Source organism: Marinobacter sp. AN1 (assembly GCF_026013985.1).
GTDB classification, from domain to species: domain Bacteria; phylum Pseudomonadota; class Gammaproteobacteria; order Pseudomonadales; family Oleiphilaceae; genus Marinobacter; species Marinobacter segnicrescens.
The window spans coordinates 2181794-2239464 of record NZ_CP110342.1 but is presented as its reverse complement, the minus strand read 5'-3'; the positions used below and the strand labels follow the sequence as shown (position 1 = coordinate 2239464).

49 protein-coding genes and 2 pseudogenes (2 of these 51 running past the window's edge) are annotated in these 57671 nt (G+C 56.5%); 27 read left to right on the top strand and 24 right to left on the bottom strand.

All coding sequences use genetic code 11. The annotated features are described in order from the left end of the window. Positions 1-897 (bottom strand): IS3 family transposase gene (locus LJ360_RS10345; protein ID WP_264996024.1). Its coding sequence is split into 2 segments (ribosomal slippage): positions 1-415 and positions 418-897, totalling 1566 coding nucleotides (it extends 671 nt beyond the left edge of the window); the frame shifts between segments, so codons are not numbered across the junction. 77 nt (positions 898-974) lie between these two features. On the opposite strand from LJ360_RS10345, the pseudogene LJ360_RS10340 reads away from it, so the two are divergent. Continuing rightward, positions 975-1972, top strand: a pseudogene (locus tag LJ360_RS10340) (IS3 family transposase); the annotation flags it as partial. Here LJ360_RS10340 and LJ360_RS10335 read toward each other — a convergent pair. The 6 genes and pseudogenes from LJ360_RS10335 to LJ360_RS10310 all read right to left on the bottom strand — a co-directional run. After that, positions 1958-2688, bottom strand: a pseudogene (locus LJ360_RS10335) (IS3 family transposase); the annotation flags it as partial. The pseudogenes LJ360_RS10340 and LJ360_RS10335 overlap by 15 nt on opposite strands. A gap of 227 nt (positions 2689-2915) precedes the next feature. Then, a complete protein-coding gene (locus LJ360_RS10330; RefSeq protein ID WP_264993917.1) occupies positions 2916-3101 on the bottom strand; it encodes a hypothetical protein in 186 nt (61 codons plus the stop codon). After that, positions 3101-4306 carry a His-Xaa-Ser system radical SAM maturase HxsC gene (gene hxsC / locus LJ360_RS10325; protein WP_264993916.1) on the bottom strand — a complete coding sequence of 402 codons (1206 nt, stop codon included), beginning with the start codon at positions 4304-4306 and terminating at the stop codon, positions 3101-3103. The genes LJ360_RS10330 and hxsC overlap by 1 nt, the downstream gene beginning before the upstream one ends. Before the next feature lie 2 nt (positions 4307-4308). After that, the gene (gene hxsB, locus LJ360_RS10320; protein ID WP_264993915.1) at positions 4309-5790 is read right to left on the bottom strand and encodes a His-Xaa-Ser system radical SAM maturase HxsB; all 1482 of its coding nucleotides are present in this window, start codon (positions 5788-5790) and stop codon (positions 4309-4311) included. Then, on the bottom strand, positions 5790-6131 hold the full coding sequence (hxsD, locus tag LJ360_RS10315; protein WP_264993914.1) for a His-Xaa-Ser system protein HxsD: 342 nt from the start codon (positions 6129-6131) through the stop codon (positions 5790-5792). The genes hxsB and hxsD overlap by 1 nt, the downstream gene beginning before the upstream one ends. A gap of 29 nt (positions 6132-6160) precedes the next feature. After that, positions 6161-6460: a hypothetical protein gene (locus LJ360_RS10310; protein ID WP_264993913.1), complete on the bottom strand. Its 300-nt coding sequence runs from the start codon at positions 6458-6460 to the stop codon at positions 6161-6163. Positions 6461-6858: 398 nt separating this feature from the next. Here LJ360_RS10310 and LJ360_RS10305 point away from each other — a divergent pair, with 398 nt between their 5' ends. The 4 genes from LJ360_RS10305 to tnpB all read left to right on the top strand — a co-directional run bounded on the left by LJ360_RS10305 (position 6859) and on the right by tnpB (position 10707). Continuing rightward, on the top strand, positions 6859-8088 hold the full coding sequence (locus tag LJ360_RS10305; protein ID WP_264993912.1) for a hypothetical protein: 1230 nt from the start codon (positions 6859-6861) through the stop codon (positions 8086-8088). 319 nt (positions 8089-8407) lie between these two features. After that, positions 8408-9895 (top strand): Fic family protein, encoded by a 1488-nt coding sequence (locus tag LJ360_RS10300; protein ID WP_264993911.1) that lies wholly within the window; start codon positions 8408-8410, stop codon positions 9893-9895. A 114-nt stretch (positions 9896-10009) separates the two neighbouring features. Next, positions 10010-10375 carry an IS66-like element accessory protein TnpA gene (gene tnpA / locus LJ360_RS10295; protein WP_264993910.1) on the top strand — a complete coding sequence of 122 codons (366 nt, stop codon included), beginning with the start codon at positions 10010-10012 and terminating at the stop codon, positions 10373-10375. Then, the gene (gene tnpB / locus LJ360_RS10290; protein WP_264993909.1) at positions 10372-10707 is read left to right on the top strand and encodes an IS66 family insertion sequence element accessory protein TnpB; all 336 of its coding nucleotides are present in this window, start codon (positions 10372-10374) and stop codon (positions 10705-10707) included. Before tnpA ends, tnpB begins: the two co-directional genes overlap by 4 nt. Positions 10708-10939: 232 nt before the next feature. Here the strand turns inward: tnpB and LJ360_RS10285 are convergent, their stop codons facing one another. After that, positions 10940-12241 carry an IS1380-like element ISMaq3 family transposase gene (locus LJ360_RS10285; protein WP_011784498.1) on the bottom strand — a complete coding sequence of 434 codons (1302 nt, stop codon included), beginning with the start codon at positions 12239-12241 and terminating at the stop codon, positions 10940-10942. Positions 12242-12346: 105 nt separating this feature from the next. Between LJ360_RS10285 and tnpC the strand changes: the two genes are divergently transcribed. Together tnpC and LJ360_RS10275 are read left to right on the top strand one after the other, a co-directional pair. Further along, entirely contained in the window at positions 12347-13912 is a 1566-nt protein-coding gene (tnpC, locus tag LJ360_RS10280; protein ID WP_264993908.1) for an IS66 family transposase, read from the top strand. Positions 13913-13962: 50 nt separating this feature from the next. Then, entirely contained in the window at positions 13963-14205 is a 243-nt protein-coding gene (locus LJ360_RS10275) for a hypothetical protein (RefSeq protein ID WP_264993907.1), read from the top strand. A 172-nt stretch (positions 14206-14377) separates the two neighbouring features. Here LJ360_RS10275 and LJ360_RS10270 read toward each other — a convergent pair whose 3' ends face one another. The 4 genes from LJ360_RS10270 to LJ360_RS10255 all read right to left on the bottom strand — a co-directional run bounded on the left by LJ360_RS10270 (position 14378) and on the right by LJ360_RS10255 (position 19531). Continuing rightward, positions 14378-15460 carry a hypothetical protein gene (locus LJ360_RS10270; RefSeq protein ID WP_264993906.1) on the bottom strand — a complete coding sequence of 361 codons (1083 nt, stop codon included), beginning with the start codon at positions 15458-15460 and terminating at the stop codon, positions 14378-14380. Positions 15461-16020: 560 nt separating this feature from the next. Further along, entirely contained in the window at positions 16021-16998 is a 978-nt protein-coding gene (locus tag LJ360_RS10265) for an ATP-binding protein (protein ID WP_264993905.1), read from the bottom strand. Further along, a complete protein-coding gene (locus LJ360_RS10260) occupies positions 16989-18872 on the bottom strand; it encodes a hypothetical protein (RefSeq protein WP_264993904.1) in 1884 nt (627 codons plus the stop codon). The genes LJ360_RS10265 and LJ360_RS10260 overlap by 10 nt, the downstream gene beginning before the upstream one ends. Further along, positions 18863-19531, bottom strand: coding sequence for a hypothetical protein (locus LJ360_RS10255; protein WP_264993903.1), 669 nt, complete (start codon positions 19529-19531; stop codon positions 18863-18865). Before LJ360_RS10255 ends, LJ360_RS10260 begins: the two co-directional genes overlap by 10 nt. A 276-nt stretch (positions 19532-19807) precedes the next feature. Here LJ360_RS10255 and LJ360_RS10250 point away from each other — a divergent pair, with 276 nt between their 5' ends. From LJ360_RS10250 to LJ360_RS10240, 3 genes are all read left to right on the top strand, one after another. Beyond that, positions 19808-20548, top strand: a complete 741-nt coding sequence (locus LJ360_RS10250; RefSeq protein ID WP_264993902.1) for a tyrosine-type recombinase/integrase — start codon at positions 19808-19810, stop codon at positions 20546-20548. A gap of 34 nt (positions 20549-20582) precedes the next feature. Next, positions 20583-24641 (top strand): hypothetical protein, encoded by a 4059-nt coding sequence (locus tag LJ360_RS10245; RefSeq protein WP_264993901.1) that lies wholly within the window; start codon positions 20583-20585, stop codon positions 24639-24641. 135 nt (positions 24642-24776) lie between these two features. Continuing rightward, the gene (locus tag LJ360_RS10240; RefSeq protein ID WP_264993900.1) at positions 24777-26012 is read left to right on the top strand and encodes a tyrosine-type recombinase/integrase; all 1236 of its coding nucleotides are present in this window, start codon (positions 24777-24779) and stop codon (positions 26010-26012) included. Positions 26013-26146: 134 nt separating this feature from the next. Here the strand turns inward: LJ360_RS10240 and LJ360_RS10235 are convergent. The 9 genes from LJ360_RS10235 to LJ360_RS10195 form a co-directional block, all read right to left on the bottom strand. Further along, positions 26147-27309, bottom strand: a protein-coding gene (locus LJ360_RS10235) for an IS3 family transposase (RefSeq protein WP_264993899.1) whose coding sequence is annotated in 2 segments (ribosomal slippage) — positions 26147-27054 and positions 27054-27309 — 1164 coding nt in all. Because the reading frame shifts where the segments join, the coding sequence is not laid out codon by codon here. 383 nt (positions 27310-27692) lie between these two features. Further along, a complete protein-coding gene (locus tag LJ360_RS10230; RefSeq protein WP_264993898.1) occupies positions 27693-28625 on the bottom strand; it encodes a 2-hydroxyacid dehydrogenase in 933 nt (310 codons plus the stop codon). 55 nt (positions 28626-28680) lie between these two features. Further along, positions 28681-29661, bottom strand: a complete 981-nt coding sequence (locus LJ360_RS10225) for an aldo/keto reductase (protein WP_264993897.1) — start codon at positions 29659-29661, stop codon at positions 28681-28683. A 77-nt stretch (positions 29662-29738) separates the two neighbouring features. Next, entirely contained in the window at positions 29739-29969 is a 231-nt protein-coding gene (locus tag LJ360_RS10220) for a ChaB family protein (RefSeq protein ID WP_264993896.1), read from the bottom strand. A gap of 88 nt (positions 29970-30057) precedes the next feature. Further along, entirely contained in the window at positions 30058-30663 is a 606-nt protein-coding gene (locus tag LJ360_RS10215; protein ID WP_091850528.1) for an ATP-dependent zinc protease, read from the bottom strand. Between the two features lie 90 nt (positions 30664-30753). Further along, entirely contained in the window at positions 30754-31890 is a 1137-nt protein-coding gene (locus LJ360_RS10210) for an acyltransferase family protein (RefSeq protein WP_264993895.1), read from the bottom strand. 122 nt (positions 31891-32012) lie between these two features. Next, a complete protein-coding gene (locus LJ360_RS10205; RefSeq protein ID WP_264993894.1) occupies positions 32013-32597 on the bottom strand; it encodes an ACP phosphodiesterase in 585 nt (194 codons plus the stop codon). Continuing rightward, the gene (locus tag LJ360_RS10200; protein WP_264993893.1) at positions 32594-33256 is read right to left on the bottom strand and encodes an alpha/beta hydrolase; all 663 of its coding nucleotides are present in this window, start codon (positions 33254-33256) and stop codon (positions 32594-32596) included. The genes LJ360_RS10205 and LJ360_RS10200 overlap by 4 nt, the downstream gene beginning before the upstream one ends. Before the next feature lies 1 nt (position 33257). Continuing rightward, complete coding sequence (locus tag LJ360_RS10195) at positions 33258-34466, bottom strand: lysophospholipid acyltransferase family protein (RefSeq protein ID WP_264993892.1); 1209 nt, start codon at positions 34464-34466, stop codon at positions 33258-33260. 173 nt (positions 34467-34639) lie between these two features. Between LJ360_RS10195 and recQ the strand changes: the two genes are divergently transcribed. The 6 genes from recQ to selD all read left to right on the top strand — a co-directional run bounded on the left by recQ (position 34640) and on the right by selD (position 42942). Beyond that, the gene (gene recQ, locus LJ360_RS10190; protein ID WP_264993891.1) at positions 34640-36502 is read left to right on the top strand and encodes a DNA helicase RecQ; all 1863 of its coding nucleotides are present in this window, start codon (positions 34640-34642) and stop codon (positions 36500-36502) included. A gap of 104 nt (positions 36503-36606) precedes the next feature. Further along, entirely contained in the window at positions 36607-37554 is a 948-nt protein-coding gene (locus LJ360_RS10185) for a transporter substrate-binding domain-containing protein (RefSeq protein WP_264993890.1), read from the top strand. Between the two features lie 144 nt (positions 37555-37698). Continuing rightward, complete coding sequence (locus LJ360_RS10180; RefSeq protein WP_264993889.1) at positions 37699-39252, top strand: bifunctional GNAT family N-acetyltransferase/carbon-nitrogen hydrolase family protein; 1554 nt, start codon at positions 37699-37701, stop codon at positions 39250-39252. A 196-nt stretch (positions 39253-39448) separates the two neighbouring features. Next, positions 39449-39859, top strand: a complete 411-nt coding sequence (locus LJ360_RS10175) for a hypothetical protein (protein WP_245742537.1) — start codon at positions 39449-39451, stop codon at positions 39857-39859. A 123-nt stretch (positions 39860-39982) separates the two neighbouring features. Continuing rightward, a complete protein-coding gene (locus tag LJ360_RS10170; RefSeq protein ID WP_091850511.1) occupies positions 39983-40675 on the top strand; it encodes a helix-hairpin-helix domain-containing protein in 693 nt (230 codons plus the stop codon). Continuing rightward, a complete protein-coding gene (gene selD / locus LJ360_RS10165; protein ID WP_264993888.1) occupies positions 40672-42942 on the top strand; it encodes a selenide, water dikinase SelD in 2271 nt (756 codons plus the stop codon). Before LJ360_RS10170 ends, selD begins: the two co-directional genes overlap by 4 nt. Here the strand turns inward: selD and senB are convergent. Further along, a complete protein-coding gene (senB, locus tag LJ360_RS10160; protein WP_264993887.1) occupies positions 42926-43915 on the bottom strand; it encodes a selenoneine biosynthesis selenosugar synthase SenB in 990 nt (329 codons plus the stop codon). The genes selD and senB overlap by 17 nt on opposite strands. Before the next feature lie 126 nt (positions 43916-44041). Here senB and LJ360_RS10155 point away from each other — a divergent pair, with 126 nt between their 5' ends. From LJ360_RS10155 to LJ360_RS10140, 4 genes are read left to right on the top strand one after another with little or no spacing between them, the layout of a single operon-like run. Next, positions 44042-44908, top strand: a complete 867-nt coding sequence (locus LJ360_RS10155; RefSeq protein ID WP_264993886.1) for a putative selenate ABC transporter substrate-binding protein — start codon at positions 44042-44044, stop codon at positions 44906-44908. Continuing rightward, a complete protein-coding gene (locus LJ360_RS10150) occupies positions 44908-45189 on the top strand; it encodes an ATP-binding cassette domain-containing protein (protein WP_264993885.1) in 282 nt (93 codons plus the stop codon). Before LJ360_RS10155 ends, LJ360_RS10150 begins: the two co-directional genes overlap by 1 nt. Then, positions 45141-45563 carry an ATP-binding cassette domain-containing protein gene (locus tag LJ360_RS19910; protein WP_320108760.1) on the top strand — a complete coding sequence of 141 codons (423 nt, stop codon included), beginning with the start codon at positions 45141-45143 and terminating at the stop codon, positions 45561-45563. The genes LJ360_RS10150 and LJ360_RS19910 overlap by 49 nt, the downstream gene beginning before the upstream one ends. A 10-nt stretch (positions 45564-45573) precedes the next feature. Continuing rightward, on the top strand, positions 45574-47064 hold the full coding sequence (locus LJ360_RS10140) for a PhnE/PtxC family ABC transporter permease (RefSeq protein WP_413774358.1): 1491 nt from the start codon (positions 45574-45576) through the stop codon (positions 47062-47064). A 12-nt stretch (positions 47065-47076) separates the two neighbouring features. On the opposite strand, the gene LJ360_RS10135 is transcribed toward LJ360_RS10140, so the two are convergent. Further along, on the bottom strand, positions 47077-47529 hold the full coding sequence (locus LJ360_RS10135) for a hypothetical protein (RefSeq protein ID WP_143066584.1): 453 nt from the start codon (positions 47527-47529) through the stop codon (positions 47077-47079). A gap of 178 nt (positions 47530-47707) precedes the next feature. Here LJ360_RS10135 and LJ360_RS10130 point away from each other — a divergent pair, with 178 nt between their 5' ends. From LJ360_RS10130 to LJ360_RS10100, 7 genes are all read left to right on the top strand, one after another. Further along, positions 47708-48631 (top strand): ABC transporter ATP-binding protein, encoded by a 924-nt coding sequence (locus LJ360_RS10130; protein WP_264993884.1) that lies wholly within the window; start codon positions 47708-47710, stop codon positions 48629-48631. 25 nt (positions 48632-48656) lie between these two features. Beyond that, positions 48657-49418, top strand: a complete 762-nt coding sequence (locus LJ360_RS10125) for an ABC transporter permease (protein WP_264993883.1) — start codon at positions 48657-48659, stop codon at positions 49416-49418. Further along, a complete protein-coding gene (locus LJ360_RS10120; RefSeq protein ID WP_264993882.1) occupies positions 49415-49936 on the top strand; it encodes a DUF192 domain-containing protein in 522 nt (173 codons plus the stop codon). The genes LJ360_RS10125 and LJ360_RS10120 overlap by 4 nt, the downstream gene beginning before the upstream one ends. Positions 49937-50153: 217 nt before the next feature. Then, entirely contained in the window at positions 50154-50783 is a 630-nt protein-coding gene (locus LJ360_RS10115) for a hypothetical protein (RefSeq protein WP_264993881.1), read from the top strand. A 179-nt stretch (positions 50784-50962) separates the two neighbouring features. Next, positions 50963-51967, top strand: coding sequence for a cellulose-binding domain-containing protein (locus LJ360_RS10110; protein ID WP_264993880.1), 1005 nt, complete (start codon positions 50963-50965; stop codon positions 51965-51967). A gap of 12 nt (positions 51968-51979) precedes the next feature. After that, the gene (locus LJ360_RS10105) at positions 51980-55216 is read left to right on the top strand and encodes a DUF1592 domain-containing protein (protein ID WP_264993879.1); all 3237 of its coding nucleotides are present in this window, start codon (positions 51980-51982) and stop codon (positions 55214-55216) included. A 16-nt stretch (positions 55217-55232) separates the two neighbouring features. After that, positions 55233-56528: a DUF1552 domain-containing protein gene (locus LJ360_RS10100; RefSeq protein ID WP_264993878.1), complete on the top strand. Its 1296-nt coding sequence runs from the start codon at positions 55233-55235 to the stop codon at positions 56526-56528. A gap of 69 nt (positions 56529-56597) precedes the next feature. On the opposite strand, the gene LJ360_RS10095 is transcribed toward LJ360_RS10100, so the two are convergent. Then, positions 56598-57671: the 3' portion of a C4-dicarboxylate TRAP transporter substrate-binding protein gene (locus LJ360_RS10095; RefSeq protein WP_264993877.1), read on the bottom strand. The gene runs 90 nt beyond the window's last position; the window shows 1074 of its 1164 coding nt (coding positions 91-1164); its start codon lies beyond the right edge, outside the window; the stop codon is at positions 56598-56600.

Sequence of the window (57671 nt, the reverse complement as noted above, 5' to 3'; positions counted from 1 at the left end):
GCTCCGGCACCTTGCGCCTTGGCTTCATATGCCCTCTGTGGTTCTGCTGCTGATGCTTTTTCAACACCCGGTAAAACGATGATTCAGACGCCAGGTAGACACCCTTATCGGCCAGCTGAGGAACAATCTGCGAAGGCGGCAGGCTGCGGTATTCAGTCTGATTACAGGTGGCCAGAATGGCAACCTCCTCGGCAATCGTCAGCTGATGTGGCTGTTCAGCCTGCTTGACCAGTGGCCGGCGATCCGGGGTAACCATCCCGTCGGCTTGTCGCCAGCGCTTTACCGTGCGCTCGCTCAGACCCATGAGCTCGGCTGCCTTGTGCCTAGGGGCGCCGCCAGCCACAGCCTCATCAAAGTACTGCAACAGCCTTGTACGCTCAGCCAGCGAGGTCAGTTGTCCTCGTTGTCCGGGGTTTCGCCGTACAAGGCTTCGAGCTTTTTTGATAACACCAGCAAGGAGGTCGTTTCCGCCAGTACACGGTCTTTGCGACGCACTTCTGCCTGGAGCTTCTTGATAGTTTTGCGTGCCTCACGCTGCTGCTTATGAGCGGTCTTATCGCTTTCCACCTGCATGCCTGCGCCCTGGAGGCAACCCGCCTTCCAGCGCTGGATTTGCTCGGGGTACAAGCCCTTCTCGCGACAATACGCGCCGAGCTCGGCTTCAGACATGGGCGCTGTTTCAATCACAGCAGCCAGCTTGGCTTCAGGAGACCACTCGTCTCCATTGTTACGATTACCCGGCACAGGCATTCCTTGTTGTCGACACTGTTTCAACCAACTATACAGGGTCACATCGGAGATGCCTTCCTCTGCGGAGACAGAGACAACGGTCCGGTTATGGGGTGGCAAGAGCTTGTTGAGAACTGCCGCTTTACGTTCATCGGAATAGCGTGGCATGTGTGCATCCATACCGCCCCCTGTGATGTGGTTTCAGGCAAAACTGCCTACTGGACAACTAGGCTGACACAGGGGGTGAGCACAACGTCAGCACGGCCCTGATTTATCAGTGGCGTTCGAAGTTTGGCGGTATGGATGCATCCATGATGAAGCGCCTGAAGGAATTGGAAGCTGAGAACGCTCGCCTGAAGAAGATGTATGCCGAAGAGCGGCTCAAAGCTGAACTGCGCCAGGAAGCTCTTGAGGGAAAGTTGTAAGGCCATCTCAACGCCGGGAGATGGCCATCAAGGGCGTGGCCAAACATGGCATCAGTATTCGGTTGGCCTGTGTGGTGTATGGCATCAGCGAAACCTGCTATCGCTACCAGGCGAAGCTTGGTGGCGAGAACGCACTGGTGGCGGACTGGCTGTTACGGCTCACACAAACGCACAAGCGCTGGGGCTTTGGCCTGTGCTTCCTGTATCTGCGTAACGTGAAGGGCTACCCTTGGAACCATAAACGCGTGTATCGCATTTACCGGGAGCTGGAACTGAACCTGCGCATCAAGCCCCGACGAAGGATCCAGCGGGATTATCCAGGTGAGCTGGATGTGCCGACCGCGCCCAATCAGGTCTGGTCGATGGACTTCATGAGCGATCAACTGGTTAGCGGCAAGACGTTCCGAACCTTCAATGTGATTGATGACTACAACCGGGAAGGCCTGGGCATTGAAGTCGACTTGTCATTACCCGCACAACGGGTGATTCGTGCCCTGGACCAGATCATTGAATGGCGCGGCAAACCCGCAGCGATTCGATGTGACAATGGGCCAGAATACATCTCGCAGTCACTGATAAACTGGGCCAACAGAAACCGAATTACGCTGATCTACATTCAGCCTGGCAAGCCCACCCAGAATGCTTACATCGAGCGGTTCAATCGGACCGCACGACATGAATGGCTAGACTTGCATCAGTTCGAAAGCATTGCCCATGCTCAGCTATTAGCGACTCAGTGGCTCTGGCAGTACAACAACGAACGACCGAACACGGCCATTGGAGGAATACCCCCGTCCAGACTACTGGAGGCCGCTTAATTCTCTATTCAAAAGAACGGTTAGAAATGGGGGGATTACAGTCAGGCATTTGATCCTGCGCCCGTTGGCCAAGGAATCCATCACGAAGTCCATGGACCACGTATGATTCGGTGCATCTGGCAACATCAGGGGCTGCCGTTCCACCATCACGCCTTTACGGCGCTTGCGTTTGCGGACGGCCAGGCCTGCCTCTCGGTAAAGCCGATAAACCTTCTTGTGATTCACCTCAGCACCCTCACGGCGCAGCAACTGGTGAACACGCCGGTACCCGAACCGGCGACGTTCGAACGCAATGGCTTTGATGCGCTCCGTCAGCTCACGCTCTTCTGGGGAACGCTGAGACTGATACCGCATCGTTGCGCGGGATAACCCGACGAGTGAACAGGCTTTGCGCTCGGATATCGCTGTCTCCGACAGCATGGTGCGCACAGCCTCGCGCTTGTTCCCGACGGTCAGTACTTTCGGTTGAGCGCGGCCTTCAGAGCTTCTGTGTCCAGCATGGACTCGGCCAGCAACTTCTTGAGCCGGGCGTTCTCTTCCTCAAGAGCTTTCAGGCGACGGGCTTCAGAGACTTCCAAGCCGCCATACTTCTTGCGCCAGGTGTAGAAGGTTGCGTCCGAGATGTTGTACTTCCGGCAGAGTTCTTTGACCGGAAGGCCAGCCTCGGCTTCCTTCAGAATGGGAATGATCTGTTCTTCGGTGAATCGCTTCTTCATGTTCATCGTCCTCTCTGGTGATGAACATTACTAAGATCAGGGTGGATTAGAAAGTTGGGAGCAGGTCACTTTTTGCCGCGACGAGATGGGTTGACCCTAACTAAGCAGACAGCGGTTTAGTACAAGGGAAGCAGGTCAGGGTTTGTGGACCGTTTACGTCAAAAAATGTCTTTAGATAGAGCCACTGGCCGTTTTACGCATTCCTTTAAAAAGCCATGAATAAGGCTTCAGCGTTTCTCTTTCTTCTTTTGTAGAAATGACTCAATGGAGTTTCCCTTAATAGTAACGTCGCCACCTGTAACTTCCGGGAGACCGAGCTTACTCCGGAATTCGTTAATGGTGATGATCTCTTGGGCTAGAGCCGAATCTAGTACACGGTAAATACCGGCATTGTCTCTATCAGCTGTGCTCATTACACGACTTCCTCAGAGGTGATAATTCTATTGTAAGAGACAAATGGAGAAATATGATCGCTTGTTTTTTCTAAGCTAAAACCTGTACTAAAGAAACCACCACAATCGTTTTTCCGCTCGCAAGGGGTGCATTTCTCCAAGTAATCATTTTTCCAGTCAGAGATGCTATTAACGGAAAGCTCACGAACAAATGGTGACAAAATACACAACTGATGGTTATAGACCATTGTTTTAACGCGTGCGGATTGCAGAATTCGGCAAGCCTCGTCTAGCTCGCTCCTATACTCATAAGGATCTATCCATAGAGCACCAAAATTAGCCTTTGTAAATCCTGTGAGCTCTAACCCCATGAACGCGACATGTTCCACAAAGGCTAAATTTCGAACAATGAAGCGTGCCAGTTCGGGCAGGCGTGCATAGGTTTGCTTATGGATTACCACACGTAGTTCAACATTCTGTCCATCACGCCGTAAGTTCACAATTCCGCGAATGGTTTCTTCAAACGCTCCTGCTGCCTGAACCACGAAATCGTGTCGTTCGGGGAGGTCTGAATACAAAGGAATGCCCAATACTAACTTGGGGTGCCCAACATTCTTCAGAGCGGCTGAATTAGCCCGCTCTGAGAATGAACGGCCATTGGTAAGAACGTGGAGATGGGTCTCTGGCAAGTAACGTGCTGCACTGCGAACTATGCGTAGAAAACCGTCGCCTAAAAGCGTTGGCTCTCCGCCCGTGATTCCCAAAGATGCAGTGCCTCTTGGCACGTTCTTGATAACCTCGCATGCATCTTCGATAAGATAGCTGTCATCAATTTTCCTGGGAGGTTGCGAACACATGAGGCAAAAACTGTTGCATCGTTCTGTTACTAGAATGCTGTTGTGATCCGAGTCCGATCTAAAGAGCACTCGAACCTCCCCGCCCACTGGATTCAGGCGGACGACGTCAGAGCTTTTTACGTAAGACAACTCAGCAGAAAGCTGAATAACTCTATACAAACTCCCACTTTTTACCGGACATCGACTCAGGATGGCCCCATAACTAGCCAAGGAGTCACTGGGCTTGTCTGGAATTCGATCGCAAACGAGGGCGTATTTTTTCGCAACCACCTTTGGCAGACTTGGATTCTCCGTAACGGGCAAGATGAGCGGCTCAGACCCTTCTTCCCAGTTAATAAACTCACAGGTTTTGGAGTAGAGGCTAATCATTTTTATATCCAGCTCTGCAAAATTTGCCGTCTAGCGGGATCATTTTCCATGATGTCCAATAGGTAATTTGTGATCGTTTTGGTCTTCGTGCAGAAACCACTGAGAGCTTTGTTGCCGACGGGGTCTCTCTGGGTCGCATAGTGATACACCGGTTCGCTTCCACAAAAGGGCTTGTAGGCGCACTGGTAACACTCAGGAACGCTGTCGGTTAAGGTTTCCTCAAGAATTTCAAGCAATCCAGATTCGAGGAAAATCTCTTCATATGTATTAGAAAGAATATTGCCTAGTCTAAATTTATGGTCGCCCATCTCAGCAAGCATGCGTGACTCATCTGACGCATAAACGTCACCATCATAGTTGAAAACGATGGCCGACACTCCCGCTCCAGCCGGAGATTGGAGGTCTACATAACCGGTCGGGTAGGGCAAGGAAATCTTTCGCAGTAAAAGCGCCGAGAATTCCTCTACAAACGGAATACCAGCTTCATTGATTTCAAAGATGTACTCCATTGAATCCTGGTAGAACTCGAAGAATCTCTCGAAGTCGTACTTTTCAATCTGATGAGTTTTTACCGCAAACCCATATGGCGAGAGGGGGCGGAGAAAAATGCCTTTAAAATCGGCATCTAGGTATTCATCAATGATTTCGCGTGGATGAGACAGGCTCAACTCAGAGGTCGTCATTAGGGCACTGATGCGATCCGGACCCAACTTTTCACGAACCCGTTCAATCTGGTCTCGTACAATTTGGTGTCCGTCTTTCCCCGGCCTCGGGCGATTGCGATTATGAACATGGGCTGGCCCATCGAGCGAGGTCGAAATGAAAACATCGTGCTGATAACAAAATTCTAATATTTCATCAGATATCAAAGTTAAATTGGTGGCAATGACAAAAGCTAAATCTCTTTTCTCTGTTTTATTTATTTTCTCAGCTTCAAGAACGGTAAATTCAATGACTTCCCAATTGAGCAGAGGTTCGCCCCCCTGAAACTCAATCTTAATATGCTCTGACGGTGTTCGAAAAACAAAGTCAAGGGAGCGCAGCGCTGTCTCTTCATCCATGTCATATCTATCGGCATCTTCAGTCTGTCGAGAGACTTGACAATAAGGGCATGAATAGTCGCACCTCAGTGAGACAACGAAGATGTGAAGCGAGGTGAATTGGCGAAAAACTGCGTGTTTCGTTCGCAATTTTAGTGATAAAAGCTCAATTGCACTCTCAGAACCAACTTCGTATAAGAAATGGCGGGATTTTAGTGAGCTGTAGACATCAGACTTCGGGTCGAGCGTCTCGTGGACGAGAGAGTGTAAGTCCTCTCCGCTGATAAAGAGATATTCCCCGACCTCGTTTGTTAATAGGTAGGAATCGCCAACGCGCTCAAAATTAAAAGGTAACAGTTTATACCGCGCGTCTTGTCTCTCAGTGGAGTAGTAGTGCTGAGGGGAGTTAAATTTTTTGGCAAGTCCGTTTACCGCTTCGCTCATCATTCCTCAACCAAATCGGTGTTGGCAAACGCATTCATCAAAATCAGATTGCGCACGGTTTCGGTTTTTTGAAACACGACCTCTCGAAGTTCCTGATCCAACGCATCGCGATTGAATCGTTGTAGGAGTTCCTGTTTGTCGTCGTCAGAAAAACTCTCTGGAACTCTGAACGTTACATTGGCGGCTTCACCGCTGTCGTTAATGCTTAGGCTGTAATAGTAGGAATCGGAAAAGCGGTAGCAAGTTTTCTTTAAGGCCTCTAACGAAATGACCCTCAAATCAATCCTTACCGAGAGCTCCTCCGATAATCCAGTTACATCAGCAGCTTCGATTCTTTGCATAATTGAACAGCCTTCTAACGCCCCATACCTCAGTAGGAAGAGGAGTAATGAGAAGAGTGTGACGAATGCGAGCTGTGCGAGGAGTGCGATCGGTGTGAACTGTGGGAACGGTGTGAAGAGTGATAGGCCAAAGAGTTTCCGTCAACTACAGTTTCTGGCCGCTCAATGATGAAGAGGTCTTTCGCCGTGGGCGCGTTGGACTGCACGATTTCTGTCAGAGTGCCGAATTTCTCTTGAAATTGCGGAACCTCGGTAGCATCCGCGGCGCTGACGGTCGCCAGTGCTGCGGCTAGGACACTAGCTGGCTTCAGGAATTTTTTCTTGTCCATTTTTTGTCCCTCCTCGACTTCTCCCGATAGTACCACTAGTCCCTTAATGTAGCCAATCCATCCATGTATGTCAGCTCCAGCCAGCGCGTCGCAGCCTCGTAGGGGGGCGAGCCCCGATATCCTAGACACCTCGCAGCTGCTTAAAATATGCTTTTCGAAGTCTGCTTTGTGGTGGAAATATTCCGGAATAGGACGATTCGAAGATGGCCAGTAGGTTTGTCTTGGCAAGGGATAGACGCACGGGCAAAGTCGTCCATATCAGCGACGTTGAGGAAGGGTACCCGCATGCTTTCTGTGACGACTGCGAGGCGAGTTTGGTTGCTGCCAATCGTCGACAAGACACACGCAAGGTAGCCTCCTATTTCAGACACCAGGGCGGCGGTGAGAGGTGCTCATCGATGACAATGCTGCATGCTTACGCCCAGCAAGTGGTGCGCGATCATGGTTTCATCCAGCTTCCGAACTTCCACACGACTGTTTCACCCCAGAATGCCAAGAGCGCCAACGAGTCTCTGCCGGTTCAGCGCCCGGGCTATCTGGCTGCGCTGAAGGACACCTCCTTGGAAAGGGGCTATCCAACCCGACCAAGGTTAATCGCCGACGTTCATGGCATTGAGCCAGGCGTAGGAAGCCTCTATGTCGAAATCCGGGTCCACCATGAAGTTGATGATTCGAAAATCGCGGCTCTTAAAAACGCGGGCCTTGATGTGATTGAAGTGGATTTACGTTCCCTGGTCGATCAGCCGGGCCTCACCAAAGAGCAAATTGTAGAGGCAGTCGTTTCCTCGGCGGGGAGAGAATGGATTTCACAGCAACGGTTCGAGAGGGACATTCGCGCTGCCCGCGAGAAGATGCAACGATTGGAAGAGGCGGATGCTCAGGAGCGTCGCCTAGCCCGCGCAGCCCAAGAAGCCTGCGGTGCGACGAAGAAGCAGTGGCGTGCCGAGCATCAGCATGAGCTAGGTTTGATCAGCGCTTACGCTGAGCTTGAGAACCGAAAACGAGCCTTGGATAAACTTTGGGATTGGTGTCATCACCCGCGTCGAACTGAAAACCGCGTTTTCACGCGGTTGATTGACCAATTTGGCGAAGTGCCTCAAGCGGTCAACCTGCCTGTTCGGGGCGAGTTGGCGTTCAAGGTTCATCGCCTCTATTGGCAAACGCTGATATTTGAGGGCGTGATCCTGAGAATCTTTGACAACCAGGTGAAGCGGATTGCCCAGTACAAGCGCAAGAACCGGCGTTTTTTCTATGGAGAGGAAATCGCCTGGCTTAGTGATACGCCTCAGATTTCACCCGTCGGGGTTTACGAATTTCTGAAGCAACAGGAGGTGCGCCTCACGGATGTGGCCAATACCTTTGAGCAGTTGGCCGGAGGAGAGCCTTTGGCGGAGAATCACAGCACTCGACCGGCTTCGATCCGGCACGTCACGGTTAAGGAATACGCAATATTGCCAAAGCCCGTCCCAACGATCAGGCGCTACCTCAAAGCCTTGGCCGGTGCCGGGATTCTATCGGTGTCGAACGATACCTTTTTCATCCCATACCAACGACGCCCATCTGTGGATACGCCTATCACTGATTTCGAGAAGTTAGCGCAGGCAGGTCTGATGCAATACCAGGAGTGAATCGGCACCCCGCAGTACAGTCCGATCAACTACGGCGATTTAGACGCGTTGTAAGTGGCGCGCCTCGTGGAAGGTGAGGGTGGTCTTACGATGCCGTACCTGCAGCTGCAATGAGGAAAGCAGCTACAATGAGGCAAACGGAGAACAGGCATCAGAAAATCAAGGTACAGCGAGTCACAGATCGTCAAGATCTCTGAAAGAGGTCGAGGGCGGGTTAGATCGGGCCTACAGTCTGTAAAAAATCCTAGAAATCCATAAAAAGTGTCGAAAACCTTAGTCTGATATAGATTTTTCGGCCGTCCATCGGAATCCAATCTCCATGCAATACGTCGGCTATGCACACCTGATTCAGCATCGTGGTATTGCTGCTCTGAAACCGCCAGTGTCGGCGGAGGTTCGACCGGTTGCCCGGATAGAGACCGTCGACAACGTCCTTGCCGTACCCGCTCGATTGGCGCCACACCCGGATGACCGTATGGGCCATGTTCTGTTTGCCGTAAAGCACGAGGGAATCAACCTCCAGGTCCTGGCCCAGGTGCTCCCCACGATTCCCGAACCCCAGCTGCGTGAAGCGTTCGACGCGTCTCCCAATAGCCAGTACCTGCGCAAAGTTTGTTACCTGTGGGAGCAGTTTACCGGCGAGACCGTGCATCGGAAGGTGGCTCGTATACAACAGAGCTACGTCCCACTGTTCGACCCCAAACGGTACGTCACCGGGCGGAGCGTCAACAATTCCCGGTGGCGAGTCCGCTTCAATGGGTTAGGCTCCCTGCGGTACTGTGCGACGGTCCGTCGTACTGCGTCTCTTGAGCGGTTGCTGGATGAGAACGCCCTTGAAGCGTCAGCGGCTTTTCTTGAGGCGTTGCCGACGGACATCCGGCACCGGACGCTGGCATGGGCCTATTGGCAGGAGGCGAACGATTCCTACGCCATCGAACAGGAATCGCCGGCCCAACGCAAGGTGCTGCGGTTCGTCCAGGAGCTAAAGAACACCTCCCAAAATGTACCGTTGAGTGAACAACAACTGGTGACTTTGCAGAACGCCGTGCTCGAGCCAACACACGCGCCAGAGACGTCCTTCCGGACCCAACAGAACTATCTCAGCGATGGCGTCCCGGGACCCTTGGGGGTCACCTACGTGCCGCCCACCCCAGAGCTCTGCTCGGAGTTGATGACAGAATGGAGCACCTTGACCCATGTGCCGCCCGGTCAGGTTCATCCACTGGTGCTGGCCAGCGTCGTGTCCCTGGGGTTTGCGTTCATCCATCCCTTTATGGATGGCAACGGGCGCCTCTCACGCTATCTGTTTCATCACGTGCTCCGTCAACAACGGGTGCTCCAGGGCGACCAGATACTGCCTATCTCGATCGTTTTGCGACGAAACCAAGCGGATTATTTGAGGGCCCTGCAGGCCTATTCGAGACCTCTCAGATCGTACTGGAGAGTACGCGTGCCCGCTGATGGACAGCCGACGTTCGAGTTCACTGGGCATCCGTCGCTTTATCGCTATTGGGATGCCACGGACAGCGTTATTCTCATGGCGAAGGCCGTCAGAAGGGTGCTTGACGATCATCTCAAAGGCGAGGTCGTCTTTCTCAATCGCTATAATGAGATCTATCGAGAAGTGGACCGTTCCTTCGACGTCCCCCATGTAGATCTCTCAAAGCTGGTGACGTTTTGTCTGAATCACCAGGGACGGATTCCCAAGCATCGGCGCAACCTGTTTCAAGATAGGGTGCCACCGGAGGTGTTCGAGGCTTTGGAGAACGCGTATCGCCACGTCGTCGTTAACGCAAAGACGCCCTGAGCCGCTACACTGAACCTAATCGACGATTCATGGTAACCGTCCGGTGATCCCATCTTGAGCCTGGCGCTGCCGCCGTCAGGATAGTGTCCACTTATTTTCTAGTGGACACTTAGCATGAACGAATTAAGCGTAACCAAGCCCTGCCAACGCCGTCGCCGTTTTTCCCGCGAATTCAAAGCCGAGATTGTCGCCAAATGCCTGGAACCCGATGCTTCCGTTTCCCGGATCGCCCTGGATAACGGCCTCAACGCCAACATGGTCCGGCGCTGGATGAGTGAAGCGCAGCGAGCGGATAAAACACCGGGATTTGTACCGGTCAAACTGCCAGCGGCAACCTCTGCACCGGGCAACCCATCGGTCTCAGATAAGCGTAGCACCATCCGCATCGAGATTCCCCGCGCCGGTGGCGCGGTCGTGGTGGAGTGGCCTGCGGAGCAGGCTCACCAGTGTGCTGCCCTGTTGCGGGACCTGTTGGGATGATACGCATCGACGAGATCTGGCTGGCCACCGAACCGCTGGATATGCGGGCGGGGCCCGACAAGGCCCTGGCCCGGGTGGTTCAGGTCTTCGGTTCTGCCAGGCCCCACTGCGCCTACCTGTTCGCCAACAAACGGGGCAACCGGATGAAGGTGCTGATCCACGATGGTCTGGGTATCTGGCTGTGTGCCCGCCGGCTGAACCGGGGCAAGTTCCACTGGGGCGAAACCTGGCGCGGTGACCAACTGCGCCTGACCGAGGAACAGTTGTCCGCCCTGGTTCAGGGCCTGCCCTGGCAACGCCTTGGGGCCGATGGCGTCATCTCCATCCTGTAACCACAAGTGCCGTGATGCCGCTATAGCCAGAACCGCGAATCGCTTGCCGCACAGGGACTTGGCATACTAGCCCGGATTTCTCATAGTGCTCCAACAACCTTCGCAGACCAAGCCTGGTAGTGCCAGATCCGAGTGGTCATGGTCGAAGTTGGCGATTATTTAGCCAGTTTCCGGCATTCAGGCACAACTCCCCCTTTCCCCCATTGGTATCGGGCCGGGGGAGCCCGATTATCTACTGGGGCACCAAGCGCTGAACCAGTGCTGAGAGATCGTTCTTGTGTGGATAGCTATCACTCATCAACACCCGTATTCGGCGGGTGTTGCGGATGATGACTGCGCCAACCTTGATCAGCTTCAAGCGCAAGGTGCCGGCACTCATACGTTCGAAGGGCGTGTTTTTCAGATGCACCCGCAAACGCTCGAACAGGGTGTAGGCGAAGCCGGATAAGATCAGCCGCCACTGGTTGGTCCACCAGTGTGTGCTGGAGGTGCGACCGGCAAACAGATCCAGTTGTTGATCCTTGATCCGGTTCTCCATATCACCCCGTGCGCAATACTGTTCGTAGTAGAGCTTGAATCCGTCATCGTAGCGGGAGCTGATAACGAACCGGGGGTTCGGGCCTTGAGGGCCATATTCCAGGCGCGCAACCACCCAGCGTGGCTTATGCCAGCTTCGGGCTTTGTAGCGGAAGCGGAAGGTGCTGGCGAGCTTATGGCCATGAGCCTCGTAGTAGGTCCGGACTTTGTCCATGGCTGGGGCGGCAAGCGCCTCCAGCCGCTGGTTGCGGGCCATGCCTACGATGTAATCCACCTGGTTGCGATCGCACCAGGCCAGCAGTCGGGGCTTGCTGAAGTGGGAGTCGCCCCGGAACACGATCCGGGTCTGTGGCCAATACTCGCGAATAAATCGCACCAGCAGCGCCAGAATGGCCCAGCTGTGCCGGGCATCACCTCGATTGCTGGTGCGCAGATAGCTCACCAGCAAGTGCCTACCGCAGAAGACGTAAAGCGGGAAGTAGCAGTGATGGTCGTAATACCGGTTAAAGAACTTACCCGGCTGGTCGCCGTGCACCGGAATATCGGTGCCGTCAAAATCCAGCACGATTTCCTTGGGCGGCTTCTCATGCTGCTCGATAAAGTGGTGCCAGAGCAACTCATGCGCTTTGACAATGGTTTGCCGATCCATCGCCTGCTCCATTCGACAAAGCGTGGACTTGCCGGCCAGAGTCGAGGCATTCCCCGTGGCGGTTTGTAGTGCCTGATCAAAGCGAAGCGCTTCATGATCATTCAGATCTTCGTAGCCACCGGCCACACCGTAGACCCGTTGCCGGACCAGGGACTTGAGCTCATGACGAATCATCCGGGGATCCCGCTGGTCGGTCAGAGTCTCGGCCAGCCGTTGGGTTAACCGGTGTTGTTTGTCGACTTCGCGCAGTAACAGCAAGCCGGCATCGGAGGTGATATGGCCTCCGGAGAAGTCGGTTTCAATCTGGCGGCGGGAAAGTGGCGAGAAGGTCAGTTTTTGAGGTACCATTTTGGATAGCGGTTGTTGGTGTTGATTGATGGTGTAAGGTCCTGAAATTTTAACACTTTCAGCCGCTTTCTTTTATCCCCTCATGAGAAATTCGGGCTAGGCGGCATGACTCAGCGCCCCGACATCAACCAACTCTCTGCCGATCAGCTCCGTGCCCTGGCGACGGAACTGATGGACTCTCTGGACGCCAAGGATCAAGTCCTGGGCCGGAAGGAGCGAGAGTTGGTGCGCAGCAACGCCATCATCGAGAAGCTGACCCACGAAGTCGCCATCCTCAAGCGTCACAAGTACGCCCGTCGCAGTGAACAACTCGATGCGGTTCAGGGGAAACTGCTGGATGAACTGATCGACAGCGACCTGGCCGCCATCGAAGCCGAGCTGGACCAGGCGATGACCGAGGAGCAGAAAGCCGCTCGGCCCAAGCAGCAACCCAAGCGCACCCCACTGCCACCGGAACTGCCCCGCACCCTGATCCATCATGAGCCCGAAAACACCCATTGCCGTTGCGGATGTCAGCTCAAGCGCATCGGCGAAGACGTCAGTGAGAAGCTCGACTACGTCCCGGGCGAGTTCACAGTGGAGCGCCACATCAGGGGCAAGTGGGCCTGCGACAAATGCGAGACCTTGATCCAGGCACCGGTGCCACCGCAGGTGATCGACAAGGGCATCCCTACCGTCGGCCTGCTGGCTCAGGTGCTGGTAGCCAAGTACGCCGACCACTTGCCGCTGTACCGCCAGGAACGCATCTTCGGTCGCGCCGGCCTCGAAATCCCGCGCTCCACCCTCGCCGAATGGGTGGGTGCCTGCGGTGTGCAGTTGCAACCCCTGGCAGATGCGCTGAGAAGCGCCTTACTGGAACACGGCGTTCTGCACGCCGATGAAACCCCCGTCAGCATGCTGGCCCCGGGCAAGAAGAAAACCCACAAGGCCTATGTCTGGGCCTACTGCACCACACCGTTCTCGGACCTGAAAGCCACCGTTTATGACTTCGCGCCCAGCCGGGCGGGCGAACACGCCCGCACCTTCCTGGGTGACTGGCAGGGCAAGCTAGTCTGTGACGATTACGCTGGCTACAAGGCCGGGTTCGGCAATGGCATTACCGAGATCGGCTGCATGGCTCACGCCCGGCGCAAGTTCTACGACCTGCACGAAGCCAACAAGAGCGAGCTGGCTGCCAAGGCTCTGGAATACATCGGCGGACTCTACGAGATCGAACGGGACACCAAAGACCTGCCGCCGGATAAACGACAGGAGATCCGGGAAACCAAGGCTCGACCGATTGCCGATGCACTGCATCAGTGGATGCTGGCGCATCGCCAGAAAGTGCCGGATGGGTCCGGCACGGCCAAAGCCCTGGATTACAGCCTCAAACGGTGGGAAGCGCTGAGGCGCTACCTGGACGATGGTGCTGTGCCCATCGACAACAACTGGGTGGAAAACCAGATCCGACCCTGGGCGCTGGGGCGCAGCAACTGGCTGTTCGCGGGCTCACTACGGAGCGGTCAGCGTGCTGCTGCGGTGATGACTCTGATCCAGTCAGCCACGCTGAACGGGCATGATCCCTATGCCTACCTGAAGGATGTGCTGACCCGGCTGCCGACGCAGAAGAACAACGCCATCGACGAACTATTACCCCACAACTGGATGCCGGCTATACCTGACAAGGTGTGATGGCCGGACGCTTACGATTCATGACCAGCGAGAAGACGGACATGCGTGTGATGAGAGAACGCATTGAGAAAGCCAACGAACGCAATCGCGCCAATCTTGACAAGACCATGGCCGAGTTCCAGCGGAGGCTGATCGACGAGGCCAATGGCGTCCCGATGGAAGCCACTCGCGAAAACCGGTATATCTATACCATGCTGGAGGACGGCTTTCGTCAGTATGACTCGAAGACGGGAGTTACGCGCCACCTAACGTTTGAAGAGTTTGGCCGAATTGTCGTAAAACACCAGCCGTAACGAAAGCCCCAAACCTCATCCCCCTCAGCACTCCATCGCGGGCCATGAGCGGATGCGGATTCGTACGCTCTGTACGGGTTACGGCGTTCCATGAAACCTAGCCCCGGTCGGCTGCCCACGGATTGCACGACTCCTAACCCGTCTTGGTTCTCGAGGTGAGCCGCGGTTAAGATTATTGGGTGAGATGATGAGTGCGAGATTCGCTCAAGGGTGCTTTACACACCCTGCAATCGATGTCCGTGACCGACTGCTCTGACCATGAACACCAGGTGTCGCTCGTCCAACTGTAGCCACTAGTCAGCGCCTTGAATCGCGGCACACACTCACTGAACAAGCGATGTATTTCATCAGTGCTAGGCCGCAACGCCCCTTCCGGGATCTCCCAAATCAGAGGCGCATCGGCTTCCCGTTGGGAGACGCAATGCACGCACTTGACGTTCATGTCCTTCAAATGGCCTAGCTCGTCTAACGGAGAGGCAAACAGATAGGTTGCGGTCATTTGTCGATAACCCGCGTTGGGCTCTAAGTCCATCAACTGGGAAGCCAACGCAGGAATGATGAATCGATGGCTTGAGTGATACATCGTCAGGCTGTAGTGGGTAGGCTTGTGCCTGAGACGCTGACGAAACCAGGTGGCCAGGTGGAGCAACTCAAGGAACAGATAATCGCTCGATCTAAGATACAGCCACCGCTCAAACGATGCCGAAGGACGCCACCACTGGTCCTTTGATCGCTTCACAGCTACCGCCTCGGGGGTGACTGGAAAGTGATCGTAATCAGTGTAGCGGCAGCCCTCGTGCGCAATGGCTGCACCTTTTATTGGCTGAGCAGAAGGATGGGCAAATTTCAGAAGCAGCGCCGGCAACCATAAACTGAACGCCCAGCAGACAGGACACAGGTGGCCCTCTTCCAAGTACTCGTCCGGACGAAGTCTGCTGTAATCTCGCCAGGTGAGCGCGTGTGGATGCCGGATCGTTTTAGCCTGCCAGCGAAGTAGTCTCCGAATGGCGAGTTGAATGAGGGACCTGCTGTTAGCAGGTAGGGGAGCGTTCGGGTCTTTTCTGTGAATCGGCGTTCGACCAATTTCCGGTGTCCAGGGGCGAAGTTCTGTGGTGCGACGGCGACTTGGGGTGGCCACGGTGACGACCTCCAGCTTTGCCAGTCTGGCCACCCGGTCTCGCCCGCTCTTCGCGGCCTCGAACGCCAGGTAGAACGGATGAGTAAGGGTAGGCGATTCGAAACGGGGCCGCTCCATGGTTCCCACCCAATCCGTCAGTGCCCTTAGGTCAATCAACTCCACGCGAGGATGGACTTCTCGAGCCAATACCGTTCGCCTGGTCCAACGCTCCAGCCACCCCAGGTGCCGATAAGCACGTTGGGGTAAGTTGAGTGTCGCCAGATCGCCCCAACTTGGGATTCCGCAGCGTTCGCATCGGGGCCAACGCTCCCTGAGGGGACGTTGCCATGGTTGGCTACATAGCGGACACCGGGAGGTAAATGCCTGATGGTGGATCGGGCACCGTCGCAGCCCCGGCACTTGGTAGATCGTTGGATGGAACAGGTGTCGTGCGCATTCGGCGCATTGCCGTGGCTGACGACAGGCGATCCCATTCCGGGGCAGGCTGGCTTCCAGCCCCTCGGGTATCAGATTCGGCCCCCAGGCCGAGAACTGATGGTTGATCGCCGGCAGTCCAGCCATGGGATTGGCGACGATCAGCCGGCGCGCGCGCCCATAGCTGCTTTCGATCGGATGAGCGAGCCACCGCCCGGAATTGAACTGAGTAGGGGATCCATGCGTACAGGCGCTGTGCCGGCTCACGAGACGGGGGCCTCTACAGTCACCTCCCTCACGGTGTTGTCCAGCTCGTCCGTCAGATTGGTGAGAAGGATGGCTTCGCGAAGCAGGTCGTCCTCCACATCATCAGTCCCATACCGTGGCAGCAGGTCGGTAACCAGAAGACAGAGTGTGGGAATCAGAAACTCCAACCCCCAGGAGGTCAGCCCGTGCGCCCGGGCGATCTCGCTGTAGACGCGCCACAGCGGTCTGGCCAGTGATTTTAGGCGCCAACCGGCGGCCACCGCATCGGGCAGGAAACGACCGGTCAGGGTTGGGCCATGCTCCGGAAAACAATGGCCATCGAGTTGCGCCATAATAGCCTCGAGCTCGATACGGGTTCGGACACCGTAAAAGGTCTCGAATTTTTTGAAAAATCGTCCGGTGATGCGCCGGTAGCGTGGCTGTTTCAACGTATTGAGCAGGGGCAGCGCCTCATCCTGATTGCCCACGAATACTGTCATCAGGGTGCGATTGAGCCGGTCCAGCCGGTCATACAGTTCCGCAAAGAAACTGAACTGGGCGGGAACCAGCAAACCAAACTCGTCAACGATCAGCACGGAGGTACGGATTCCCGAGGTCGCCTGAGCGTCAAGGACATGATGCAGGAAGGTCTCGGAAAGCTGGTCCGCTGTGTCCGCCTTTGAGAAACGGAGCCCCTGGTCGATACAGGCCCGTCGGGGCACCTCGGCGACCGTCATCCGGTCGCGCCGGACGATGGACATGTAACTCATGGGGACCTCACGTCCATCGCGCAGTCGTAACCGGTTCTGCAAGGCTCGTACCGCCCAGCTCTTCCCGACGCGGTTGTGTCCGACAAGCACCCCACCGGAGGCTCCCTGCCATAACCAGGCGGTCAGCGTCTGGTGAAGACGCAAAAACTCCGGCGTCTCCAGCCAGAACGATTTGGGCTCCAGCAGGGGATGGCTGTCGATCGGCAAGCGCTGAATCAATGCCATGGATGCCCCCCAGGGTTCAGATCCAGGGACCAGTAGCGCGTCTTGGAGGGGGGCCGTTGGCGCGGGCGAATGACCTCCGCTGGCTGCGGGTCGGGCTCGATGCTCGATTCCGCGCCCCAGAGGGTAAAGGGGATGCCAAAGGCGCCTACGAACTCCTGATACGTGCGCAGGAACTGACGCACCTCGGTGGGTTTGGCCATGGTCCGGCGCAGTGTATCAAGATGGTCACTCAGTGGATCACAGCTCTGACTCACCAAGGCCCGACAGCGTTTGTGCAGAAAGCTTCGGGTTGCGAGGGAGTGTGGGTAGGTTTGCCATCGAGCCGGCGCCCAAAGCTCACCCAGGCTCGAACCATCCAGCCGGAATGCCTTGAGGCGACGGATATCGCGTCGATCAAAGGCAACGCGGATCCGGGTTTCGTCCGGCGGTACGGCGAGAAGTCCCGGTCCCTTGTAGCGTTCGTACTGGAACTGCACATAAGGGCGGCGCTTCGGGTCGGAGCGCGCATGAACCACAACCGTCTGATGGCCACAGAAGGGCTGGCAGCTGGCCTGAAACCCTTCGTCCACATCGGCCAGATAATGATTGTCAGCCTGGTGACGGAGGACGTCCAGCGGTGAGGATGCCCCGAGTGCGGCCCGAGGCCGTGCGTTGGAGAGCCCGAACGCCAGGGTGAGCGCTTCCTCGAAGACGGTCAGGGACACGGCTGGGACCTGTTCGGACAACCGTCGTGACTCCTTTTTCGGATCGGTGACACTGGACCCGGTCGTCGAGGCAAACCGGTGACTGACACGCTGATTGATCATATGAAAGGCGCGTTCCACGCTGTCGCGCACCCAAGGGCTGGCGGCATGGCCGTAGCTGGCCGTGGCGTTCAACCCCTCGCAAATGAACTGTTGAACGGACTGCGCATGGTGGCACCAGGCATTGTCCAACGCGATTTCCTGAGGCATGCCAATGGGGTAGCCCGGCAGGGTGGTCGGGAACCCGGCACCCGGCGGTAATTCGAACCCCGGTGTCGTCAGTGGGCGTTCAGGCAAGGCCAGAAAACAGCGCTCTAATAAACAGAGAACATCATCCTGCGTCGGTGCATCGGACAGGGCCAAGTGAAAACCCAGACAACTCTGCGACGCCACTTCGATGGCCACCAGTAGGTGCAGGCGTGCCACACGCAGCGGCGGCAGTTGGGTGCCAAGATTGAGCTCAATACCCACCGTTGAGTTCCGACAATCAATGTCTTGCTCGTCGATTTCCACCCGGTCGTAGATCCACGGCAGCGGCGACTCAGTCAGGGCCTTGGTGTGGCTGGTCTTACGGGCCTTGGCCGCTTGGCAGAAGAGGATCCAGCGCTGGTGTAAATCCTTGCGCACCGACTCGCTGGCGCATGAGGCGTCGGTGTAGGGATACGCGTCGAGCGGCCACTGCGCTGCCGCGAGCAAGGTTTTAAAGCGCTGGTGATAGCTTTTGGGTGTGGGGATTTCCGCCCAGGGCCGGTCCTTGAGACGGTCCAGAAGCATCTGGTCCAGGCCGTCGCGCAGCCCGGGTACCGAGGCCAACAGCTGGGCGAATCGCCCCCGACAAGCCTCCGTTGTTGCTGAAAATGGCACCAGCCCTTGCCTCAGTCTTGGTGGCGAATCGGTGTGGCCGCCGAGGCACCGGTTCAGCAGCTGGGTTACCCGTCCGGGACTCAGCTCTTCGGCATGGGCCACCTCGACGATGCGCTCACCAGTGAGTACGCGACGCACCACACGCAGATTTCGGCTAAACATCCAGCGCCGTTGAACCGGGACCAGGTTGGGGTCCAAAGGCGGCCAGGTGGCCATATCAATCAGACGGGGACATTGGAGGAGACGGGCACGCCAGGTCATGGACATACGCGTAGCTCCGTCTGGTAATCCAATCGGTGGACCGTCAGGTCGGCTGACAGCTCGCCCCGGTGGAGCAGTCGAAGCAGCGCGATCTCCTTCGCCCTGGAGGCTTCACGATCGCCAGAGTCTACCCAGTCGCCCAACGTCGTGAGGCCTCGGACACCCACCCGCTGCAGAATCTCAAATTCCAGCGCGTCTGTGATAAATGCCTGATGACGGACCAGGGTCTGGACAATACGAAGCCAGTTGCGGGCCTCGATTTCACGCTCCAAGACGGATTCGTTGGCCACCACCGAAAAGCGGATCCGATGACGTTCGAAAAAGCGGGTGAGATGTGCTACGCGCGCTTCAGGGGCAACGCCTTGGGGCTTGAGTTCCATCACTTCAATCTGATCCCGCCGCACCACGTAGCAATCCGGGATGTAACGTTCCTTGCCGATCCGCAGGAGAAACGGTTGCGGTACGAAGCTGGCGACGTCGGGATCGCCTTCCAGCAGGCCTGCGTGGAGGTATTCCGCCAAGCTGTGAAACTCACTGGGGTGGGGATGTTTGAGCAGCTTCACCACCCGGAAATCGGAGGCGGTGCGAAACGACCGGCGGGTGGTTTGCTGGGCGGGGGTCAGGCTCGGTGCCCGAATCAGGTCGGCGTTTGGTGGTGAAGACACGTTGCACCCTCCGGTGGCTCGCCCGTGGGAGGTCACGAGGCCGACCGCCAACCTGACCGCGCTGGAACCGGAACCGTCCTAATCCGGATTGATCAATTATTAACCAATACGGTCGTAATGTCCAGTCCATCATTGCGTTGACTCTCCCAGGTAGTTCGTCAACTGGACCCCGTTTCTTGCGCTTTTCCCGCCGCTTGCCATACTGACAGGGTCGGAGGAGGGCGGTTATCGGGCCTTCTAATTCCACCTCAAAATTGACAGAACCCCGGAGGGGAAATGTCAAAATCCATCACCAGCGCGCGCTCATTTCCGCGCCAGCCACGAAACAAGCGCCCGCTCGCGTTTCAGGAGCGCCCTCTGGTGTCGTTCCCGATCCAGGAAGTGACCATCGATTGGGATCGGCTCATCGACAAGCGGCCGTTGTTGCTGGAAACCCTCGATACCATGCCCAAGTACCTGCTCAAGCCCGAGGTGCTGACGCTGTTGGAGTCCGAGAGCCACCCGATGCACCGGCTGATCCTGGATCTGATGTGGTGCACCGGGGCGAGGGTCTCAGAAGTACTCGCCACCACGCCGGCCAGCTTCATCGACGACGGCTACGATTTTGGCGTGATGCTCAAGACGCTTAAGCAAGGGGCAGGGCGGCCGAGCAAACGCAGCCTGCAACGCTCTCCCAAGCGGTTTATCCCGATCCTCGACCGGGACTTCCAGACCCGGATCCAGAGCTACCTGTGGATGGGGAAGTTTCGGAAGGACGAGCGGATCTTTCCGATCACGCGCCAGGCGGTCAGTGCGAACATCGACCGGCTGATCGAGCAGGTGGGGGGAGAGCCGCCGTTCAAAATCGGGTGTCATACCTTTCGGCACAGCTTTGCGGTGCATCTGCTGCTGCACGGTAGGCCGCTGAAGTTTGTGAGTCAGCTATTAGGGCACCGAAGCGTGGAGTCAACCGAGGTGTACACGAATGTGCTAACGTTCGACGGAGCGCATTTTTTGGAAGGGGTGGAGTTCCACTGAGGGAACTCTTGATTTATTAAAGCTAGGAGTTCGGATGCCATTTCCGCAACAGCCGCCTTTGGGGGACGCAACGAGAGAGGCTATCGACTCTCTGCGAGGCTATGCATACCAAATCTATCAATCGGCCCTTGCATGGACTGATATTGATTTTGACGAGTTTCTGTACCTTGAAGTGGCAGAAGATTATGCAGTCGCGGCCGCTAACGCACTTGAAGCTGTTCAAGTAAAAGACACCACAGGCACCGTGACCATAAACTCGGATGGTATTGTTGCCTCGATCGACAGTTTCGTTGATTTGGTGGAGCGTAACCCAGATGTAACCATCTCTTTACGTCATCTAACGACTTCAAAGATCGGTAGGGAGAAGAAAGCTGAACATCGAGTCGATGATAGTCCGACATTGGAGTCGTGGCGTAGCGTCGCAAAGGCAGGCAATTTATCTGAACTTCGCAGAGTTCTCGGAAACTCAAAGCTGGCTGACAAAACCAAACGCTATATAGCTTCACTTGACGATAAAGATTTGCGGGAAAAGTTTTTGCAACGAATCCACTTTGATTGCGGCGCTCCCGATTCGCGATTCCTGAAGCGGCAAATTGATTCAAGAGTTTCCAAGCTAGTACTCGAAAAGGGGGGCCTTTCCTCGCAAGTCCCCGACTGTATCGCTGGGCTTCTTCTCTACATACTAGAACTCTCAACTGAGAGGGATCCAAGTGAACGGGTTGTAACTCGGCCTGTATTGGAACGGATTTTAGAGAAAGCAACCCAAATCACCCTAAATAGAGCACAATTTGAAGCGCACAACCGCCAAGTAACGAGGGCGCTATCAAAATCTCTACCTAGCGAAAACGGAATATCTCAAGAGACAAATCTAAGGCCAAGCCCGGTCTCAGACGTGCCGCTCCCGCCAGCTTTAGCAAGGCGGGAGAGCGAAATAACAAAAATGCGGCTATGCCTGGAGAGGTTCGGTTCATGCTGGATCACTGGTGCTGCGGGGATGGGAAAAACCGTAGCGGCTCGGGTCCTAGCGCATGAATTAGATGGGGCGTGGGGCAGCATAAATATGCGAGGGCTTGCCAAAGACCAAACTGCTATAGCCTTGTTGGATCTGGCCAACTCTTTACCAGATTATGGGGTCAGAGGCTTAATCATAGATGACCTCGAGCATACGGTGGACACATCTGTATTAGATAATCTCAACTATTTATTTTTTTCTGCTGGGCGGTCCGATGTCCTATTAGTAATAACGGCTCCCAACGAACCTAATAACGAATTTCTCTTTGCCTCAGGTCTCCAAGCAAATATCGCCGTCGTTCTTACTGAGTTTTCCGAAAATGATCTTGTAGAGATCTTTGAGAAGATGGGAGTACCAGAAATCCCGAAATGGGCCAACTACACTCATCTCGTTTCTGGCGGGGGGCATCCTCAATTGGCAATGGCCTTTATCCAGAGCATGGCTGCAAGAGGGTGGGACTCCTCGGAGTTTCAAACCCTAAACAGCCTAATTGAAGGGTCCCCAGCAATCACCGAGGTAAGAAGGCGAACTCGCGAACGACTTTTGCAAGATCTTCCCGAAACTTCTAGGCGACTGATTGAGCGCCTGTCATTAAAGATCGGAGGCTTTCGTAGAGAACTAGCCCTTGACCTCGGCAAGATAGCTCCACCGATTTACGACACTGGAATTATTCTTGATAGTTTAATCGGCTCTTGGATTGACCAACATGAAGGCGACAGATTTAGCCTTTCTCCACTTCTTACAAATTACGCGTCAAATTCCCTAGGAGAGAATGACAGGAAAGTCATACAAAGTGCAATTGCTGAGTCACTAACAAAAGGCAGAACACTAGATGTCATAGACTTAAATGCAGCAGTAATATCTGCGCTCAGAAGTCACAACAAATCGGTAGTGATCAAAATTTGCCTGTTTCTACTCAATGCAGGTCAGGAAAAGCTTGAAATGCTAGCTCCGCACCTCTCGGTGTTTACATTATTCAGAACTGACGTTGAACCATACCCCGATGATGCAACCGCGAGCCACATGTTCCGCGGAGTCCAGTTGCTTCTTTTAAGTCAAGAAAATGAACCCAAAAAGCTAGAGAAAGCTCTAAAACGGTTTTTCGTTGAAGAGAAGAACGTGCAGAGCGCGAAGATGCGAGCGTTAATGAACCTGCTGGTCTATTCAAAGCTTTTGCTTCAACACTCAAACTCGCTGCTCGGTTCTAACTTCATAGACATCATTAGAGATCTTGGACCGATTCTACAAAACGAAGACGGTATTTTGCCTGAAGAAGCAGTAGAGAATCTGAAAGAACTTACCAACAAGGAAGGATGCGATCCCGTAAGTTTCATGTTTGTAAATCAAACACGACAACTGCCCAGGATCGCTGATTTAATTCCAGTTTTTTATTTCTTAGACAGTGCCTCCTCGGAGACCCGAACAGAACTTTTGAAACCGTTTGATCGAGATGATTTTTCGATAGATACACTCGTTGCGGGGGCCTGGTTGAATGAGCATAAAAACGGCACGATACAACCTCAAGTTCACAGCGACATCTTTGCCAGTCTAGAAAGACAGGCCTCCGGATGGGGTCGCAACGATCTTTCAGCCTCCTGTCGGAAATACCGCGCTGTTATCTTGGATGAATATGGAAATGACAAAGATAGCGCACTCGCAATACTGGATGAGGGGCTTTCAATTTATGGGCAAACCAACTCAGAATTAATTCGTGCCAAAGCGAAGGTTTTGTATCGTTCAGAAGATCACGAGGGTAGTTTAGCACTTTCCAAAGAACTCATTGAAAACGACGCGCCACTATCGGAAGTTGAGAAGGCTTTCCTAGGAAGAGACGCAGCAATCAGTGCAGAAAAGCAGGGCGATTACCAAACTGCGCAGAGATATTATCTTTACGGAAGTGAGGCGGCAGGCAAATCTGAACTTCCAGATATGGAAGCTATGCGACTAGGGCTCCTGGCAGACGCAGCATTGGCGAGTTGGCACAACGGTGAAAGGTTAATCTGTCTACAGCACTTCATTGAGGTTTTAAAAGGATTGTCCCAATTGAAACCAGACATCACATTACGCGCCGCGCACTGTCACGCTGTCAGTCGGCACGCGTTGCTATGGCTGGCCCAAGATGCAGCAGGAGAAGCTCATCGATTTGGCGATGGTGAGGAAACAAGAGTTTTCCCTGGATGTGTAAGCAATCCAGAGCCTCATCCGAAGATCGGGGAACGGCAGCTTATGCCGATAGAGTACGCGTGGTACATGTTGGCTAAGATTGAGAACTATGCATCTATTGATGTGGGTGTAACCAAAAACCTGAAGACCTACCTGCCCAACGGCCCTTTGATTCAAGGCGAGATTCTTTTGGTTCCTTCCCTTAGACACAAAGCTTTTATTCGCCGTGATGCTAAGCTATTTATTTTTGCTTTGCAGGATACAATATCATCGTTTGCGTACGCTCAAACATGTTCCCAGCAAACCGGCGAAATCAGCCTCAATAATCTTGACTATAACACGCTTCCTTTGGCGACTGAGCGGCAGCAACAAGACCTTAGGGATATTTCCGAGCAGCTGATCCTACTATATTTTTCTATCTCGATATTGAATGACGACGTCGCTGCTGTCGAGGATATTCTCCGAGAGCTCCCTGCCTCCAGCGGTTTTGAAATCCGCTCAGATTTGCTTGATGCTGTTAAAGGGAAGGGGGTGGTCGCTGACTATCTCACTGACTTCGGACATCTTATCTTCGCGCAGGCCAGAGCCATTCGAGGGTTACAGGCCGTCTCTCCAAGACACATTTTTGAGATCGCCTTTAAAACTTTACAGATGGCCAAAACATTCGGGCACTTCCAGTTCGCCTGTGAGGTTTTGCTCCCTTGGATACAAAGAAGGTGGGCCTTCATGCGAAAAAATCAACGTTTTATGCTTTCTAATCTGGCCCTTCACGAAGGTCTTATTATCCTCGAACTGAACAAATCTGAAGCTCCGACGTGTATAAAAGTTGTTAACTTCCTATTAGCATTACTACCCACACTTGGAATTAATAACCGCAGCGATGTCCAGAAAATGCTATCGAGTATGCAGGCGCAATAACTAGACCTCTCGCTCAGAAGCCATTGCTATCGAAAGGGTAGTTCAGGATAGCTTTAAGGCTGGCAACTATGTCCAATACTGTTTAGTATTGGACATAGGGTAATATTCTGATTTAGAGGTTTCAAAGGGCAGTCCATGGCCAAAAAGCAGTTTACTCCACTATATCCCGCACACGAACGTTTAGGAAACTTCGAGCTCCGAAGCTTTCCGGATCTGATGCAATTCATAGAGGAAGGACCTGGCTGGCGAAAAAGGGTCTGGGGACATGGGAAGGCGTTCCTTCTGTATATCGGCCGCAACAAATCAGAGCATACTTTTCTTAGATTTCGCTCGGAGGTTGAGAAGTTCTTACTGTGGTGTTTTATCGTTAAGGGTGAAGATCCAACCGGCTTTCGAAAACATGAGATTCTCGAATATGTTGACTTTTGCTGGGCACCACCGACCAGTTGGATCAGTCAATTCAATATGGAAAAGTTTCGTCAGAAAAATGGGGTTTACCACAGTAATCCTCATTGGACACCGTTTCGCGCCGATTCGCCTTCATCAGAGCATGATAAGTCTCAAACAAACAGATATCGTCCATCGCAGCAATCGCTAATTGCGACGTTCACCGGTGTGATTGCCTTTTATCGGTTCTTAATGGAAGAGGAGGTCTGCCTCGGAAATCCCGCTCAGTTAGCAAAACGAGACTGCAGGTACCTTGTTCGAGACTCTCAGGTCCAACAGATAAAAAGGCTGACGGAAAGCGAATGGCAAACCCTACTGCAGTCTGCTTCGTCTATGGCAGACGGTGACGGTGTTTATGAGCGCAATTTGTTCCTTATTGCGGCGCTAAAGACGTTGTTCTTGCGAATTTCCGAGCTCTCTGAGCGGAAAGAATGGGTGCCAGCAATGGGCCATTTCTGGACCGACTCGAACGGCAACTGGTGGTTAAAAGTCTACGGAAAAGGTCGAAGAATTCGGGATGTGACGGTCCCACCGAGCTTTCTCAGTTATTTAAAGAGATATCGATTACATCGTGGTCTCTCAGCTCTACCCGGTATTGGTGAAAACGCCCCCATAATAGAAAAGATTAGAGGCCGCGGGGGTTTAACGGCCAGGCAACTATCACGACTCGTCCAGGGTGTGCTCGATCACGCGTATGAAAACATGCTGGCTAGCCACGGGCCAGATCGAGCTCAAAAATTCAGAGAGGTTTCGAGCCATTGGCTCAGACACACAGGAGCCAGCCTAGAGATAGAAAGAGGCCGGGCATTGAAAGATCTTTCTGAAGATTTGGGACACTCCAGCATGGCGACAACGGATACCATCTACGTCCGTTCCGAAGAGAAGAAACGAGCCGCTAGTGGAAAAGGTCGGCGTGTAGAATGAGTGCTTTAGTCCCAGGGGCATTCACTGCGCTGGTTGAGTTCTAAGTAAACATTTTTGGGCTCAGCACTTAATAACTCCTGAAAGTATAGATGATACCGATCTCCAGAGATGATTGACGCTTTCGTGTGTAGTGGTCAACTAATCCCGGACAGTATTTTAAGATTTTCCTCAGCTGCAACAGGCGAAATGCCGCCGTTAAACGCGTGAGGCCGCTGCCGGTTGTAGTAGTCCATGAGATAGCCACCAACATCTCTTTTTGCCTCAGGCAGATTTCGATAACCCAGGGCCGGTATCCACTCAGATTTCAGACTTCGGAACAGTCGCTCCATCGGTGCGTTGTCCCAGCAGTTGCCGCGTCGGCTCATGCTTTGTGTCATTCGATAGCGCCAGAGTCTCTGACGGAACTTGCGACTGGCATACTGACTTCCCTGATCCGAGTGGAACATGACTTTCTCTGGCTGACCACGCTGTTCCCAGGCGTGATCCAGAGCTTTTACAACCAGGTCCGCATCCGGACTGGATGACATTGCCCAGCCAACAACTCGCCGGGCATATAGGTCCAGCACCACAGCCAGATAGCTCCATCGCTGGCCGCTCCAGATGTAGGTGATGTCACCACACCAGACTTGGTTAGGCCGTTCTACTGCAAACTCCCGGTCCAGATGGTTCGGGATATCTGGTCGTTCAACGGTAGCCTGCTTGTAGGCATGAGGGCCTGGTTGCTTACAGATCAGCCCCAACTCGCTCATCAGTCGTCGAACTTTAAAGCGACCAACGACAACGCCTTCCTCGCGGAGCAAGCCTTTGATTGTACGACTGCCGGCAGAGCTGCGGCTCTTGGTAAACAGGCGGTTTACCTGAGCCCTCAGGGCCAGGCGCTCCACATCTACACGGTTCCGCCGTTGGCGGTACTCGTAATAGCTGGAACGACTGATATCAAACGCTTCACAGACCAGTTCAATTGACTCCTGCTCCCCCAACCGGTCTATCAGCGCGTACGATTCATCTCGTCCGACATCAAGAGAGCTGTAGCCTTTTTTAATATTTCTTTCTCTCGCTCCAGGCGATTGCAGCGGGCTTCCAGCTCCTGAATACGTCGCTGCTCCGGGGTTAACGCCTTGCCTTTCGGAGTGACGCCCTTACGCTCGTCCGTCAGTTGTTGAACCCAACGCCGAACAGCGCTTTCACCAATTCCCAGAGACACGCTGGCCTGCGGAATCGTGTAACCTTGATCCAGCACCAGGCTGGCTGCTTCCTGTTTGAACTCAGGAGAAAAAGAACGTCGCTTTCTGGTCATCAGACACCTCGTTTATGGTGGCGATCTTACCACCTACGTTGGTGTCCGGAATCATTGAACCACTACAGTGCTCATGATCATGTCCCGCTGGTTCTCTGGATCAGGGTATGCCAGGCGTTGAAAGTATGCCACTTAATTCCCTGGTTCACGGATCGAAGCGCCTCTAGATCGCTCTACGATGATATTCATGTAAAACAGGGGCTTACCAAGGTCACCGACAGGTTTAGCGGTTTTCATGGAAATTTAGTGCTTTTCTTGGAGATTCTTTAGCACTTTTTTGGTCGTCCAAAAACCGGTAAAAAATGCCCCGGGTTTGACCGGTATCTATGCGCATAATGTATATTATGTTAAATGCGATATGGATGCGAGGACGAGTACTCCGTTTAATCGGCCCCCTGTAACTCGGCCTCAAAATACTCCAGCAGGTTATCCACCACCCGCTGCCCCATCGCCAGCCGGGTCTCGGTTGTACCGCTGGCGTAGTGCGGAGTCAGCACAACATTCTCCAGCTCGAGCAAGGCGTCCGGTACGTGGGGCTCATCCGCCAGTACGTCAAGGCCGGCAGCCCGAATGCGACCCTGCTCCAGGGCACGGATAAGCTCCGGCTGGTCTACGGTGCTGCCGCGGCCCACATTTACCAATATGCCCTCTGGCCCCAGGGCGTCGAATACCTTCCCGTCTACCATGTTTTCCGTGGCGGGACCGCCAGGGACAATGACCACCAGAAAGTCACTGGCCTCCGCCAATGACACGACGGAACCGTGATAGGTATATGGAACGTCGGGATTGCGGTTACGCTGATGGTAGGCAATGGGCATGTCAAATGCCGCCGCCCGCTTTGCGAGCGCTTGTCCGATCTTGCCCAGGCCAAGAATACCCAGGCGCTTGCCTGTCATCCGGTTCCCCAGCGGAAGATCCTTCAGCCAGCGACCGGCGCGGACGTTTCGCTCGGCCTGCATGAGCCGTCGGCTGGTCGCCAGCATCAGGGCAATGGCACCGTCGGCAACATCTTCTGTGAGCACCCCGGGCGTGGTTCTGACACTGATTCCCCTGGCTTGGGCTATATCCATATTGAGCGCATCGGTTCCCACCCCGGACGACGAAATAATCTCCAGCTTCGGTAACGCGCTCAGCAGTTGTTCCGGCGCCCCCTGTGCGGCATTGGTCAACATCCCCCGGATCGATCCGCCCACTTCCTGCAGGAAGGCGCCGGCCTCATTCCTTTCTTCCGGCAGTTGGTGCAGTCGGAATCGTTTTTCCAGCTGGGGGAGTACGTTCGGGGGTAAACGCCCTGCTATCAGGATATCAATGGCCATTACCGCGCTCCTTTTCTTGAACTCAAATGGGCTTCAGAGTCGATGAGCGCATTGATCAAGCATGCCCGGCAACCTCGTGGGGAACATAGTGTTCTTCGAGGCGCTCCTTCTCCTCGGTGGTCAACTGGATTTGCAGGGACGCCAGTGCGTCGTCGAGTTGCTGTTCCTTGCTGACACCGACAATGGGTGCGGTGACGACCGGGTTGGCGGCCACCCATGCCAGTGCAATCTGGGCCATGGGCAGGTTTCGCTCTTTGGAGATCGCTTCCAGGGCGCTGATGACTGGCTGGTCAATATCGCTCCCCAGGTGCCATTTACGGGTGTTCTCGTCGGTACGTCCACGGGTGGTTGCCGCGCCCTGCCCCTGAGCCTTGCCAGCAAGGACGCCACGTGCCAGCGGGCTCCAGGGTATAACGCCCACGCCCTGATCATGGCAGAGTGGAAACATCTCCCGTTCCTCTTCCCGATAGATCAGGTTGTACATGGGCTGCATGCTGACAAATCGCGTCCAGCCGTTGCGCTCTGCGACATGCTGGGCCTTGGCAAACTGCCAGGCAAACATGGATGAAGCACCAATGTAGCGGGCCTTGCCTGCCTTCACGACATCGTGAAGCGCTTCCATGGTTTCCTCGATGGGTGTGTCGTAGTCCCATCGGTGAATCTGATAGAGGTCGATGTAGTCTGTTCCCAGCCGCTGAAGGGACCGGTCAATAGCGTCCATGATGTGCTTGCGGGACAGGCCGCCACGATTGGCGCCCTTTCCGATCGGCATGAATACCTTGGTGGCCAGGACAAACTCCTCACGGTCGGCATAGTCCATCAATGCGCCACCGACCACCCGTTCCGATTGCCCCTCGGAGTACATGTCTGCGGTATCGAAGAAGTTGATGCCAGCATCCAGTGCCCTTTTCAGGAACGGTCGGCTGGCCTGTTCGTCCAGCACCCATTCACGCCAGTCCGGGGTCCCATAGGTCATGGTGCCCAGACACAAGGGAGATACTTTCAGGCCGCTATTGCCCAGACGCCGGTATTTCATTGATGCACTCCTGGCTCCGATGTGCTGATTCGGACCCTAAATATGGTCAATCGGCGCAAGGAAATCAAACAGGTATATCAGTCCTTGTCTCTCACCCAGCGATCACCCTCCTTATGGTATTCCTGCTTTACCGCCGACCAGGCCACACGGTGGGCCGTCTCCTCACGACCGGAATCGCCGCGGCGATCGTCCGGGTCCTGGTAATCGTCCCAGGCCGAGTTGAAGGCTTTGCGATAAATTTCCTGGGCGTGTGACGGCAGGTTGTCTTTCACATTATCGGGCAGCTCGCTGTTGTTGCGGTATGGCATCGCTTCATCCTCCTGGTTTAACCGATTATCGGCGCCCGTGGCTGCGTCGGTGCTTTCCGGGTTACCTTGTGATCATCCCCAGTCAGCTTCAGCTTTTCGCCTCCGGTAGTTCAGCGATCTTTTCGATAGCGTTGTACTCGCACTCGGCCTCCGCCAGGAAGCTGTCCGTGGAATCCACCAGCACGTTGTCATCACCCATGAATCGACGTCCGAGCAAGGCGGGATAGGTAAAACGTCCGCGATCAGTCAGGGAAAACTGGGTTTCATGGATTTTGCCTGCAATACAGAACTCCATACGAACAACGTAACGCTGCTGGGAGGGCGCCCCCTTGCGTTTTATGAGCACGGTGCGCTCTACTGGCCGCTCGAATTCCAGCACTATGCCTTTATTTTCCGGTGAGTCGATATCGTTGTGGTCATCCAGTGGCAGGCGAAACCTTACCCAGTCTCCGCCGTCCTTCTCGAAACCTTCAATATCCGTAGCGTGCAGCGAAGAGGTCTTGGCGCCGGTGTCCAGACGGGCCTTCATGCGCAGGCCGGTGTCTTTCATCACCACCCATTCGACGAAGCCCATGCGCTCAGGGTCGGGCTTTGCCTGGTCCTTTGTGGAAGCCGTGGCACCAACCTGAAACGTCAGCCCGACTGCCGCGATCAACCCCAGGGCGAAACCTCTCAATGACCTCTTCGGAACCATAGGTGCCTACCTCCTCTATCCGTTGACGTTCAGCTTTGTCATTAAGCCGCTTGCCAAAACTTTACGTGACCCGGTTCCCAAAGTTCAGTTTCAGTCCTGTAATTTGCCGGTGGCGGAGGCCGGCTGTGTACGGTCCAACACAGTGAGTTCCTGACGACGAAGCCGATTCTTCACCCAGTCCCGAGAAGGCTTTTCTACCCACTCATAGCTATAGCGGGACAGGTAAATGATGAGAATCAGCATGGCGCTATTGAGAGCGACAGAAGTCCACCCGGTAGGGGCTTTGGGGTTAATGCCCAGAACAAATTCGAACACGTTGGACACGCCGAACTGGAGCAGCCGGTGCATCATATAGATGGAGAAGGACCAGATGCCGATCTTGCGAATGAGGTCCAGGTCCAGCAGCCGGCTGACAAGCCCCCCACCCTTTGCCGCAAAGACAAATACGGTGAACGCGAAGCTGGCCATGGCGGCCACGATCATCAGGTAGCCATCGTCGGACGCCACAACGGTACCAATCATGGTGGCAAAAGCAGCCAGTTCCAGCGCCGTCAACGTGGCGAGCGAAAGCGTATCCGGCGTTCCCACACGCCTCAATCGGTATACAAAAACTCCGAGGTAGAAAGCAGCCAGGCACCGGATCAATCCGAAGTCGTAGGTAATCTGTAGTTCATCGGGACGGATTACCAGGAAAATAAACCCGTAAAAACCCGCTGAAAGCGTCAGTGGTAACCAAAGACGACGGCCCCGGTCGATGGTGACAGCGGTGAGGAAAAACGCGATATAGGCGAAGAATTCGGTGCTGATACTCCAGCTGGGCTGGTTCCAGCTGAGTGAGTCGTTAACACCAAGACCATGGATCAGGAACAGGTTGGTAATGAAAGTAGTCGGGTTGTTCTCGTCCAGCTGACTGGTGCCGCCAAACCCGGTTTCATACAGGTACTGTTTGATCAGTATGTAAGGCACCCACAGCATCAGGGTGAACAGGTGCAGTGGATACAGCCGCCCCAGGCGCAGGGTTACGTACTCACCAAACCCCATACCACCACGTATCTTGTCGCCGTAGGCATAGGCCATGACGAATCCGGACAGCACAAAGAAGAAATCAACAAACAGATAGCTGTTGGTGATGATCGGAGCGGAGGTTTCACCAAAGCGGAACGGCGAATGGTAAAGCACGACCATGATGGCCGCGAGCCCCCGCAAGGATTCCAGTCGGGTAAACATGCCCTTGCTCCCTGGATGGTGGAACTCCGTGCTAACCGCTTATCAAGCGGAACAGGACTTGAAGAAAGTCGAGGTTACCAGACTGGGGGTGACTGTCATGTGTCCGGATTATGGAGAGTTTTTCAGTTGCCCAGGCTTCGGGCATCGCTGAAGGCTTTGAGGTCCGGGAAAAAGGCCAGGAAACGGGCTTCGAGTTCATCGTCGAGGGGACGGATTTCCTCGATAATGCCAGCAAACTGATGACGGAATCGGATCCGTTGAGCCACGCGGTCCATGGCCATGCCAACCTTGTCCAGGTCCTGGTAGGCGTGGAACCAGTCGTGGTTGACCATTCTTCGGGTTACCTTTGCCATATCTTCGGGCATCAGGCCTGCGCCCTGCTCCAGGTCCCGGTACAGCTCATGGATGAAGCCGCTTTTATTGCAGTGGCCAAATCGATCCCAGTGGCGCAGCAGATAGTGGTCAAACAGGATATCCAGGGCAATACCAGCGAAGCGGCGCCGACTCGACGAAAACAGCGCCTTGCAAGCCAGCACCTCCGGGTGGGCGTCGGTAAAGGCATCCACCGCCCGATGGTGCTCAAGCCCGGACCGCACAGGTGCGGGTAGCTGTTCCGGGTCCAGGCCCCGGGCGAAATCACCCAACAGGTTGCCCACCCGGGATTCTACCGAGGGGCGGGCAAGGTACAGGTGGGCGAAGTGATTCACAGGGCCAGAACGTCGCGCAGGAACCGTCCGATGGCGTGGATTTCTTCCAGGCAGACGGCGTGTTCCATGGGATAGGTCTCGTATTCCACGCTGTAGCCCATGTCCTGAAGTTTCGCGACGGAATCCTGTCCCAAGGCCTCCGGTACCATAGGGTCATGGGTGCCGTGGAATACGCTGATGGGGATGTCCCGATTGGCCTCTGAACAGGTAACCGAGTCTGCTGTCGCAAAATAGGTGGACAGCGCGAGAATGCCTGCCAGTCGCTTCGGATAGCTCAGACCCAGCTCATAGGCAACCGCCCCACCCTGGGAAAAACCTGCAATCACAATCCGCTCCGGCTTGACGCCCCGCTCGATTTCCTGCTCCACCAGGGCGGCGACCGAGTCGGCGGATGCCATCAGTTGGTCTTTATCCACAGTCCTGCCCAGCTCCAGCGACTTGATGTCGTACCAGGCAGGCATACGGATACCGCCATTGATGGTTACGGGCAGGTCCGGTGCATGGGGGAAAATAAAGCGCACACTGGCGTCCTGGGGCAGGCCCAGCTCCGGAACCACCGGTTCGAAATCATGGCCACTGGCACCGAGGCCGTGCAGCCAGATAACGGCTGCCCCCGGGTTTTCGCCAGTATCGAACTGGATATAGTCGAGCTTTTGCATACTACCTCTCGGGTTGCGTCTGGTGCGTTTGTTGCGCGTTCAGTGCGGTAAGGGAGCTGATGACCGGATTGGCGTACATGGCAACCAGGTAGGGTCGGATGGCCTCATCACAGGCGTTGATCCGTCGTTCCAGCTCTTCCTCCGCAGCTTCAAGTTCGGCCGGGGTCCAACTCTCGGCCGTGATCACCTCTTCGCTCACGTTTTCCGGTGTGTCGTGGGCCGAAGGGTGCGTGCCCCGCATGTTGTAGGCTACCAGGTTGGACGCGTGCAGGTGGTAGTTGGCATGGATTTCGGCATCGATCAGGGCTGCCAGGTCCCTGGCATTATCCGGCGCATCGGAAATCGGCAGCCCAAAGTGCACGTGTACGTGTCCCTTGAAACCGGTCAGCCCTTTGACGATCTGTTCGGAATCTTCGTTCTCCGCCTTGGTATAAGTGCCGGTTCGCTCTCGGGTTTCCAGCTCGCGCGCCTTGTCGGTATCACAGGGGTCGTACTCGTAGGCTATGGATACCGGCACGATACGCATGCGGTTCATGGCTTCGGCAAAACCCAGCCCCTCCTTTTTACGACTCATGTAGAACATCTTGATGATAGCCGGATCGGTGAGGTCAACCCCGTCCTTGGCACGGCCTTCCCGCTGGGCGATCCAGATGCTGTGGCCATCGTCCAGGCTATGGTTGATAAAACCCGACAATGTAAGGAACACCTGTCGCATTTCCCTTGGGCTCTGGATGTCCCGCTGCACCACAAAACTCTTGTTCAGGCGCATCATCTCGGCAAACACCGGGTTCTTGAGCAGGTTGTCACCTATGGCAATGCGGGTAGTGTCAAACCCGTGCAGGTGCAGCAGGTGGTTGACCACCATGGGGTCGAAGACAATGTCCCGGTGATTGCAGATAAACAGGTAAGCACTGTTCGGATCCAGGCGATCCAGTCCGGACGACGTCAGCCTGGTGGTGGTCCGGTTGACCAGTTCGGTGACATGTTCGGCCACCCGTAACTGAATGTCCCGGATGGTACGGGCATTGCCGAACTGTTTCCAAAGCCAGGTCTTTACCCGTCTGCGCAGCAGGCCCGGCAACCAGCGGGCCAGGAATGGCGAGCGGAAGCGGCCCACCATCAACAAGAAGTCGGGGTCGTTGGAAAGACGCTTTACGGCGCCTTCGACCTCTTCGTCCCCATAGGGACGTATAGCATCAAATTCTTGCATTACGATCCTGTTTTTGTTGCCTTTTCTTGAAAAACGACAAGCTCCGGCCTGGTGGGCCGGCGTGAAAAACCGCGCTATTGTATCGTGGCAGGGCTTATCGTGCCTCCTCCCGACAACAGGGGGGTGGTTTTGGTATCATCCCGGCTTCGTTTCAGAACCGGCCACACAACCCCATGGACCAATACGCGGATTTCGACAGTCTCAGCACGGAAAAGCCTGTAACCCCCACCGTCAGTCCGGAACAGGTACTGCACCAGGTGTTCGGTTACGAGACTTTCCGTCCGTTGCAGGGCGACATCGTCCACGAGTTGGTCGACGGGGGCAATGCCCTGGTGCTGATGCCCACGGGCGGTGGTAAATCCCTCTGCTACCAGATACCTGCCATGGTTCGTCCGGGCACCGGCATTGTTATCTCTCCACTGATCGCGCTGATGCAGGACCAGGTGGCCGCGCTGAATCAACTCGGGGTGCGGGCGGCTTTCCTCAACTCTTCCATGGCGCCGGAGCAGGCCTGGCAAACCGAGAACGCCCTGCTCCGTGGCGAGCTGGATCTACTGTACTGTGCGCCAGAGCGCCTGTTGCAGCCACGCATGCTGGAACTTCTTGAAAGTGCCTCGCTGTCGCTGTTTGCCATTGATGAGGCCCACTGTGTTTCCCAGTGGGGCCACGACTTCAGGTCTGACTACCTCGGCCTGAGTATGCTCGCCGAACGATTCCCTGCCATTCCCCGAATCGCGCTCACCGCAACAGCTGATGAGCGTACCCGCAAGGAAATCGCCGAGCGGCTTTCCCTCACGCAGGCCCGGCACTTCATCAGTGGCTTTGACCGCCCCAACATACAATACCGCATAGCCCCCAAGACCAACGCCAACACACAGTTGCTGGACTTTATCCGCGAGGAGCACGCAGGGGATTCCGGCATCGTCTACTGCCTTTCCCGTAATAAGGTGGACGCTACTGCCCGGTTGTTGCAGCAGAAGGGTTATAACGCCCTTCCCTACCACGCCGGCCTTGCTGCCGGCGAGCGGGCGGAAAACCAGGAGCGATTCCTGCGGGAAGATGGGGTGATCGTAGTGGCCACGATTGCCTTCGGCATGGGCATCGACAAGCCTGATGTACGCTTTGTCGCTCACCTGGACCTGCCCAAAAGCCTGGAAGCCTATTACCAGGAAACGGGCCGTGCCGGTCGCGATGGCAACCCCTCCACGGCGTGGATGGTCTACGGCCTCCAGGATGTCATCAAGCTTCGCCAGATGCTTGAGGCGTCCCAGGGTAATGATCACTTCAAACGGGTCGAGCGCCAGAAAATGGACGCTATGTTGGGCCTGTGCGAGATCACCAGCTGCCGCCGACAGGCCTTGCTGCGCTATTTCGGCGATGTGCTTGAGAAGCCTTGCGGTAACTGCGATACCTGCCTGACGCCCCCTGAAACCTGGGACGGCACTGAGGCCGTGCGCAAGGCGCTTTCTTGCGTTTACCGAACAGGGCAACGGTTCGGCGTTAACTACGTTATCGACGTGCTGCGGGGGGCGGACAATGACCGCATTCGCCAGGCCGGCCACCAGGCGATCTCCACCTGGGGTATCGGTACTGAACTATCCGCCACCCAGTGGAAATCGGTGTTCCGGCAATTGGTCGCGAACGGTTACCTGCGTGCTGACCCGGAAGGCTATGGCGCCCTGGTCCTGACTGAACAATGCCGCTCGGTACTGCGGGGAGAAGCCACCCTGGAACTGCGCAAGGACCCGGAACGAAAGGCGTCCCGGCGCACGTCCAGGCCCGGCGCAGAACGGAGCCAGCACATTGCCGATCCGGTTGGCTGGGAAGCCCTGCGGGCAAAGCGCAAGGAACTGGCCGACGAGCAAGGGGTTCCGCCGTTCGTGATCTTCCACGACACCACATTGCACGAGCTCCTGGAGCGTCGTCCCGCTGACCTGGACGAAATGTCCCAGGTCAGCGGTGTTGGGGCGGCGAAGCTGGAACGCTATGGCAAGACCTTTCTGGATACCCTGAACTCATTGCCGAAAGAAGACTGAAAATTGAGTGATCGGGACTATCCAGCTTCCATAAAAACGATACACTCAGGGTGAAGTGACGTATCGGCACTGATGCCGAACGTCCAGCAGTATGGAAACTGTCTATGCCTATCGTTGCCACCCGGGTATACCGAACACTAGCCGCCGTAACCCTGGCCTGTGCCCTGTCCTTCGGCGCTGACAGTCAGGCCCGCGAGTCTGCGTCTTCTTCTCCCTCTTATGAAGAACCACGGGAATACCGGCTCTGGTACCGTAATTTCGACAGCCCGGCCGTGCATGCGGCTTTGAGGCTCGCTTTCGACAAAACTCCCGAGTATGGCGCGTATCGGATTACCCGCTCGGTTGAAATGGTTCAGGGCCGCGCCCTGCTGGAATTGCACCGCGACCCCGATGAACGCCAGGTAGACATTGCCAACGTGGCCACTTCCCCGGCGCGGGAGGAATCGCTTTACACGATTGCCCTGCCAATAGACGGTGGTTTGCTGGGCTTCAGGGTCTGTGTGGTGCGCAAGGACAGGCTGGACCGTTTTCAGGGAAGTAGCAGCATTGCCGACCTGGTGGAACGGGGCCTCAGCATCGGCCAGGGGGCTCATTGGCCGGACGCTGACATCCTGCGGGCTAACGGGGTTCCGGTGGTAACCCATACCCGTTACGAAACGCTCTTTACCATGCTGGCGGGCGGGCGCTTCGATTGCTTCGCCCGGGGCGTCAGCGAGGTGTTATACGACCTGGAGCGGGTCAACAGAGACGACCTTGCGATCGAACCCGATTTGCTGCTGGCCTACCCCATGCCTTCCTATTTCTTCGTAGGCCCCAGAGACCATGACACCGCCCAGCGAATCCAGCTGGGGCTGGAGAGGGCCATCGAAGACGGCTCCTTTGCCCGTTTCCTCGCCGACTACTACGGCCGGGCCGTGGAGGCGCTTAACCTGGAGCAACGTCAGTTACTGATACTGAAAAACCCCTTCCTCAGTGCTGACTCAGCCCCTGTCGGACGTGTAGCACTGGAAAACCTGCGTCGCCGTATCCAGGCAGGCGTCACGTCACACTGAGCTGTCGATGGATCCCAGCGAACCGTGAGCCCGGTGAATCGGTCCGATCCTGCTCCAAGAACCACATCCATTGCGGGAGGCACCCCGTAAACGTCTATAATCCTTTCATTCGTTTCCATTTCAGCAACCGGAGCCAGTCTCTATATGGCACATGAAGAACTGCACCTGAACCTGCGCAACCTGACAGAAACGGACTATGAGCAGCTCAAGGTGCTGATGGACCGCGTCTACGACGACATTGGTGGTGCCTGGCCGAGGGAAACCATCAATGCCCTGATCGAGCAGTTTCCGGACGGGCAAATCTGTATCGAAGACAGTGGCGAGCTGATTGCGGTTGCTCTTACGGTCTGTGTGAAGTACGAGCGGTTCAGTAACCCCCACACCTATGACGACCTGATTCTCCGTAATGAGAAAATCTGGCATAACGCCAACGGCGATTCCCTGTACGGCTTGGACGTATTCATACACCCGGATTACCGCGGCTATCGCCTGGGCCGCAGGCTCTATGAAGCCCGCAAGGAGCTTTGCCGTTCCAAGAATTTGCGGGCAATCCTGGCCGGTGGTCGCATTCCGAACTATCACAAGTACGCGGACCAGTACACGCCGGCGGAGTACATCCAGCGGGTAGACCGCAAGGAGATCTACGACCCGATTCTGAGCTTCCAGCTGTCCAATGATTTTCAGGTCACCCGCCTGATGCACAAGTACCTGCCGGAGGATCAGAAATCACTGGGTTACGCGACATTGCTGGAGTGGAATAACATTCTCTACACGCCGCCCTCCACGGTGCTCAATACCCGTAAGACCCAGGTGCGAATGGGCGCTGTCCAGTGGCAGATGCGGGAATTTACCTCGGTGGATGAGGTGCTGCGCCAGGTGGAATACTTCGTTGATGCCCTCTCCGACTACAAGAGTGACATCGCGATTTTCCCGGAATTTTTCAACGCACCCCTGATGGGTCTGACTGACCAGATGGACCAGACCCGGGCGATCCGCTTCCTGGCCGGATTTACCGAGCAGTTCCGAAACGAAATGTCCGACATGGCAGTGAGTTACAACATCAATATTATCACCGGCTCCATGCCCCTGATCGAGGATGACCGGGTCTACAATGTGTCCTATCTCTGCCATCGTGACGGCCGAGTGGATGAACAGCGCAAGATTCACATTACGCCACATGAGCGTCGCGACTGGGTTATCGAGGGTGGCGACCGGTTCCAGGTGTTTGATACAGACTCCGGCCGGGTGGCCATTATGATCTGCTATGACATCGAGTTCCCGGAACTCGGGCGTATCGCCGCAGCTGAAGAGGTGGACATTATCTGTGTACCCTTCTGGACAGACACCAAGAACGGTTATCTGCGCGTGCGCCACTGTGCCCAGGCACGGGCTATCGAGAATGAGTGTTACGTGGTGATTACCGGCAGTGTTGGCAACCTGCCAAAGGTGGAAAACCTGGACGTTCAGTATGCCCAGTCCTCGGTATTTTCGCCGTCGGACTTTGCGTTTCCCCATGATGCGGTCATGGCGGAAACCACTCCGAACACCGAGATGATCATGTTCTCGGACCTCGACCTGGAAAAGCTCACGCTGGTTCGCGCCGAGGGCTCCGTAACCAACCTCAAGGATCGACGTACGGATCTTTACACCCTGCACACCAACGACAGGGAACATGATATCGTAGAGGATGATTCCTGAGGCAAAGCCCCGAAACTTCTGAAACGGGCGTTATTTCACATTAAGTCCGTTAGCTACCGTCCTGAAAATATTGCCTTCACCGGGATCCGTGGCTAAGGTTTAACCAGACTCACGAGGATCACATCCACATTCGCCGATGGCCCGCTCACACCGTCCGGGCCAGTAATGGTGAGAGTTACAAGTGTCGGAATGTACCATGCAGATGCCAGATAACCGTTACCACACCCCGCTGCCAGACCTGCTTGCGCGTTTCACGCTCCGTAAGGGCTTTTTTCGCAAGGAACTGGTGGAAGCCCGTCTGTTTGACCTGAATCAGTTCGGGTGTGTCCTCAAAACCGATAAGGTATTCGAGCCAGGCGATACCCTCGGCCTGGAACTGGAGATGTCCATGCCCTTCGAGAACCTGATTGCAAGCGGGCTCACGGGGCTGGTAACCGAACGAAGAAAGTACTGTAGCAATTTTTTCTATTCTATTGATTTTATTGGTAGCGACTACCGGCCGAAAGCAGAGGACTCTGACCAGTTAATGCGAATTCGTGATGTCCTCGATCGAAAACAGTCCCTGCTGTCACGGCGTGACGGCGCCGGCGTCAGTGCGCCTGCCTGACCAGGGGGTTCCTCGCTTTGGGCCTCACGGCAATCATCGGATTTTCCGGTCGGGCAATCCGACTGGCCTTCAAAGCGGTATAAACCATCAGCTCGTCACACGAAGTGAACAGGGAGTGGCACCATGGCAAAGAGCAAGAACACCAAGAGCAGCAAGTCCGGCGATAACCGACCAAACGTTGACAAGATCGTCAAGAAGGTCAACAAGGAGTTTGAGAAAACCTCCACCCAGATCGAAAAGCTCGTGGACGATGCTTTCAAACAGTTGGACTCTCTCCAGAACCAGATTCAGGAGCCGGTTCGCAAGCTGATGAAGGAAATCGACGAGCTGCGTGATCGGGAAATGAAACGGTTCCACGATGAACTGGACCGTCGCATGGAGGAATTCCAGAAAATCCAGAACACGGTTATGGAACGTCTTGGCATTGCGCAACGGGAAGCAAAGCGTGGCCAGGAGGCAGTAACCCGCTCCCTGGAAAAAGAAGCCACCAGTACCGCAAAGACAGCGAAAAAAGCTGGCAAGAAAACCGCTACCAAGGCCAAGAGTAGTGCCACCAGGGCGAAAACAGACGCCAAGGCCGGTGCTCGAAAGGCTACCGCTACGGCGAAGGCCGCCAGCAAGGGCAACGACCTCAGCGACCTGACCAGAATCAAGGGTATTGGCCCGGTTACCGCGCGCAAACTCCAGGGTGCGGGCATTACTTCCATTAACCAGATCGCCAATCCGACCGAAGCCGAACAGGAGAAACTGAACCAGTTCTCAAGTACGAAAGGCTTCCGGACCTGGCCCGACGAAGCGAAGAAACTGATCGGATGAAGGAAACGGAACAGCCGGTACTGCGTGACATCGTACTGATTGGTGGTGGCCACAGCCACGTTGGAGTCCTCAAGCGTTTTGCGATGAAACCGGTGCCGGGTGTTCGCCTGACACTGATCTGTCGCGACACGCACACCCCCTACTCCGGCATGCTGCCCGGCTACGTGGCCGGGCACTACAGCTACGACGACTGCCACATCGACCTCAGCAAGCTGGCGGAGTTTGCCGGCGCCCGGTTCTACCGGGATGAAGCGATTGGCGTTGATCGTAACACCAAGCGCATCCTCTGCCGGGGGCGCCCTTCTGTTCCCTATGACCTGCTATCCATCAATATTGGCTCCACGCCACGGGTCAACGAAGTTCCAGGCGCCAGTGACCATGCCGTACCGGTCAAACCCATCAACGGGTTCAATCAGCGCTGGCTTTCATTACTGGAACGGGCAGAGACCCATGAAGGGCCGCTGTCGGTTGGTGTTGTAGGCGCGGGGGCCGGTGGTGTTGAGCTCACACTCGCCATGCAGCATCGGTTACGCAAGGAATACAAGACCCGGGGCAAGGATCCGGACCAACTGTCGTTTCATCTGTTCGACCAGGCGAGCGAACTTTTGCCTACCCATAATGAGCGAGTTCGAGAGGCGTTCAGCAAGACACTCCGTAAGCGCGGTGTCCATCTGCATCTTGGCAGTGCCGTTACCCGGGTTGAGCATGGCCATCTCCGTACCGAAAACGACCACTCCTTTGACCTGGACGAAGTGCTCTGGGTCACCCGTGCCGGTGGCCCTGCCTGGCTCAGGGAAACCGGGCTGGCGCTGGACGATGGTGGCTTTATTCGCTGTCGGGATACGCTTCAGAGCGAAACCGATGACGATGTCTTCGCCGCCGGCGATATTGCGAACGTGGTGGACCATCCCCGGGAGAAGGCCGGCGTCTTTGCAGTCCGCCAGGGGCCGCCACTGGCAGACAACCTGCGCCGCGCCGCCCTTGGCAGGCAACCAAAACCGTTTACCCCCCAGAAGACCTGGCTGGCCCTGATAAGCACTGGCGACAAGTATGCCATCGCCTCCAAAGGTGACCGATTCGCCCAGGGTCGCCTGGTGTGGCGTTGGAAGGATTGGATCGACCGACGCTTCATGAAGAAGTTCAACGAGCTACCAGCCATGGAGGAGTCCTCTGCCCTGCCGGATACCTCTGCCGCGCAGAACCCGGAGGAAGCCTCCCAGGCCATTTCTGCAGTGGCTATGCGCTGCGGCGGCTGTGGCGCCAAGGTGGGCAGTACGGTGCTGTCCCGGGCACTCAGCGAGCTGCGCCCCATCGAGCGGGATGACATTCTGGTGGGGCTGCATGCGCCGGATGATGCCGCCGTGCTGACCGTGCCTCCGGGCAAGGCCGTGGTTCACACCGTGGACTTTTTCCGGGCATTTATTGACGACCCTTATGTTTTCGGCAAGGTAGCTGCCAATCACAGCCTGGGCGATGTGTTTGCCATGGGCGCCGAAGCCCAGAGCGCGACCGCCGTTGCTACCGTGCCCTATGGCATTGAGTCCAAGGTGGAAGATGTGGTCTACCAGATGATGTCCGGTGCCGTGGAAGTGCTGAATGACGCCGGCTGTGCCCTGGTAGGCGGGCATACAGGTGAAGGTAAGGAGCTGGCCCTGGGTTTTGCGGTCAACGGCCTGATTGATCCTGACAAGGTGATGAGCAAGGGCGGCCTGAAGGCCGGTGACAAGCTGATTCTGACCAAGGCGATCGGTACCGGTACCCTGTTCGCAGCCCACGCCCGCCTGGCCGCCAGGGGCCGCTGGATCGATTCAGCCCTGGCCTCCATGATTCAGTCCAACCAGGAAGGCGCCCTGTGCCTGCTGCGTTATGGAGCCACGGCCTGTACCGATGTGACCGGGTTCGGGCTACTGGGCCACCTGGTGGAAATGACCCGTCCCTCCGGTGTCGATGCTGTCCTGGAGTTGTCGGCTATCCCGGTCCTGCCCGGCGCCGAAGAGACCGCTGCGGCAGGTATCCTGAGCTCGCTGCAACCGGCCAATATCCGCTTGCGTCGGGGTATCCGGGACCAGGGAAAATGGGTGAATCACCCCCGCTATCCGCTGATCTTTGACCCCCAGACTGCCGGCGGATTACTGGCCAGTGTGCCAGCGGACCAGGCGGAGGCTTGCGTAGCAGAGCTCCGGTCCCTGGGCTATCCGCTGACCGCCATTATCGGCGAGGTCACCGAACAGGGGGACGCCATAGAGCCCATCAGTCTACGGGACTGAGGGTTACGGCCTTTGCCAGGGCCTCCTCCAGGGAGGCTTGCTCCTTTTCCGGCGTAAATCCCAGCGCCAACCTGTCAACGAGGCGGCGCAGGTTATCCAGCCACTCAGGCTCCTGCTCTGCCCTGAGCATGAGTTCTGCAAGGGCCTGCTCATCGCCAACAGGGTAGACGCCCGGATAATGCTCCCCCAGTAAACCAAGATTGCCGGGAATGTCCGACGCCAGGACCGGCAGGCCCGCCCGGCAGGCTTCCGAAACCACGTTGGCGCCGCCTTCCATGGTAGAGCTGATCACCATGGCGCGGCATTGGCCCATCAGCTGTGAGGCCTGCTCCCTGGGAAGCTCACCCAGCCACTGGTAACGGGAGTTGTTGGCCATTTCTTGCCTGGCAGCCCTGGCCCAGCTGTTATGTTGGGCCTTGCCGGCCTGCAGTATGTGAATCCTTGATTCAGGCGGTAGCAGCCGGGCAGCGAGGGCGGCCCGCAAAGGGTCCTTCTCTTCCCGGAGATGGCCAATGACACAAAGGTCAAAACGATCGTTGTCAGCCGGTAACCTGCTGGCTCGCTCCGGCGGGGTGGCCGCAGACTGCAGCACAACAGTAATACGAGACCGGAGTTCTTCTGGCACGACCTGCCATGCGAGGTGGTGCAGTACGATAAGCCCGTCTGCCGCTGCCATGGTGGCAAGGGTCTGCTCCGGGTGGCTGTACTGGAACCGATACAGGTCCGTTCCAGTCAGCGCGACAATCACCGGCTTCTGCCCCTGTTCCCGGCGCCAGCGCGTCACGGCATCCCGGCTGCGCCACGCGTGCAACGCAATCAGCGCATCGGAATCGCGAGCCTGCCGGGCATCATAGTTGGTGCCTACTGTGACCCGATGACCAAGCCCCTCCAGTAATCCTGCCCAGCGCTCGGCCGTCGCCCGGTTGCCGGAGAGTGAACCCTGGGGGGCGGGAGTCAATAGCAGTAGTTTCATTAAGTTGCTACCATTCAGTAGTGTCAGATGATTTCTACGGTAGGCCAATCCAGTCAGGTCATCGTAGAGTATCATTACAACCGGCACATGCGCTGCCTGAACCCTTCACCTCAAGGACCGATCCCTATGTTCAAAAAAATTCTTGGCCTGGCTACCATAGCCGCCGCCATGCAGACCTATGCCATTTCCGCGGCTGCAGACACGTTTGTCTTCACCGCCATTCCGGACCAGGACGAGACGCAGCTGATTGAGCGCTTCGGTGCCGTCGAGGCCTACCTGGAAGAGCAACTGGACGTGGACGTGAAGTACATTCCGGTAAAATCCTATGCGGCCGCTGTTTCCGCCTTCCGCAACAACCAGGTTCAACTGGCCTGGTTTGGTGGCCTTTCCGGCGTGCAGGCCCGCCGCCTTGTCCCGGGCTCTGAAGCCATTGCCCAAGGTGTGGAAGATCCCGAGTTCCAGAGTTATGTGATCGCCAATACCAGCACTGGCCTGGAGCCCATGGACGAGCTGTCAGAGGATCTTGAAGGCATGACTTTCACCTTTGGCTCGAAGGGTTCAACCTCTGGCCGGTTGATGCCGGAGTTCTTCTTGCGCGAAGCCTACGGTGAGGCCCCGGACGAATTCTTCTCGCGGGTCGGCTTCAGCGGAAACCACACCCGTACCGTCCGCCTGGTGGAGGCCGGCACCTATCAGTTGGGTGCGGTCAACTACAAGGTCTGGGAATCCGGTGTGGAAGATGGCTCTATTGATACCGACAAGGTACAGGTGATCTGGAAGACGCCTTATTACCCGGATTACCAGTGGACCATTCGCGGTGACGTCGATGAGCGCTTTGGCGAAGGTTTCAAGGATCGCGTAACCCAGGCCCTGCTGGACATGGACGACCCTGAGCTGCTCAAGCGGTTCCCCCGGGCTGGCTTTATCCCGGCATCGAACGAGGACTATGCGCCCATCGAAGAAACCGCCGAAGCACTGGGCCTGCTGAACTGATGAAGGCACCGCTGGAACTGGATGGACTGTCCGGCTACTTCGGTGGACAGCGGGTTCTTGGCCCGCTGTCCCTGTCGATTGCGCCAGGGGACAAAATCGCCCTGGTCGGCAAGAGTGGTGCTGGCAAGTCCACCCTGATCCGGCTGATCCACGACCGGGTGGGCGATGAGGCGGCCCTGGTTCCCCAGGAACTGGGCCTGGTCAACGCCCTGCCCGTCTTCCATAACGTTTTATGGCCAGGCTGGAGCAGCATAACGCGCTCTACAACCTGGCTACCCTGATTCGCCCGTTCAAGGCCGACCGGGAAGCGGTGACTGCCATTCTGGGCGAGTTGGATATGTCCGACAAGCTCTGGAGTCCGGCAGCGCGGCTGTCGGGTGGCCAGCGCCAACGCGCCGCCATTGGTCGCGCCCTTTATCGCAATGCCAACATGCTGCTGGCCGACGAGCCGGTCTCCGCCCTCGATGGCCCACTGGCCCACAAGGTCATGGCGCTGCTCAGGGACAGATTTAACACCTCGATAGTGGCGTTACATGATGTGGAGCTTGCGCTGGCCTACAGTAACCGGATCGTGGGCATCCAGGACGGCAAAATCGCCCTGGATGAGCCAAGTCAGTCCCTGACGGCGGCGGACATCCGCCCGCTATACGACTGAAGGCCACACCATGATGCAGGGTTGGGCCAATATACCCATAAGTCGCTCCAGAACGGCCAGAACCAGCCTGTTCTTCGTGGCGCTGGCCCTGGTGTGCCTGGCCATGGCGGATATTGCCATTACCACGGCGAACCCCTGGCAAGACCTGATGCGCTTCTTCTGGGGCGTGATGACCCCGGACTTCTTCTCAAGCGCGGGACTCGCCACTGCCCTGCTTCGCACCCTGGCCTTCGCCTTTGTGGGGGTGACCCTCGGAGCTGGCGCCGGCTTCCTGCTGGCGCTGGTTTACCGGTTCCGGGTGGTTCGTACCTTCTGTGCGTTTATCCGCGCCATTCACGAGCTGTTCTGGGCGCTGATCTTCCTTCAGTTCTTCGGCTTCCATCCCCTCACCGGGGTGCTCGCCATTGCCATTCCGTACGCCGGAATATTTGCCAAGGTGTATTCGGAAATACTGGACGAGGCGGACCAGGAGCCCCGCAACCTGCTTCCTTCTGGCGTCGGGGCACTCTCTGCCTTCGTCTACACCCGCATCCCGGATTGCTGGGAACAACTGCGTACCTATACCTCCTACCGCCTGGAGTGCGGCTTTCGCTCCAGCGCCATCCTGGGGTTTGTCGGCCTGCCTACCCTGGGTTTCTACCTTGAATCGGCGTTTTCCCAGGGGCATTATTCCGAAGCAGGCGCAGTACTGCTTCTGTTCTATGCCCTGATCGCAACCATCCCGTTGTGGGTGCGGCCGCGACTGCTGCCATTCTATATTGTGGCGGCGCCGTTCTTCCTGGGGGACGGAATGCCCATTATGTGGGGGAATGTCCGCCGATTCTTTACCGAAGACATCGTGCCGGCGCCCCTGCGTGAGACCTCTTCAGAAGCCTTCTGGCCCTGGCTGAGCGACCTGGTGGTGAACCAGGCCTTGCCCGGCATCTGGAACACGTTGTTACTGACACAGATGGCCCTGGTGGCGACCGGTGTTATAGCGTTGCTGGCCTTCCCGCTGATTTCGCGCCACTTCGGAAACCGGCTTTCCCGCACCGGGGGCCACGTGCTGCTGGTGATTGCCAGATCCACCCCTGAATACATCCTGGCCTATATCCTGCTGCAGCTGTGGGGGCCGTCCATGCTGCCGGCAGTGGTGGCCCTGGCCCTGCACAACGGCGGTATTATCGGCCACCTGATCGGGCGTCAGTCCAGCACCATTGGGCTGCGCCCTGACGCACCCAGGGGGCTGATGCGCTACGGCTATGAGCTGGTACCCCGGGTGTACCCGTCGTTCCTGGCATTCCTGTTCTATCGATGGGAGATCATCATGCGGGAAACCGCCATCCTGGGGATTCTGGGCATTTATACATTGGGCTTCTATGTCGACAGCGCCATCCAGAATATCCAGTTCGACAAGGCCATGATCCTGATTCTGGTCACGGCGTTACTGAATATTGGGATCGACGGGCTATCCCGCCGTATTCGCCGGCGCCTGGCCTTGCAGACCATGCCAACCTGCTGACATTGCTGATGCTCAGGAAGCTTCGGAAGGACTGAACAGGGCCCGGAAAGGCAGTTCGAACGGCTCGCCGGCAACCTGCACGTTAATCCGCCAAACCATCTCGTCACCGGTGGTGCAGAACGGTGGTACGAAGCGCACCCGGTATTCCCCGGGCAGGCCTGTCGCGCTCAGTGCCATGGGATACTCCCCCATGTACATACTCTCACCGGTGAGTACGATCAGGGGTTTGGCAGCCACGCCGGGTATGGTCACGTCCAGTTGCAGCTCATCCCCTGAAAGCGGGATCAGAGTCAGTTTTGCGGCGCCACCTGGCGTTTGCCACTGGCAGGTTTCGACCAGTGGATGGCAGGTGGCTTGACTGGCGTTGTCCGTGGCCGATTCAGGCGCACCCAGCCATTGCGGCAACCACCAGGCAAAAGCCGCCAGGGCAACAACAAATAATACGGCTAACGCAGTGCGAATCATGGGTACTCCAACAACCAGGCGGGACACCGATCCGGTGGCATTATGCCTGTGGCCAATGACCTTCTCCACTGGTCCGGCACAGGATTTGTCCGTATACGCACCGGAACGGGGTGCCCTGTTCACCCATAACATGCGAAAATGCCCGACTTTTCCAAAACCTGCTGACGGAGAACCCGCTGTGCAACCGGATATATCGGTCCAGAACCTCAGCAAGACCTATGGCGATGGCTTCCAAGCCCTCAAGAATGTCAGCCTGGACATACAGAAGGGGGAGATCTTCGCCCTGCTCGGCCCCAATGGCGCCGGCAAGACCACCCTGATCAGTATCATCTGTGGTCTCGTAAACCCCTCCAGCGGCACGGTAACCGCTGCAGGGCACGATATCGTCCGTGACTTCCGGGCGGCGCGGCAGGCGATTGGCCTGGTACCCCAGGAGCTGAACACCGACTCCTTTGAAAAGGTCTGGAACACTGTCAGCTTCAGCCGCGGGCTGTTTGGCAAGCCGCCCAATCCGGCCCATATCGAGAAAGTCTTGCGAGACCTGTCGCTGTGGGACAAGCGCAACAATCGGGTCATGTCCCTTTCCGGTGGCATGAAGCGCCGGGTGATGATTGCCAAGGCACTGTCCCATGAGCCGGATATCCTGTTTCTCGACGAACCCACCGCCGGTGTCGACGTGGAACTGCGCCGGGATATGTGGGAAATGGTACGCAAGTTAAGGGAAAGTGGCGTTACGATTATCCTCACGACCCACTACATCGAGGAAGCCGAGGAAATGGCGGACCGAATCGGCGTGATCCGCAACGGCGAACTGATCCTGGTGGAGGATAAGGCCACCCTTATGTCGAAGCTGGGCCGCAAGGAACTGCGCCTGCATCTGCAAGCCCCGCTGGAAGAGTTGCCGCCGGAACTGAAAGACCAGCCCATCGAGCTTTCCGAAGATGGCTATGAGCTGATTTACACCTTCGACAGCCAGCAGGAGCAGGCCGGTGTGGCCCTGCTTTTGCGCACACTGGGAGAGCTGGGTGTGGAGTACCGTGACCTGCAGACCCGGGAGAGTTCCCTTGAAGAGATTTTCGTAGGGCTGGTTCATCACGACTGATACGCCCCACAACCGGAGAGAATCTATGAACCTGTATGGCATCCTCGCCATCTACAAGTTTGAAATGGCCCGCATGTGGCGAACCCTGATGCAGAGTGTCGCCTCACCGGTGATCTCTACATCCCTGTATTTCGTGGTGTTTGGCTCCGCCATTGGCTCCCGTATGGGAGATATTGACGGCATCAGCTATGGCGCCTACATCATCCCGGGGCTGATCATGCTGACGCTGCTGATGCAGAGCATTTCCAACGCAAGCTTCGGCATCTACATGCCACGGTTCTCGGGCACGATCTACGAGGTACTGTCGGCGCCCGTGTCCTACATTGAGGTAGTAATCGGCTATGTCGGGGCGGCAGCCACCAAGTCGGTAATCCTGGGCCTGATCATCCTTGCCACCGCACGGCTGTTCGTGGATTACAGCGTCTTGCATCCCTTCTGGATGATCTCGTTCCTGGTGCTGACCGCGGTGACCTTCAGCCTGTTCGGGTTCATTATCGGTGTGTGGGCGGATGGCTTTGAAAAGCTTCAGATCGTGCCGCTAATGATCGTTACGCCTTTGGTGTTTCTGGGCGGTACCTTCTATTCCATCGATATGCTGCCGGAGATCTGGCAGACCATCACCCTGTTCAACCCGGTGGTATACCTGATTTCCGGTTTCCGGTGGGCTTTCTATGGCGTCTCCGACATTCACATCGGTATCAGTGTCGGCATGATCATGGTGTTCCTGACCTTGTGCATGGTACTGATCGCATGGATCTTCCGCACCGGGTACCGGCTCAAACCATGACGTCCCGGTACCGGATTGCTCGCTTATCCCGGGCGCTGATCGCCTTCTGGCTGGTCGTGGCAGCGTCCTTTGCCCGGAGTTCCCCACCCCAGCACCTTGAGAGCTGGGAGGCCTGTCTGATCACCAGCGAAAGGACCGTTCCGATAGCCCTTGAACACGCGGTGACAGCTGAGCAGCGTCGCTGGGGCCTGATGGAGCGGCAAAGCCTGCCGGCCCGCGCCGGTATGTTGTTCTTCTATGATTCTGATCGACCGGCCACTGCGGGTTTCTGGATGTACCGAACCCGAATTCCCCTGGATATCGCCTGGCTGGATGAGGATGGTGTCATCCTCGCCATGGACACCATGACACCCTGCGAAACCGACCAGGCCCGCGACTGCCCCACCTGGCCTGCCGGGGTTCCACACCGGAACGTGCTGGAAATGAACGCCGGTTTTTTCGAAAAACATCATGTCGATGTTGGCGACAAGTTAGTTGCAAACCTGAACGACAATATACCCTGCCCCATGGCTGATTGAATCATTGGTCCGCTACCAGTCCTTGATAGATATCACAGCCTTCTGACAAGCCCCTGTTCCTCCCTCTTCACAAAACCCTATACTCGCCGCGGTTATTACGGGCGCCACCTGTAAGCCATTGTCATATTTAATGAAATTTATTTAATGGTGTGATCCTGGGTGGCGCTGCCGGAGCAGGATGTACCGGCTGACGGATACAGCACAAGGAAGCGGAGCCATGGAACTGCCCCCCGTTGATACCCTGAAAACCCTTCTTGTCGCCGGTCACCTGGTCGGCCTTGCCTTTGGCGTAGGCGGTGCCCTTACCCTCGATATTATCGCCTTCCGTTACTTCTACCTGGACCGGATCACCCGCGAAAAGCTCGTGCTCTTCAACTTTATCGCCCGCCTGGTGACCTCGGGACTTTTTATTCTGTGGGTGACTGGCCTCGCGTTTCTCTGGATTTACTGGCAATTCGAGCCGGACCTGCTGGGCAACCCGAAGGTATGGGCGAAGGTGGTGATCGTCATGGTGCTTACGGTTAATGGTTACTTCCTGCACCACAAGGTGTTTCCGATCCTTGCGCGCAACCTTGGCAAGCCCCTCTTCCACCGCGTCACAGTGGACGAGAAGGCCATGATGTTTACCTTCTCCAGTATTTCTGTCATTTCCTGGGGCTTTCCACTGGTGCTGGGCATTGCACGATCCCTCAACTTTACCACCGGCATGCAGAACATACTGGCCTTCTACTTTCTCATGCTCAGTGCCACCTGCCTCCTGATGTTGCTGGTGTTCAAGCTGTTGCTGGAACCGTTCAAACGATTCGTTATTGACCGTCCCGCACGGAGGCGGCCACTCCAACACTGAGTCTTGCAAGGGGGCCGGTCCAGGCACCCCTGACCCCGTTTTGCACTCAGCAGTAAAAGTGCTGCAGCAGTACCCCTTTGTCTCCAGTCCGGTTGCGTTGTACGGGCGACTTTTTGCTACCCGTGGGTGCGCGGGATAGTCGTGTTCAACCATCAGGTACAGGATTAAAAACGTGTGCCATGAAGACTAGATCCAGACTGGCACTGCTGTTGTGCGGCAGTGCACTCACCGGCACGGCCTTAGCCGATTCGCTCTGTGAGGTCGATTATCGAATCCAGCACAGCTGGCAGACCGGTGCAGTTCATCGGGTGCAGCTGACCTACAACGGTCCGGAAGTGCGGGGATGGAATCTGGGCTGGCGCTTTGCCGGCCAGGAGCAGATCGACTCCATTTTCAACGTGACCCACACCCAGGACGGGCAGGATGTTGCAGTCTCCAACCTGCCGTGGAACGCCGGCCTGGCGGAAGGCAGTGAGATCAGGTTCGGTTTCAACGTCCGTAACCCTTCCGGCGAAGTGCCGGAAACGTTCTACCTTAATGGCCAGCCTTGCAATACGGACCAGGGCGAGCCAGCACCGAACCCGGATTCTCCCGAAGAGCCGCCGGTCGACGGCGGCGAACCGAACAATCCCGAAGCCCCCGTTGTCTGGAGCCTGGACGAGGACGCCTCCCATCTCGGCTTCGTAACCACCAAGAACCAGCACACCGTCGAAAGCCATGACTTCGGCGCCCTCTCCGGCACTGTCTCCGAAGACGGCATCGCCACCCTGAACATTAACCTCGATACCGTCGATACCGGCATTGATATCCGCAATCAGCGCATGCGGGAAATGCTGTTCAACACCAGCACAAATCCAGAGGCCACCGTAGCCATCGAACTGGGTGACAACCTGGGCCGGGTGCTCGGACTATCCGCCGGGGAAGTTCTGGCGCTGGAAATTCCTGCGGCCGTCCAGATCAACGGCGAGAGCCGGGAGCTCAACACCAGTCTGCGCGTACAGCACCTGGGGAGTCAGCGGTTCCTCGTCAGCAGTTCACAGCCGTTAATCATCACCGCCGACCAGTTCGAGCTGGGTGATGGCGTGGAAGCCCTCCGGGAGGTGGCCGGCCTGAGCGCAATCAGCCTTGCCGTTCCCGTGGACTTTGCCTTGTTCTTCGAAGCTGACGAGCTCCCGACACCGTAAAGAGAGGCATTTATGAAATCCTTATTCAAACTGTTGACACTGACCGCGGGGGCAATAGCCGGCAATGCCGCAGTGGCCAATGAACAGTGCACCGTCGACTACAAGGAAACCAACAACTGGGGCATGGGTGCCACCCACCAGGTGGTGGTTCAGTATCATGGCCCTGGCCTGGAGCAATGGGACCTGTCGTGGCGTTTCTCCGGCAATGAAACCATCACCCAGTTGTGGAAAGGCCATTTCGAGCAGGATGGCAACCAGGTGGGCGTCATCGATGCCGGCTACAATGCCAAGGTGCCCAATGGAGGCCAGTTCGATTTCGGCTTCAACCTGGAAAACCCCTCCGGCGACCTGCCCTCGGAGTTCCTGCTGAACGGACAGCCCTGTGGCTCTCCGGAGCGGGGCGATGCAGAGCCGCCGGAAGATGACACCCCGGTTGACGCCGATCCCGACATTCCGGTGATGGGCTGGTCCCTTAACCGAGCGGACTCCGATTTCTCGTTCGTGACCGTGAAGAACACCGATGTCGCCGAGGCGCAGCGCTTCCTGAACCTGGAAGCCTTTGTGGACAGCAGCGGCCAAGCCACCCTGGCCATTGACCTGAACACCGTCGACACCGGCATCGGAATCCGCGATCAGCGCATTCGTGATCATCTCTTTGCCAGTGGCCTGCTGCCCACGCTGTATTTCACGACCCAGGTGAACATGGCTGAAGTGACAGCCCTGCTCCCTGGCGAGTCCACGTTGATGACCCTGGATGGGCACCTGACCATGAACGGAGTGAGTCAGGACACCACCGCCGAAGTCCTGGTCGTCCGCGCCGCAGATAACCGTGTTGCCGTGCGAACGGCCCGGCCCGTTATGGTCGAAAGTGGTGACTTCGAGCTGACCGGTGGCATTGAGACCCTGCGCAACCTGGCCAGCCTGTCTGTCATCGGACAGACCGTACCGGTCTATTTCAACCTGTCATTCACCGCTATCCAGCAGGGCAATGGCGACAACCTGATGCCCGTTAGGGCCGGCCAGGCTCCGTCTGCCCCCGCCATTGTCGGTGCAACCTACATAGGGGGCAATAACGCCGTGACGGTGAGCTGGCAGGACCTCAGCGACAACGAGACCGGCTTCGTTATCAAGCGCCGCTCCGGCAGTGGCTACTGGGAAACCCGTGGCGCAGTCGATGACAACCAGACCCGGTGGATCGATGAAGTGGCAACCGAAGGCAACTACAGTTATCGGGTAGTCGCCGTCAACGGCAGTGTACCCTCCCCGTCGTCCAGCAATGTGATTGTTACCGTGGACCCTGACAGTGGTATGCCAGGTGATGACAGCCCTGGCGATGGGGACAACGGCCAGAACCCCGGCAATGGGGATAACAGCGATAACCCTGGCGGTGGAGGCAACTCCGGTAATGACGACAGCGGAAGCAGCGACGGAGATGATGGCAATGGCGGCTCCACACCGGACAACGGTGATGATGGTGCGACCGACCTGCCGGACGGCGCCGACATCTATGCGACCCAATGTGCTTCGTGCCACGGCGCCGACGGTTCAGGCGGCGCCATCGGTGTCTCCCTGACAATACCGTCAGACCTCGACTCCCTGGTGGCATACATTGACCGCACCATGCCCCTGGGCCACAGTGGTCGTTGTCAGGATGACTGTGCACAGGCCGTCGGTGAATACATCGCCGACAATATCTGGATTGACGGCAGTTCCGGTGGCAACAATGGCGGCGACATTTCCCTGGAGAACGAAACCGCCGGGCCCCGTCAGCTGAACCTGATGACCCGCTATCACTACGCCAACGCCATTCGCGACCTGGTGGGTATCGATGCCAGCAACCTGACCACCAACTTCCCGGTGGAAGCACGTGTACTCGGCTTCAATAACAACGCAGCCAAGAACTATGTCTCGGCCCGTCACCTGGACGAGTACCTGAAGGCGGCAGAAACCGTGGCGTCCCGGGCTATCTCACAGCGCAAGTCAGCCCTGCTGCCCTGTGACGCCGGCACCGATGGCTGCGCGGAGCAATTTGTGGAGCAGTTCGGTCGCAAGGCATTCCGCCGCCCGCTCACCGATAGCGAGCACCAGGCATATACCGCCATTTTCATCGACGAGGGCGATTTCGATGCCGGGATGGAAGCGGTAATGACCGCCATGCTGGTATCGCCTAACTTCCTCTACATCAGCGAGCTAGGTGAACAGACGGGCAGTGGTGAATACCAGCTGACCCCGTACGAAATCGCCAGCCAGCTGTCGTTTATCTATCAGGGCACCATCCCTGATGATACCTTGCTGGCCGCGGCCCAGGCCGACCAGTTGCGGACGCCGGAACAACTGGCAGCCCAGGCCCGTCGCCTGCTGCAGTCCGACAAGGCCCGGGTACACCTTGGTCACTTTGCCGAGCAATGGCTGGAGTCTGATCCGGCATCCATGGGCAGCAAGGACCCCAATCTGTTCCCCCGCTTCAATGGCGACGTACGCAATGCCATGCACCGGGAACTACGGGCGTTCTTCAACCATGTGGTATTCCGCTCAACCGGCCGCTTTGAGGAACTGTTCACAGCAGACTATGTCTTCGTCAACCAGCCGCTCGCCCAGTATTACGGTCTGCAGGGCGTCAGTGGCGACCAGATGAGGCTTGTAGAGGACACCACTGGCTCCCGGGGCGGCCTCTTGGCCCTTGGTGCCGTGATGGCTTCCCATGGTCATGCCAACGAATCGGCACCTATTCCCAGGGGTAACTTTGTCCGCCGTCGTTTGATGTGCCAGGACCTGCCACCACCCCCGGAAGACCTCGATACTACCGGTCCCGCGCCGGATCCCAGCCAGACAACCCGCGAGCGCTTTGCCGCCCGTACTGGTGGTGACGACTGCCAGACCTGTCACCTGTACATCAATGGTATCGGTTTCGGCTTCGAGGCGTTTGACGGTGCCGGCGGCTTCCGTACCACCGATAACAATAAACCGGTGGACACCTATGGTGTCATCTATGGCCTTGAGAGCCTGTTGGAGGAAACCAGCGCAGCCTACGACGGTGTTCGTGAGATGCAGCAGGTACTGGCGCAGACCGACAGCGTCAAAAGCTGCATGGCCAAACAGTTCTATCGTTTCGCCCGGGGTTACGTCGAAACCGGCAGTGACACCAATACCCTGGACAACCTGAACCAGTTGTTCGCCAGCAGCGGCTACGACCTGCAGGAACTGATGGTCGGCCTGACACAGCTGCAGACGTTCACACTGCGCCGGTAAGAAAAGGAGTTATCCAATGAGATCCAATCGACGTCAGTTTCTGAAAACCCTTAGCGGTGCCGCCCTCACGGCGCCGCTGGCCTCCCTGCCCTGGGCCCGCACCGCCGTGGCCCAGCAATCCGGGGCGCCCAGACGCGCAGTGTTCGTTTTTATCCCGGATGGATGCATCCCTGAGCGATTCCATCCATCGGGCAGCGAGTTCAACTTCCAGCTTAACGACATGACACGTCCGCTGGAGTCCATCAAACAGCATTGCGTTTTCACCAGCGGCCTGACGATGTACGAAGGCGGCCATACCCATGAGGGAGGCGTGGCCAAGGTGCTTACTGGCAATAACACCGAATCCCTGGATTATTTCCTCGCCCAGCGCATTGGCCAGGGCACCCCGTTCCGGGGCATCAACCTTGGTGTGCATGCCACCTTCCAGAATGGTGAGGGTAACGTCCCCAGCTTTTCCAGCGGCAACGTACCGATCACCCCCAACGACAACCCCATCAATGCCTTCGACAATATCTTTGGTGGGCAGGATCCGGGCAACGTCCCGGTCAGCGACCGGCGTAAGCGCAGTATCCTGGACCAGATGCTGTCCGAGATCCGTACGCTGAACAGCAAGGTGGGCGCCAGCGAGCGGGAAAAACTGGAATTCCACACGCAGAGTATCCGTGAGGTGGAGAAGCGCATCCTCAGTAGCGGCGCCGAAGCCGGCATGTGTAACACCTCTGGCTTCAACTCCGCGGGCTTTACCGTGCCGGAAGGCTGGCACGGCTATCCGCCCAAGATCCACCTGGATGAGCACTACGAAACCATCGGTCGCCTGCAGATGGACCTGATCACCCAGGCCTTCGCCTGCGATATGACCCGGGTTGCCACGTTGATGTGGTCACACCCCGTCAGCCCCCTGCGAGTGGAAGGTATCGACCAGGGTCACCACGACACCTCCCACTTTGGCCAGGCCAACGGGGATATCGCCGACAAGTTCGTGCAATACAAGCAATACCATATGCGCCAGTTCCGTTACCTTGTGGAAAGCCTGGCCAGCCGCACGGACACGGACGGCAACAGCCTGCTGCATAACTCGGTGATCTTCCTGTGTTCGGAACTGGGCCACAGCGACGCCCACGACCACCGTAACATGCCGTTCGTGTTGGCAGGTAGCGCCGGCGGCGCCTTGCAAACCGGCCGCTACCTGAACTTCGAAGGCGATGCACACACCAAGCTTCTGGTATCCATTGCCAACATGATGGGGGTGGCTATCGACCGATTCGGATATGCCGGCCACGGCACCGGAGGTTTGCCCGGCCTGATCGGTTGAGAGGACAACAGGCCCAATAGAAAAGCCCCGGCGAGGCCGGGGCTTTTTATCTCAGCGTGGAAACTGCTCCTACATACCGTGGGTAGATGCATCCACTTTCGAAAACACCTCGTCCCAGTAAAGTTCCGCCAGCTCCTCCTGGGAATTGACATCCTTTACAAGCTCGACCCATTTCTCGAGCACTGGACGGAATGATGCAAGCAGCTCTGCCCCGTTCTCCACGCCATAGGTCTTCTCATAGTATAGGGCGATAGCATCCATATCTTGCCGCACAAACTCCCGGGTAGCCTCCTGCAGTTCAGGAGACGCCGTGTGAATTTCTATACCCATCTCGTTTTGCGCACGCTCCAGGACTGCAGCTTCCCTTTGATGGTATACCCAGGGAATTTCCGCAGAGATATAGGCCCCGGCATGAAGCATGGCAGTTCGCTGCTTGTCGTTCAGGCTCTGCCAGGCATCGCCGTTGGTGTTGGTAATCTCGGCGCCGGCAAACACGCCCCCGGGCACATCAGTGGTGATGTCGGTTGTGGCTTCTATAATCCCCAGGTTTTCAAGGTCCGGAGCTGAGATAACGACACAGTCCACTACGCCCTGATCCAGTGCTTCATAAGCCTCATTGCCTGAGAGCGTCACCGGGCTGGCACCAAACTTCTGGGCCCACCGGGACCATTGCGACCCAGCAGCCCGCAGACGCTTGCCTGCCAGGTCTTCCACGGTTGTAACGGGCTTACTGCAGTTCAGCATGTAGTTGGAGCTTGACGCAATGCCGGTAAAGACCTGGTTCTGTTTCTGGAAGTCTTCATGGCACTCTTCACAGTTGAAGAAGACAAACTCCGCCAGTGCGCCTATGTAGGCGGGCCCCTCCTTACCCTTGATCTCGTCACCAAACAGTTGCAGCTGCATTGCCGCTTCAGCGAGCAGGTTGGTATGGGGGTATTCTGCCGGGAAATACGGGCTCAGCAGATAACCAATGTCTGCCATACCGTCCCGCACTCCTGCCGATGTCTCAGCGAAGTTGAGCAATGACAGGGGATAGACCTTTACGGACAGCTCACCGTCGGAAAATTCAGCGACCCGGTCCGCGTAATTCTGGGCCGCCTTGGCAGAGTCACTTCCGGGCGGGTAACCGATCGCATACGAGAG

Excerpts from the sequence above, each read along its gene's own strand:
- LJ360_RS10140 (WP_413774358.1), top strand. The coding sequence starts at position 45,574 with ATGATGCAGGGTTGGGCCAATATACCCATAAGTCGCTCCAGAACGGCC.
- hxsB (WP_264993915.1), bottom strand. The coding sequence starts at position 5,790 with ATGAGCGAAGCGGTAAACGGACTTGCCAAAAAATTTAACTCCCCTCAG.
- senB (WP_264993887.1), bottom strand. The coding sequence starts at position 43,915 with ATGAAACTACTGCTATTGACTCCCGCCCCCCAGGGTTCACTCTCCGGC.
- LJ360_RS10115 (WP_264993881.1), top strand. The coding sequence starts at position 50,154 with ATGGAACTGCCCCCCGTTGATACCCTGAAAACCCTTCTTGTCGCCGGT.
- LJ360_RS10270 (WP_264993906.1), bottom strand. The coding sequence starts at position 15,460 with ATGGAGCGGCCCCGTTTCGAATCGCCTACCCTTACTCATCCGTTCTAC.
- LJ360_RS10195 (WP_264993892.1), bottom strand. The coding sequence starts at position 34,466 with ATGCAAGAATTTGATGCTATACGTCCCTATGGGGACGAAGAGGTCGAA.
- LJ360_RS10275 (WP_264993907.1), top strand. The coding sequence starts at position 13,963 with ATGAGAGAACGCATTGAGAAAGCCAACGAACGCAATCGCGCCAATCTT.
- hxsC (WP_264993916.1), bottom strand. The coding sequence starts at position 4,306 with ATGATTAGCCTCTACTCCAAAACCTGTGAGTTTATTAACTGGGAAGAA.
- LJ360_RS10135 (WP_143066584.1), bottom strand. The coding sequence starts at position 47,529 with ATGATTCGCACTGCGTTAGCCGTATTATTTGTTGTTGCCCTGGCGGCT.
- LJ360_RS10225 (WP_264993897.1), bottom strand. The coding sequence starts at position 29,661 with ATGAAATACCGGCGTCTGGGCAATAGCGGCCTGAAAGTATCTCCCTTG.
- LJ360_RS10175 (WP_245742537.1), top strand. The coding sequence starts at position 39,449 with ATGCAGATGCCAGATAACCGTTACCACACCCCGCTGCCAGACCTGCTT.
- LJ360_RS10240 (WP_264993900.1), top strand. The coding sequence starts at position 24,777 with ATGGCCAAAAAGCAGTTTACTCCACTATATCCCGCACACGAACGTTTA.
- LJ360_RS10110 (WP_264993880.1), top strand. The coding sequence starts at position 50,963 with ATGAAGACTAGATCCAGACTGGCACTGCTGTTGTGCGGCAGTGCACTC.
- LJ360_RS10250 (WP_264993902.1), top strand. The coding sequence starts at position 19,808 with ATGTCAAAATCCATCACCAGCGCGCGCTCATTTCCGCGCCAGCCACGA.
- LJ360_RS10310 (WP_264993913.1), bottom strand. The coding sequence starts at position 6,460 with ATGGACAAGAAAAAATTCCTGAAGCCAGCTAGTGTCCTAGCCGCAGCA.
- LJ360_RS10120 (WP_264993882.1), top strand. The coding sequence starts at position 49,415 with ATGACGTCCCGGTACCGGATTGCTCGCTTATCCCGGGCGCTGATCGCC.
- LJ360_RS10170 (WP_091850511.1), top strand. The coding sequence starts at position 39,983 with ATGGCAAAGAGCAAGAACACCAAGAGCAGCAAGTCCGGCGATAACCGA.
- LJ360_RS10150 (WP_264993885.1), top strand. The coding sequence starts at position 44,908 with ATGAAGGCACCGCTGGAACTGGATGGACTGTCCGGCTACTTCGGTGGA.
- LJ360_RS10245 (WP_264993901.1), top strand. The coding sequence starts at position 20,583 with ATGCCATTTCCGCAACAGCCGCCTTTGGGGGACGCAACGAGAGAGGCT.
- hxsD (WP_264993914.1), bottom strand. The coding sequence starts at position 6,131 with ATGCAAAGAATCGAAGCTGCTGATGTAACTGGATTATCGGAGGAGCTC.
- LJ360_RS10230 (WP_264993898.1), bottom strand. The coding sequence starts at position 28,625 with ATGGCCATTGATATCCTGATAGCAGGGCGTTTACCCCCGAACGTACTC.
- LJ360_RS10180 (WP_264993889.1), top strand. The coding sequence starts at position 37,699 with ATGGCACATGAAGAACTGCACCTGAACCTGCGCAACCTGACAGAAACG.
- LJ360_RS10185 (WP_264993890.1), top strand. The coding sequence starts at position 36,607 with ATGCCTATCGTTGCCACCCGGGTATACCGAACACTAGCCGCCGTAACC.
- LJ360_RS10220 (WP_264993896.1), bottom strand. The coding sequence starts at position 29,969 with ATGCCATACCGCAACAACAGCGAGCTGCCCGATAATGTGAAAGACAAC.
- LJ360_RS10200 (WP_264993893.1), bottom strand. The coding sequence starts at position 33,256 with ATGCAAAAGCTCGACTATATCCAGTTCGATACTGGCGAAAACCCGGGG.
- tnpC (WP_264993908.1), top strand. The coding sequence starts at position 12,347 with ATGACTCAGCGCCCCGACATCAACCAACTCTCTGCCGATCAGCTCCGT.
- LJ360_RS10105 (WP_264993879.1), top strand. The coding sequence starts at position 51,980 with ATGAAATCCTTATTCAAACTGTTGACACTGACCGCGGGGGCAATAGCC.
- tnpA (WP_264993910.1), top strand. The coding sequence starts at position 10,010 with ATGAACGAATTAAGCGTAACCAAGCCCTGCCAACGCCGTCGCCGTTTT.
- LJ360_RS10285 (WP_011784498.1), bottom strand. The coding sequence starts at position 12,241 with ATGGTACCTCAAAAACTGACCTTCTCGCCACTTTCCCGCCGCCAGATT.
- LJ360_RS10210 (WP_264993895.1), bottom strand. The coding sequence starts at position 31,890 with ATGTTTACCCGACTGGAATCCTTGCGGGGGCTCGCGGCCATCATGGTC.
- selD (WP_264993888.1), top strand. The coding sequence starts at position 40,672 with ATGAAGGAAACGGAACAGCCGGTACTGCGTGACATCGTACTGATTGGT.
- LJ360_RS19910 (WP_320108760.1), top strand. The coding sequence starts at position 45,141 with ATGGCCAGGCTGGAGCAGCATAACGCGCTCTACAACCTGGCTACCCTG.
- LJ360_RS10260 (WP_264993904.1), bottom strand. The coding sequence starts at position 18,872 with ATGTCCATGACCTGGCGTGCCCGTCTCCTCCAATGTCCCCGTCTGATT.
- tnpB (WP_264993909.1), top strand. The coding sequence starts at position 10,372 with ATGATACGCATCGACGAGATCTGGCTGGCCACCGAACCGCTGGATATG.
- LJ360_RS10155 (WP_264993886.1), top strand. The coding sequence starts at position 44,042 with ATGTTCAAAAAAATTCTTGGCCTGGCTACCATAGCCGCCGCCATGCAG.
- LJ360_RS10100 (WP_264993878.1), top strand. The coding sequence starts at position 55,233 with ATGAGATCCAATCGACGTCAGTTTCTGAAAACCCTTAGCGGTGCCGCC.
- LJ360_RS10125 (WP_264993883.1), top strand. The coding sequence starts at position 48,657 with ATGAACCTGTATGGCATCCTCGCCATCTACAAGTTTGAAATGGCCCGC.
- LJ360_RS10305 (WP_264993912.1), top strand. The coding sequence starts at position 6,859 with ATGACAATGCTGCATGCTTACGCCCAGCAAGTGGTGCGCGATCATGGT.
- LJ360_RS10215 (WP_091850528.1), bottom strand. The coding sequence starts at position 30,663 with ATGGTTCCGAAGAGGTCATTGAGAGGTTTCGCCCTGGGGTTGATCGCG.
- LJ360_RS10265 (WP_264993905.1), bottom strand. The coding sequence starts at position 16,998 with ATGGCATTGATTCAGCGCTTGCCGATCGACAGCCATCCCCTGCTGGAG.
- LJ360_RS10330 (WP_264993917.1), bottom strand. The coding sequence starts at position 3,101 with ATGAGCACAGCTGATAGAGACAATGCCGGTATTTACCGTGTACTAGAT.
- recQ (WP_264993891.1), top strand. The coding sequence starts at position 34,640 with ATGGACCAATACGCGGATTTCGACAGTCTCAGCACGGAAAAGCCTGTA.
- LJ360_RS10300 (WP_264993911.1), top strand. The coding sequence starts at position 8,408 with ATGCAATACGTCGGCTATGCACACCTGATTCAGCATCGTGGTATTGCT.